Origin of the sequence: Enterococcus larvae (genome assembly GCF_017830045.1) — a bacterium.
Classification (GTDB): domain Bacteria; phylum Bacillota; class Bacilli; order Lactobacillales; family Enterococcaceae; genus Enterococcus_L; species Enterococcus_L larvae.
The window spans coordinates 1-57671 of record NZ_JAEDXU010000009.1; the positions used below are offsets into that span (position 1 = coordinate 1).

The following is a 57671-nucleotide window of genomic DNA, read 5'->3' on the forward strand; positions in this document are numbered from 1 at the left end:
CACGCTCCTTTTGATTGGGTTTAGGCACTTTAATCATACAAGGTTGTGTGCTTTTTATGTACCCCTAAATCAAAAAAAGTGGGACAATGATCAGATTTTTTCTGACTATTGTCCCACTCTCATCCTATAATTTGCATAGTGAAATAGCAGAGTTGAATGCTAACTATCCCCAGCTTGAAATCCTCAATGCCAATCATTTTAAAGTCATTTCATAGGTTAGGAGAAGAATGAAATTCTCCAAAAATGACTTTTCCATCTAGATAACCTTTTCCATACATGTCTACACCTTCTTTAGGATGTTCTTCAAAGGTCACATTGTAGTTTTGCAAATCTTTAGCGGATAAGGTACCGATATTTATTGCATCAGTTTTGAAGTCTTCAATGCCAATCATTTTTGCATATCCAGAGTTCACTTGTGTTTCAATTTTATATTCTAGTTCACACAAGGACTCATAGATACCAAAGCACTCATCGCAACGATAGATAAGTTCACCATTCATCTTCGATTTAAATATTTTAATAATGCCATATTTTCCACAAGATGGACATAAAATTGTATCATTTTTCGCTTTATACATGTCATTTCCTCCTATTTCTATTTAATTGGATAAGATGAAACTAACTTTCCTAATATATCTACTACTATTCTAATTTTTGTTTCACCGTCTGTACCTATTATTCTCCCCATATCAATTTCGAATACTTGTCTAAACTTTTCAAATCTAGGAATCCCTCTATTTTTCCAAGCCTCTTTAAGTAATTCTTTTAGGCCGGTCTTGTCCAAATTTTTAAATATGGTATGGTCAGCCTTAGTAGGGTCGGTAGTTGGTCCTAAATGCTCCGCCGCATGGTCAAAGCTTCCCTCCATCAATGTATCAAAGGAAGAACCTCCGCTTGAGTTTCCGCCTTGTGCAGCACTCATCACAACGATTGATCCGGCTCCGGTCAGTAAAAAGCCTTCAAGAATTTCTTTTCCTGCTGCAATAGCTTCCGGAGATACGAAAATTGCTGTATAACCAAATTCCGTGAGCCCGATGGCTATCCCGCCTGAGGTTATTCCTATGATTCCGCTGATAACAGTTGTCACTCCATTAACAAGTAACACGGCCCCAACCATTTTCATCAGAAAATCATCAGCTTTCAACAGGCCGTTCCAGAACTCCTTCGTGATTTCACGAGTATACATTGCGCAAAGCTCATTGTATCCTTTTGTCGCCTCTACATCAAGAACACCATTTACATAAAGCTCGTAAAAGACCTCACCACCTTCTCCTATTCGTGAACGAAGCTCGTAGTCCTTGTGTTTCGGTCGTTTTCTTTCTAATGCTTTTTCTCGTTCCTTCCACTTTTCATTCAACGGCTGAATCCATGACAGGCTCATCCGATTCAGCTCAAAGGTGCCGGAACTGGCATTCCACGCACTGCCTTTGCCGACCTCAGAGATTCCTTGATTGAGCTGGTTCAATAAGCTTTCTACATCAGAGAAAATACTGGGAGAAGAACCATTGAACAAGTAGAGCTGGCTTAGCTTTTCTTCCAGCTTCGCAATGGTTGCCTGTGTTCTCATAATGCTTTGTTCTAAAGCAGGATCGGATTCCTCTAAGCTGTCGATGGCTTTGTATTGTGCTTGCAGTACCTGTTTTCCTTGTTCGATTTTTTCTTTTAATTCACTTTCTTTGATATCGCAGCTGTCCACGGTTTGTTCAAAATCATCTGGAAATTTCTGATGGGCTTCTGTCAAGGCTTCGCAAACCATGGTAACGCCATTGACAAGAGGCGGATAGACGGTGGTGAAATAGATTTTCGCTGAATCATAGGTTTGACCGGAAAGCGGGGCGTCCATGAATGCCCGACAGCTGTCGGTGATTGCACCAATGGCTTGACTATAGGCGTTTGCCAGCTGTACAGCACTGCTCGTCTGGCTTCTGACCTCAGAGAGGTACATATCAATACTCATCGGCTTTGACCTCCTCTTGAAGCAACGCTGTTCTTTCGCAGAGCAGGTCATTTTCCTTTTCAGTTAATGTCTGTTTTTCTTGCTGCAGGTTTTCGAGCTGTTCTTCTAAACGTGTGAAGCTTTGGCGTCTACACATGTGATGCTCCTCCTCAATACTCTGCAGGAATTGGACGGAGTTGGAGGTGTGAAGGACTGCAGATAGATCATTTAGAAAGGATTGCTCCAACGAATAGGCTTCATGAATAAAATCTTCTGATTCATTCCGCTTTCTTAATGCCAACTGATTATCCTCCTGTTGCTCATTGATACGCCTGAGCTGTCCAGTCAGCTGGACTTCTTTATCGGTCTCTTTATCCGTCATCAAGGCGTCCACCTGCCTAATGGGTTGACTGCGTCGAAGGCATTGAAGGATTCTGCTCGCTCTGCATCGACACGGGCAAATTCGCTGGAGACGGTAGTTATCTTTTCTATATCCCCGTTGAAAGCGGAGACGAAGTTGTTGATTGCTTGTGTCGTCTGTTTAATGGTACTCTGTGCATTCTTATTCCCTGAGACGGTCGTTTGTCCAGTGTCTGATTCGAATGTTTGGATGGTGCTCAGAGCATTCGCAGCCTGGCTCATTTGAGCTGAGGTGGCACGTGCAACACTCATTTTACTATTTACTTCTATCATAATGATAAACACTCCTTTTTTTTAGTTTATCATAGAAAAACACACAATAATCATCATAAATTTATCTATATGTTATGAAAAATGATAAAATTACAAGAAAAATATTGGGATGATTTGCGATATTGCATCTTGAGAAAATGGTGTTTTTAATGAAAGTACCTAACACATTCTTATTCAATTGCTTCCAAGTTAAACGATAACCTTTTTATTAAGCGGTAAACTAGTTCTTGTTGTCTTTTTTTGTTATGATTTATAGGAATGAAAAAATCTTGTTGGCGAGGAATGATAGAAAGCAACTCTTTTTTAGTTGCTTTGAATGATACCGCATCAGCAAACGATAAGGGGTTTAATAATGAAAAAAGTATTAAAAATCAGCGGTTTAGTCGTTGGAGGGATACTGGCGATTGTACTCGTGTATGTGGGGTATGTCTTTTTCAGTTATTCACGAATCGAAGATGATTTGACACTAACTGTGGAACAAAAAGCCAAAATCGAACAAATCGAGATAGAGAAAGAATACAAAGCAGTAACCTTTAATATCGGCTACGGCGCTTATCCGCCTGATTATACCTTCTTTATGGATGGCGGGAAGGAGTCAAAGGCTCGAAGTGAAGAAGCGGTAAATGAAAATATAGATGGTGTGATTCAAACCTTGGAGGAGCTGGATGCTGATTTTGCAGTGCTTCAAGAGGTTGATGAAAAAGCTACCCGAAGCTTTGGTGTGAACGAAGTTAAAAAAATCAGTGACAGCTTTACTAACTATTCTGCTGTGGCAGCAACAAATTATGATTCCGCCTATCTGATGTACCCAGTACTTGATCCAATCGGTAAATCGAAATCCAGCATTTTGACATTGAGTAATACAAAGCTCAATAACAGCGTTCGTTACAGTCTGCCGATCGAAACGACCTTCAATAAGTTTTTTGACTTGGATCGTGCCTTCACTGTATCTGAGCTATCTGTTTCTAATGGCAAAAAGATGATGCTGTATAATGTTCATTTATCTGCCTATATGAAAGACGAAGAGGTTCAAAAAAAGCAAATCATGACCTTGTTCGATCATATGAAAAATGAATACGATAAGGGAAATTATATTGTCTGCGGTGGAGACTTCAACCACGATCTATTGCCTTCGTCATCTGAAACTTTTGGTAATGACACAAGCAAGGACTATTCTTGGTTACAGGCTTTTCCTGCAGAAGAGTTGCCGGAGGGTTTAAAGGTTACAACATTTTCTGACGATGGCGAAGCTGTACCGTCATCCAGAAATTTGGATACCCCCTATGAAAAAGGAAAATCCTTTGTAGCCTTGATTGATGGCTTTATTGTATCAGACAATGTTGAAGTAAAGGAAACAAAGGTATTGGATGAAGCCTTTCAATATTCGGATCATAACCCTGTAGAAATGAGCTTTAGTTTAAAAAAATAATCTTTACTGAAACACTTATAAAACATGATTAAATCACGTTTTATAAGTGTTTTTTTGTTTTTATGGAAAATCAATCTTTTAGATTACAGTTAAAAATCTTTACAAATGAATGGCTAGAAGTTATGATGATTTATGTAATATACCCAAGGGGGTATAAAAGGAGGATGTATGTTTCTATTTAGTAAAGTAAAGAGTGTATCCGGAAAACAGCTGGAGAATCAACTATCTGATCGTCCGATAATCTTGGATGTTCGGGAAAAGTCAGAGTTTATAGGTGGGCATATTCCTGGATCAGTAAATGTTCCCTTAGGAAAAATTCAAACCTATAAAGTTAAAAAGGATCAAACTGTTTATGTTATTTGTCAATCTGGAGTTAGAAGTAAGCAAGCCGTGAAGATACTTGCGAAGAAGGAAATTGATGCAGTACATGTCAAAGGCGGAATGATCCGCTGGCAAGGTGCAGTTAAGGGAGGAAATTATTAAATGAGAGTAGTGATTGTGGGAGGCGTGGCAGGAGGTATGTCTGCAGCTACAAGACTAAGACGCTTGTCAGAGGAAGTAGAGATTATCGTGTTGGAAAAAGGACCGTATGTTTCTTTTGCCAACTGTGGATTGCCGTATTACGTTTCAGGAGAAATCAGTGAGCGAGAAGAGCTGATTTTACAGACACCGGAACAATTGAAGAAACGCTTTAATATCGATGTATTTGTGGAGACAGAAGCCCTGAAAATCGACAGAGAAAATAAATTGGTAACCATCAATAAAAAGGGACAAGAGGAGCAGCTCACTTATGATAAATTGATTCTGTCTCCAGGGGCGGCACCGTTAGTACCGCCGATCAATGGCTTATCTGAAGCGAAGAATGTTTACACCTTGAGGAATGTACCTGATGTTGATAAAATCACAACCGCCATAGCTGAAAAACAACCGAAGCAGGCTGTAGTGATTGGAGCTGGTTTCATTGGGTTAGAGATGGCGGAAAATCTAAAGCAATCTGGATTGAATGTGACAATCGTTGAAGCAGCACCACAAATCCTGCCGCCATTAGATATAGAAATGGCCGCATTCGTGGAAAATCGCTTGAAGGAAGAAGGAATCACTGTATACACTGGAGCAGCAGCCCAAGCCTTCAAGGAGGACGGGCAGATTATTGAGCTAAGTACGGGTGAGCAAATCACTAGTGATTTTACTGTACTATCAATTGGCGTGAAGCCTGTCAATGAGTTAGCGATTGCAGCCGGGCTGACAACTGGCTTGAAGGGCGGTATTGTTGTCAATGAGAGCTATCAAACCAATGATTCAGACATCTTTGCAGTTGGAGATGCAATCATCGTCAATCAGCAAATCACTAATACTGAAGCGATGATTTCACTAGCTTCTCCGGCTAATCGCCAAGGTAGACAAGTGGCAGATGTGATTGTCGGTGCAGCTCGTAAGAACAAGGGCAGTATCGGGACAGCAATCGTCCGAGTATTTGATCTGGCTGCCGCGAGTACCGGATTGAATGAACGTCAGTTACAGGAAATGAAGCTTGCATATAAAGCCGTTCACATCACAGCGAAAAGCCATGCGGGGTATTTTCCAGAGAGTCAGCCAATTACATTGAAGCTTATTTTTGATCCTGCTACTGGGAAAATCTTTGGAGCACAGGCTGTCGGTAAAGCTGGTGTAGATAAGCGAATTGATACTTTGGCAACAGCGATCAAAGCAGATTTAACAGTCATGGATCTGCCTGAATTAGAATTCACTTATGCACCGCCTTTTGGCTCTGCAAAAGATCCTGTGAATATGATTGGCTATGCCGCCTTGAACATTGTTGAGGGACTGTCGAACAATATTCAATTTTATGAGTTGAAGGAGGCACAGAAAGCCGGCGCTGTTCTTTTAGATGTGCGTAATTTGGATGAACTGAAAAATAATGGTAGTATTGGCGAAGATATCAATATTCCTTTAGACGAGTTGAGAGAACGCTTGGATGAGCTGCCGAAAGACAAGCAAATCATTGTCAGCTGTCAAAGTGGTCAACGCAGTTATCTCGCTGAACGAATACTGAAAAATAATGGATTCATAGTTAAGAATCTTGACGGAGCTTTTCAAATCTACAGCACCGCTTATCCTGAGGAGGTAAAAAAGTAATGTATCAAACGATGATGATCCCGGAATTTGAACAATTGGTAAAACAAGAGTCAATCAATATTCTGGATGTAAGAGAGCTCAACGAATTTCAATCCGGTCATATTGAAGGAGCGGTAAACCTTCCTTTAAGTGGATTTCCCGAGGCGGCAGAAGAATTAGATCAGACTAAGGAATACCACATTATCTGTCATTCTGGTAGTCGTTCACAAATGGCCTGTGACTTTCTTGGTTCGAAAGGTTTTACCACAACCAATATTATGGGCGGTATGTCTGCTTGGAGAGGAGCTGTTGTCTAATGCAGTGCGACAAGAAAATAGCCAACCGTTTGAAACGTTCAGAAGGTCAGATCCGCGGCGTTCTTAATATGATGGAAGAGGGCAAGGATTGTAGAGAAGTAGTGACTCAGCTGATGGCTGTCCGATCAAGTATTGATAAGGTGATTGGGTTGGTCGTTACAGAGAACTTGGTTCAATGTATGAAAGAAAAAGATGTGGATTTGTCCAGTGAAGATGTGGAAAAAGCGCTTGAGATGATCGTGAAAACGAGATAGTAAAGGAATGCTTCCCGACATCAAGAGGGTTTATGGTGTAATCCTTTAGTTAGATTATAAATAGAACATACCTGATGCTGTATGAACTTTAGGGATAGCCGAGGTCAGTATAAAAATAAAGGAGCACCCTTCAAACGAAAAGAATAGTTTGAAGGGTGCTTTTTTTGCAGATTACCATTCAGGCTGTTCATCCAGATGTTCATCTGTTTCAAAGGGCTTTCCTGTATACGTGTACTCTGTTTCTACTGCCCCGTCATATTCTCGGGTGCGCAGCTGTCGTTCAAATGGAAATTCGACAGGTGTGCCATTGTTTGTTTCAGCAGCAGAAAGAGTGAATGTATTTTGCCCGGTTTGATTCAAATGATGAAGCACACGCTCCATGATTTTTTCATCTGATTCATTTGGTTGATTGCTGACATTCCTGTAGTCTTGAATAAAGGCGTCCTGTTGTCTAATTACTTTTTCAAGCATGATCTAGTTCTCTCCGTTTCACTGATATTCTGTAATCTAACTATCTAAGATAACTTTCCTTATCATGGTAACTCAAATGAAAAAAACTGTCTAAAAATTGGTTTGTGGAAGTAATGGGTGAGGTGATAGATTGAGGAACAAAAGCTGTGTGATCTCCCAATGAAAAATCTGTCGACCATCAATAATGTAAAGAGCAGGGGAAATCGACAGATGACAAAAAGCTTGCTGTTATTGACTTTCACATATTTTGTTAGGTAAAATGAATGAAAAGGTCAGAAAAAGAAAGAGATCGACAGAAAGCGTACTATGAACCCATATATATCAAGATGTAAAATAGGGTGGGTTTTAATCTAAACAAAGTGTAATGTGAATACTTTAGAAGAAAACGAACTGCTAAAACAGGTATCGTTTTAATCTAAACAAAGTGTAATGTGAATTCATCAGTATTAAATTCACAGATTTCAGCTTCATAGGTTTTAATCTAAACAAAGTGTAATGTGAATATCTTCTGCCAGCATATCAGTTTGAGATGCTAACCAGTTTTAATCTAAACAAAGTGTAATGTGAATTAATTATAATCGTTATAGTTATTGCCTGTTGCTGCAGGTTTTAATCTAAATAAAGTGTAATGTGAATTGCTGTAAGTAACCTTTCCCTTGCGCTGATTCATCGTTTTAATCTAAACAGAATGTAATGTGAATTCAGTACTCAACGTAGCGTAGTATACTGTTTTTCCGGTTTTAATCTAAACAGAGTGTAATGTGAACTGGAAATGGGGCGAGGGAATCGGTAACACCGTAATCGCTTTAATCTAAGCACCATGTAATTCAAAGTTGATCGATCACAGTCAAAATCAACGAATACAGACTTGCTCTCGGAAGGATGAATATAGATGTCTCAGCAGTCCCGAATGTTTTATATCATGAATTATCTAAGTATGCATCAGGAGGCAACTGCGCCTTTTCTGGCGGAAAAGCTAGAGGTTTCTGTTCGAACGATTTATCGGGATTTGGATAATTTATCCGGTCTGGGTTTTCCTGTCTATGCTCAAAATGGTCGGAATGGCGGTATTCGGTTATTGGAAAATCATCAAATACCCGCAACGTTTGTAACGGAAGAGGAGCAGGAGGTTCTTTTGTCCGGACTGGAAAATCTGACGGTAACAGAGTTCGGCGGTGCTGACGAGCTATCGGTGAAGCTGTCCTCTTTATTTAAGCGTTCCGCTGATTCATGGCTGGCTATCGATTATTCCAGCTGGCGCAAGTCAGAGGAAAAAGAATACATCGAGCTGCTGACAACTGCAAGAAAGCAGAAAAAATGTGTATTTCTTACCTATGAAAATAGTCAGGGAGTTGTAAGTGAGCGAGAAGTTGCGCCAAATAAGCTCTTTTTCAAGCAGCATAACTGGTATTTATCAGGGTATTGCTATTTAAAAGAGGAGCACAGGATTTTCAAACTGAAACGAATCAGGAAACTGACTCCTTCAGAACGACCGCTTGACTCAGCTCTTTTGACAGAAAATTATATGCCGGAATATTCGTATCAGCAGCTGGTCTTTATTATCGAAGCGGATCAACTGCCTAGGATGCAGGAGGAGTTGTCGAATCTACAGGTTGAGCCGATGGAAAATCGCTTGAAGGTCAGTACTTGGCTGGCAACTGGTGAGTGGCTGTTCTCCTATTTACTTTCTTATGGTGCTGCATTGGAAGTCCTTGAACCGAAGGAGTTGAGAGAACGTATAAAAGAGGAAATACAGAATTATCGAAAGCTTTATGAATAAATAGAAGGGAGGCATAGGATGAACACAGCAATCAAGAATAGAATCGTTGCTTTAGGTGGAGACTATCATTTTGGAGGAAGCACTTTAGAAAGTGATTTAAGGGGAATTGATTTACCCAAGTCCTACTTGATCAAGGGCTTTGAAGACTTTTTGCAGGATACGATGTATGAAAAGCTGGCAGAAGGACAACCTGTTTTGGATGCTGAGATTTCTTATCCGCGAATGCATTTTCAAAAAAGACTATTTACCCCATTCAAAAAAGGAACGGATGATCATACTGAGTTTGGCGATTTGGATGAAAGTATGATAAGAGAGGTCGTTGGAAAAGAGAGCCTTGAATTTATGATCGTTGGAGAAACGGATAGCTTTCCTAATTTCTATTTTGTTTGTCTTTCAGATCAGGATAGAGAGAACCCAGTCCTTTATAGTACGGATCATGAGTGTTTTTTTGAAGAAATCACGGTTGAAGGGACATTACAGGATTTCTTTCATTTACTAGTTTCAGAAGAAGATTATTGTGAGGTAGTCAATCAGTTGACTGCTGTGCTGCAAGCTGAAAAAGAGCAGTAGCATCCTCGAAAAAAGATAAATTAAATTTAAAACATGACAGCTAGTTGTCATGTTTTTTTGTATATGATAATAAAAAAGCAAGGAGGAACAATACATGAACATCTATGAAATTGGGTCAGTGAGAACAAATAATTTTGCAGTGGATATGGGAGAGAAAATTGGCGGCTTATGGCAGCAGGTCATGGCAGAAATTGGAGGAACCGCACCGATTTATGGGGTATATCATGAGTATGAAAGTGATTACTCAGGCGACTACACGTTGTCATTAGCTGTCGAGGTATCTGAACAAGGAAAGAAATTGATTTTGGACGAAGGAAACTATCAAATTTTCCCTGTGGAATTAACACCGGAAGAGCCTTCCAGAAATAACGTAGCTGAAACGTGGCAGAAAATCTGGGGGCTTGAGCAAGCAGGGGATATGAAGCGTCGCTATGCGAAGGATTATGAAAAGTATGAGAAAGACGGCACTGTAGCAATCTATATCTCAATAGAATAAGTCAAAATTGTCTGTCATTGATTGGATCGGAGTTGCAGAAATATTTATTTCCTGTAAGATATTATTAAGAAAGAGGCGATAAAATGGGTAATATCTGGATGAAACGATTGATGAAGTGGCAGGCAAAACTACAAAAATTTATGCAGGGACGTTACGGTATCTTTGATCAGCTAAGCCGAGCGTTACTAGTGGTGAGTCTGGCAACGGTGCTGTTGAATCTGTTTTTAGGATCAGCTGTCTTACGATGGGGCATGTTTCTGTTGCTAGCTGTTGTCTATTACCGTTTTTTCTCAAAAAAAATCTATGTACGGTCGAATGAAAATCGGAAGTATCTGGGCTGGATGACTAAGCTTACAAAGAGGTTCAGCTATTTGAAGGAACGCATTCAGAATCGGAAAACCTATACATATTTTTCTTGTCCGGAGTGCAAACAGCATTTAAGAGCACCGAAAAACAAAGGAGCAATCAAAGTTACCTGCTCAAGCTGCAAATCGCAGTTCACTAAGAAGGTCTAGGCTGTAAAGACAAGAAGCGGTTCAGCGGTTGTTCACGTGATACTCGACTGAAGAAATGTATGAGACGGATTGTTGTTCTGCTTATTTATTTTTCAACATAACCAGTAAGAAGCGATTAAGATGTTTGATGTCTTAGGCTTCTTTTTTTATTAAATCTTTTTGAAGGAGGAAAATCTAGGGCATTATCTGATAAAATAAAGAGAAGTGAAAGGGGAGAATGAAATGAAGATCAATGAAGTCAGTCAAAAATATCAATTATCATTATCAACACTGCGTTATTATGAAAAAATCGGATTACTTGATCCAGTAGAGAGAATCAGCGGTATTCGCCAATATGGAGAAAAGGATTGCGATCGGATCGAATTCATTCTCTGCATGAAGGAATCCGGGTTGAGCTTGGATATGATCAAAGAGTATTTTGATTTATATAAAGAGGGCGAGCATACGTTGGAAAAACGACTAGCCCTTTTGCAAAAGCAAGAGCAGGAGACCAAGGAAAAACTGGAACGAGTGCAGTCCACACTGGATTATATTCACTATAAAATGGGGCTGACAAAGTCAAATATCAAGAAACGGGATAAAGCAAGCGCTCAACCAGTCAAAAGTAGATAAACAGTTTGTATTATTTTTACCGGAAACATCTCGGTTCGATAGTACATAGATTCAAAAATAGATCTGGAGGGAGTTACTGAATGAAAGTATTAGTATTATTAGCAAAAGGTTTTGAAACGATGGAGTTTAGCGTATTCATTGATGTGCTTGGTTGGGCAGATAATGACTTTGGAGCAGGTATTCAAACGGTAACCTGTGGTACGCAAAAGACAGTTAACAGCACCTTTAATGTGGAAGTGAATGTTGATGTATTACTAAACGAAGTAAGTGTTGACGAATATGCAGCAGTAGCTATTCCAGGCGGATTTGAGGAGTATGGTTTTTATGAAGAAGCATATAGTGAACCGTTTTTGGCATTGATCCGCAGTTTTGAAAGTAAAGGGAAGCCTGTTGCGTCCATTTGTGTAGCCGCTTTGCCGTTAGCTAAAAGCGGTATTTTGGCAGATAGAAAGGCAACAACCTATCATTTGAAAGACGGTCATCGTCAGAAACAGCTGGAGGAAATGGGCGTCGAGGTACTGGCAAAGCAACCAATCGTTATCGATCGTCAGGTGATCACCTCCTATTGTCCTGAGACAGCGGTTCATGTGGCCTTTGAGCTATTGGAAATGCTGACAGATAAATCCATGCGTCAGCAGGTGATGCAGGCAATGGGGTATTAGTAGATCACGAACGATAATGATTAAAATACGGATTTTGTTCATGAATTTGACGTTTATTTTTGGCAAATATGCTATAATGGGACAAACAATTGAGGAGGTTTATTTATGCGGGCAGTTTTAACAGTAATTGGTAAGGATAAAGTAGGGATCATCGCAGGTGTCAGCACGAAGCTGGCAGATTTAGACATCAATATTCTGGATGTTTCTCAAACGATCATGGAAGAGTATTTCACAATGATGATGGCTCTGTCTTTTTCGGGGAAAGACATTAACTTTGAGGCAATTCGTGAAGAATTGAATTTGCTGGGCAAAGAGCTTGGCGTGAAGATCAGCATTCAAAACGAAGAGATTTTCAATGTCATGCACAAGCTGTAAAAAATTTTGACACGTTATTCATTGACTAAAAACAGAGGTGAAAATTTTGGAAACCACGCAAATACTAGAAACGATTCGAATGATCGAAGAGGAAAACTTAGATATTCGTACAATCACAATGGGGATCTCATTGTTGGATTGTATTGATAGTGACAGTGATAAGGCCTGTCAGAAAATTTATGATAAAATCACACGTGCTGCGAAAAATTTGGTACGCGTGGGAGAAGATATCGAGGCGGAATACGGAATTCCGATCATCAATAAACGAATTTCTGTAACACCAATCAGCATCATTGCGGCAGCAAGTGCAGATGAGGACTATGTAAAATATGCAAAGACCTTAGATAAAGCAGCCCAAGCAGTTGGCGTCAATTTCATTGGCGGCTTCAGTGCATTAGTGGAAAAGGGCTATCAGTTTGGCGATGATCGACTGATAAATTCTATCCCTCAAGCGTTGGCGGAAACAGACTTTGTCTGCTCATCTGTAAATATCGGTTCAACGAGAGCCGGTATCAATATGGATGCAGTTCGTCACATGGGGTATATTATTAAAGAAACGGCTGAAAAGTCTGATATGGGTTGTGCCAAGTTGGTGGTATTTGCTAATGCGGTAGAGGACAATCCATTTATGGCTGGCGCTTTCCATGGTGTCGGCGAGGCTGATTGTGTCATCAATGTCGGTGTAAGTGGTCCCGGTGTTGTAAAACGTGCGCTGGAAAAGGTCAAAGGTGAGCCTTTTGATGTTATTGCTGAAGTTGTGAAGCAAACAGCGTTCAAAATCACACGGATGGGACAATTGGTTGGTCGAATTGCTTCTCAGCGGCTGGATGTTCCTTTTGGCATCGTGGATTTATCGTTAGCTCCAACTCCTGCTGTCGGTGATAGTGTGGCTCATATTCTGGAGGAAATGGGTCTGGAAAGTGTAGGAACACACGGAACAACAGCGGCATTGGCGTTATTAAATGATGCAGTGAAAAAAGGCGGCGTGATGGCATGTAATCATGTCGGTGGTCTTTCAGGTGCATTTATACCAGTTTCTGAGGATGCAGGCATGATCGATGCAGTAAATAATGGTGCCTTGAACCTTGAAAAGCTTGAAGCGATGACGGCAATTTGTTCAGTCGGCTTAGATATGATCGCCATTCCGGGAGATACCTCTCCTGAGACGATTGCTGCGATGATCGCAGATGAAGCAGCGATTGGTGTGATCAATCATAAAACGACAGCCGTTCGGATCATTCCTGCAAAGGATACAAAAGTCGGAGATATGGTTGAGTTCGGCGGTCTATTAGGAAGAGCTCCAGTAATGAAGGTCAATCCGTATGCATCCACTGACTTCATTTTACGTGGCGGACGAATCCCGGCACCAATCCATTCGTTTAAAAATTAGTATTTAATTTATTTATTTTTGAGCAATAAATTTAATATGGATATGTTATAATAAATGGTATAAGGAGGGTGATATCAGTTGGAAATCAAACGTCAACAGGAATTAGTGGAAGGCTTTCACTATGATATGCGCAAACCAGATGCAGAAGTTGAGACACAACTACGTGTAGGATTTTCTCCAATCGAATCTAAAGATGAGAACTATCCTGCTGAAAATACAATTATTGCGTCACGCTTGGAATTTCGTCTAGCTTTTGATGAGTATGTATTGTCAGGGGCAGTCAGCCAAGTTTCTCACATTATCAATCGTAAAATTGCGAATCAACAAGATTTGTCTCAAGAAGATGTAGATGAATTAGTTGCTCCGTTATTCGATATCGTGAAGCGTATGGCATTCGAAGTAACAGAGATTGCTTTGGACAAGCCGGGAATTCAGTTAAACTTCCAGTCTTCACAACCAGAAGAATAAAAAATTGCGAGAGAAGTATGTTGCCTTAAGTAATAAGAGGAGGCAGCTTCTGAACAATACTTATTTGAATTTTAAAGTAGTGATAGCTTTAGGCTATCACTACTTTTGTTTTTCTATCATGCGATAAGCAAAAAAATCGCTATTTTTCCTTCTAATAAGTTAAAATAACTTTATCACTGAATTTTTTTCAGGGCAGTTGTTGAAGAATAGCTGCCGGGAACCTTTACTTCCTTTGATGGACTTGTCATTAAAATAAATGAACACAGGAGGAAAAAAATGACAACACTCATCACAGTTTTAGTGGTTCTTGCATTTCTTGGTGTAGTATATGCCTTTTATCGGATGCAAGCAAAACACATGAAATTTTCAACACGTGTTTTTGCAGCATTAGGTGTCGGTATCGTACTAGGTGCAATTATTCAAATCGCTTTTGGTACAGCAAGTGATATTACCAGCCAAGCAATGGAATGGATCGGAATCATCGGTAATGGTTATGTGGCGTTATTGCAAATGTTGATAATGCCGTTGGTTTTTGTTTCTATCGTAGGAGCATTTACTAAAATGAAGGAGTCAAACAAGCTGGGAAAAATCAGCTTTAGTGTTTTGGCTACTTTATTGGGAACAACAGCAGCTGCAGCATTGATTGGTTACGGCAGCACTATTTTGTTTGGATTACAGGGCGCGCAGTTCACAGAAGGTACAGCGGAAGCAGCTCGTATCGCTGAATTGGCAACAAGACAGGAAACAGTCGAAAACCTGTCTATCCCACAACAAATCCTATCATTCATCCCGAGAAATGTCTTTGCAGACTTTGCGGGCACACGGGCAACAAGTACGATCGGAGTAGTTATTTTTGCAGCATTCGTAGGGATCGCATTCCTAGGTGTGAAGAAAAAAGCACCAAAGGAAGCGGCATTTTTCGCTGACTTGATCGACAGCTTGTACAAGATCACAATGAGAATCGTGACACTTGTTTTACGTCTGACACCATATGGGGTATTGGCGTTGATGACAAGTGTAGTAGCGACAAGTGATTTTGAGGCAATTTTAAACTTAGGTAAATTCGTATTAGCTTCCTACGCGGCACTGATTGCGGTTCTACTGCTTCACTTAGTGATTCTTGCAGCAATCAAAATCAATCCGTTAAGCTACTTGAAGAAGGCATTTCCAGTATTGAGTTTTGCTTTCACTTCAAGATCCAGCGCAGGAGCACTTCCTTTAAATATTGAAACACAGACAAAAGCATTGGGCGTTGATGAAACAACAGCAAACTTTGCGGCCAGCTTTGGTTTGTCAATTGGTCAGAACGGCTGTGCCGGCGTTTATCCTGCTATGCTTGCGACAATCGTGGCACCAACAGTAGGAATCGACGTATTCAGCTTGGAATTTGTATTGATGCTGGTAGCGATCGTTACGATCAGCTCATTCGGTGTTGCCGGAGTCGGCGGCGGAGCAACTTTTGCTTCCTTGATCGTTCTTGGCGCAATGAATCTTCCAGTGGCAATCGTTGGTCTTGTTATCTCTGTAGAACCATTGATCGATATGGCTAGAACAGCAGTAAACGTCAGCGACAGTATGGTAGCCGGAATGGTAGCCAGCTCTCGGATCGACCAGCTGGATCGTTCAGTCATTACAGACGACGAGCTAGTTGTAGAAGCAAAATAATCATCATTAGAAAAAATAAAAAGACGCTGAACGGAAAAAAACAGGATTCCGTTCAGTGTCTTTTTTTTATTGCTTTAAAACCAATGATTGTTAGCCGACTTCCGAGTTTTCTGTCAACTCTTGATAGGCTGTTCCCCAATCCATCATGACATCCAAGATTGTTTTTAGGCTGTAACCAAGTTCAGTCAATGTATATTCCACTCTCGGCGGCACCTCTGCAAAGACCTCTCTGGAGAGCAGGCCATCAGCTTCCATAGCTCGCAGATTGCTAGTCAGTACCTTCTTAGAGATGGTGCCGATCGAGCGTTGAAGTTCACCGAATCGCATTGTACCATCCATCAAATCACGAAGAATAAGAACCTTCCAACGATCACTAATCAGCATAAGAGTAGTTTCTACAGGGCATTTAGGTAATATTTTAGTCAAGATAAAGTCTCCCCTTTTATTTAATAGTTACTTTTGGGTACCTAGGTAACAAAAAAGTGCTTACTTTACATTAGTAACTTATGAGGCTATTATAAATGTAATGACTGATAAAAACAAGTCTGATAAAAATGAATTGGAGGAATAAAGAATGAAAGTAGCAGTAGTTGCAGCAAATGGTAAGGCAGGAAAGTTGATTGTTGAAGAGGCGGTAGCTCGTGGTCACGAGGTAACAGCTGTTGTTCGTAATGAAAATAGAACAAATGCTCAGAATCAGCTAATCAAAGATATATATGATTTAACGACTGAAGACCTACAAGAATTTGATGCTGTTGTGGATGCTTTTGGAATCTTCGACCCTGAGAAGCTGGAAGAGCATCAAACCTCTTTGAAACACCTGACAGATATCTTGAGTAATACATCTACTCGGTTATTGGTGGTTGGAGGAGCAGGAAGCCTATATGTTGATCCGGCGCATACAGTTGAACTGATGAGTACACCAGATTTTCCTGATGCATTTAAGGGCTTGGCTTCAAACATGGGCGCAGCACTTAAAACATTGAAAACACGTAACGATGTCAACTGGACATATATCAGCCCGGCAGCTGATTTTCAGACTGACGGCACAAGAACAGGAAAGTATCAAGTAGCTGGGGAAGAATTGACAATGAACAGTAAGGGCGAAAGTGTCATCAGCTATGCAGACTATGCCATCGCAATGGTGGATGAAATCGAAAACGGCAAGCATATCAAGGAACGGATATCTGTTGTTTCTGAGTAAGTAAACAATAGAAGTATGAGAATAAAACTGGAGTATCAGTGAGTCGGCTGATACTCCAGTTTTATTTTTTGAGAAAGCACTCCATTTAAGCTTACTTTTCCTTTATTAGATGCGGAGGCTAAGGATAGGAATCACTCTAAAGATTAAAGAAGAGGGAGGCAAGTAGTTACAAAGTCTATATGATGTAGATAAAATTTATCAGATCCGATGAGAGGTTCTTTTCAGGTTTTTTCATTTTTGTTATTTAGGAACTAAATCAGTCTGCGACAGCAGCAAGCGTTTGAATGTCTGCTAAGGTTTCTTCGTAATTTTCCTTATGCCAATTTTTATAGGTAGTTCCCCAGAAATTTGTTTCATACCCGATAGCACCGCTTGAGCGAAAGCCGCTGAGTTCTTTTTGCTGAATGTTTAATCGTATCGTTTGCTCATCTGTATCAATAGAAACGATTGTATTGAATCCACTATCTTCCATCAATAGTGTTCGGATATGCTCATTTTTGATTGTTAGTAAGCCGTTTGTTTGAACGTCCTTTTTCTTCAAGTTTAGGCTCCATGAGGAAACAGGGATAAAAGCAATTTCTTCCTTGCAAAGCTGGAGAATAAAATATTCACCAGTAAAAAAATCTGCAACCTGTGCACTTAAATTTTTTGGTGCATATTTTACAACGATCGCTCGGTTTTTAATTGGTTCCAATCCTAACTCAACCATAAAATTGTATATATCTTTTTCTTTTGCCATAGGGCACCTCTTTCTTCTTTTCTTTGTTGCTGATCAGCTTGTAAAAAATATATCATGAAAAATTCAGAACTTTATTTCTTGCTACTATTTTTTCATAAACACAGATTTTCTTTTAAAATCAATTAAATTATAGTGTAAGATGAAACTATAGTTCTTTTGGAGGTGTGAAATGAAGGAGGAAACAGGGCTGCGTTTTAAGTACTATAGAGAAAGCAAGGGTCAGACAATCAATGAAACAGCAGAGGGGATCGTCTCTCCACAATTTTTGAGAAAATTTGAAAGAGGAGATAGCGATATCAGTTTTACCAATCTACTGTTGCTTTTGGGGAGAATACAATTAACGATGAAAGAATTTATCCATGAAGAAGAGCGCTTTGTTCTGGAAAATTACATAAAAGAGTTCGAGCGAGAAGTGGATGCCGCTTTAAGAAAAAGTGATTCGATCGAGTTCAAAAGGATAATCATCAAGACCAATGATCTGTATGATGAAACCGGAAGTAGGCACTACCAATTATTAGGAATCGCAGCAGAATGCTATTATAAATTAATGTTTCAGCCCCATCTGATTGAGCAGGTTGATTTGACGCCTGTTTCTGAGTATTTGAGTCACGTGGATCAATGGGGGTATTTCGAGCTATTCCTTATCTCATATACAGGTTGCCGATCATTGACAACGGAGGAGCTTTATTTCCGCTGTAAAGGATATTTGAATGAACCTTATGAGGTCAGTATCAACTATCATTCGATTTGTGATTTTGTTCTTCATGCAGCATATGAACTAGCCAGAAAGGGAGAGACTGAGCAGGGAAATGAAATCGTTGACCGCTATTTAAAAGGGATCGAGGCAAATAGGGATACGCATTTTATCCATTACGATTTATTTGCAAACTATGTCAAAGGAATCATACAGATAAAAAAAGGAGACCGGTCTGGCGTTGAGGAATGTCAGACGATCATTGACGTTTTTGCAACAGTATTGAGCTATACAAACTATGCCAATCGACTGCATATCACGTTGGAAACGATTATGGATAGCGAAGTGAAGCATGCGGAATCATGATTTTTTAGAATTGAACAGCAGAGCAAGAAGGAGGGGAAATGGTGTACACAATTGGTAATTTTTCCAAAAAGGTAGGCTTATCCATTGATACTTTACGCTATTATGAAAAGGAAAAACTGATCATACCGAAGCGAAATGAAATCAATCGAAGAGTATATGATGAGGATGATGCGGCTTGGATAGCGTTTATCAAGAGATTGAAAGAGATAGGCATGCCCATCAAAAAGATAAAGGAATATGCAGTGCTTCGTTATCAAGGCGAGGAAACGATTGAACTTAGGCTTGAGCTTCTCGATAACCAGCATGCGCTCCTTACCAAACGTCGAGAAGAAATCGACCAAAGTCTTGTATTTTTGATGGATAAGATGATGATTTATAAAAGCCTGCTTGAAGCAAAGCATGATCAAGGGGTGTAAGACAATAATCAAATTAGAAACTGTCTCACACTCTAAACACGTGTAAACGGCGAGCTCAAAGCTGCTCCTTCGAAATTAAGCCGAAATTGCTTTGCCACATCAGAACTACTGCAGTAGTTCTGATGTGGCGAATTTTGACTCAGCCTCTTTTTATTGACATAGAGCGCACTCCAGCATGTAAAGTGAGAAATACAACATCAAGGAGGGATATCTATGAAAAAGTATGTAGCAATTACAGGCGCAAGCTCAGGAATCGGTTATTCTTTGGCTGGAAAGTTTGCGGAGCAAGGCAAGCATTTGATTTTGATTGCAAGAAGAGAAGAACGGTTGATCATGTTGAAAAACAAGCTGCTTAGGCAGTACCCAAATTTAGAAATCATCATAAAACCTACTGATTTAACGAATAGTAAAAGAGTAGTAGAGCTGTTTGAAGTGTTGGAAAGATATTTTATTGAAGCTTGGATAAATAATGCGGGAGTTGGTCATTATGGTGCTGTTCAGGAGCAAAGTCTGACAAAAACAAAACAGCTTCTATCATTGAATGTTGAAGCAGTAACGATTCTTTCTACTTTGTATGTAGAAAAATATCGTTCAGAAAAAGGGACACAACTCATTAATGTGTCATCGGCAGGCGGTTATGTCATGGTTCCTAACGCAGTTACTTATTGTGCCGCTAAGTTCTATGTCAGTGCCTTTACTGAAGCTCTAGGCTTAGAACTACGTGCAAATAATTCTCCATTGCAGGCAAAAGTATTTGCTCCGGCTGCAACAAAAACAGAATTTGGACAAATTGCAAATAGCCTAAAAAGTTATAACTATGATAAAGCTTTCGAAAGGTACCACTCTAGTGAGGAAACAGCAGAATTTCTAATGGAACTTTATCAAAGTGAACAGCTGGTTGGACTAGTTGATCGAAAAACATTTTCCTTCAAGCTGACGGATAACCAGTTCCCTTATGCGAATGATTCTTCAGCAAATCAAACACTGACTGAGTAAGGTAGGAATCAAGGCGGCAGCTTCTTTTCAATGACTTCTTGAGCAGGATAAAAAGGAAGTGAGGAAATGATAGCACTCACTAGTCGCTTCATTCCTTTCTTCCTTTAGCTAATCAATCTTTAGATTGAACTTTCTCGTTTTCTTTTAGTTCTTGAGGCATGTTTGATGATCCATATGCATTCTTTCGTGGTATCCTCGGTTTCCCAAGCTGAAATAATTGTTTCAAATCTGACAGGATCATCCTTGTATAGGTCATTTAGATTATTGGCTACACTTTTTTGAATCGTTTTATCGGAATCATCTTTTAAATTTGTCAGTAGTTCAGAGTAGATATCAAAATAATCTAGTGCAGTATATAATTTTTTCGCCCAAGGCAGACGGATTCGAATACATTCACTAGCCAGTCGGCGCACGCGTTTGTTCTCATCCAAGCTCCATTTCAATAAGAGCTGCATCGATTGTTCAGGAAAGGCAAGAATGATAGGACGCATACAAAATTCTCCGGTAAAACGTTTAGTCAATTCCTTACTGAAGGAGGTGCTGATTTCGAAGTCTGTATCTCCATACAGCTCCACGTATTTGCCAATCGGCCACAACCAATAGCCTTCTGTGAACATGCCAAGACTGCTTTCCAGCTCTGGACCGAGAATTTTTTCAAAAAGAGCAATCGTTTCTTGATAATTCAACGATAGTACTTCTTTTAAGGAGCTTGCTAAAAGTACCTGCCTATCGTTAAATTCAAGCTGTTCAAGGCTTGGGCTGAGTAAGGAAAGAAAACGATCTGTTTGAAACTGTGGATAGACAACTACGATTCGTTGAGATAGCTCAAGAGCGTAATCGCAATCATAATAGTCTTTAAATTTTTTAGTCATTTTTCTTAAAACCTTTCAGTAGATAGGTGATGGCATCGTGGATTGTCTCTTTGTCTAAAATGTCAGATTCTGCTTGATAGAGTGCCAAATCATTCAATGCTCCGGAAATCATATGGGCCATCAATCGAACATCAAGGCTGATTAATTCTCCTTTTGCTTGGATCACTAATAGTTGTTCTTCCAATAAGGCGACGGAGTTCTCATTATCGATTTTACGCCATTCGGTCCAATCAATCACATTAGGTGCATCAATCAATAGGATTCTTCGATTGGATTCACGTGTAGCTGCTTCTACAAAGCCGACACACCCCAGTACTAATTGCTCCCAGATGTCTTCTGAGGTCATTGCTTCTTTTTCGACATTAGCACCAACCTCAGATTGTACTTGATTTAACACGGCAAGAAACAACGCTTTTTTACCCTTGAAGTGATGATAAAGTGCTCCTCTTGTTATAGCCAATTCTTCAACGATTGCTTCAAGAGAGGTTTTTGCATAGCCGTATTGAGAAAAATGCTTTCTAGCCGCTGCAATCAAATTCTGTGTTGTTTTGATGGAGGCCAACTCTTTTTTATTTTTAGGCATCTCTATCTTCCTCGGTTGTATAGCTTTCCAGAAATTCTTCACTTGGAGGGATATTCTGAATAATATCAATAATCAATTCGTCAGGACTCTCGATCATGAAATGCCGTTGACCGAAATCTTCGTTTTTGATATCCATCAGGATTGTTACATCATTTTTCTTTATCTCCGCATAAACACTGTCAACATCTTCAACCTCGAAATTCAGGATGATTCCCTTACACTCAGTTTTGTATTTATCAGGAATTGTGTCATGGCTGCTATCAATCAATGCCAACTCAAAATCCTGCTCATTTTTTAAACTGATATACCATTCGCTAGTAAAGGTGACCTCAAAATGAAATAGTTCGATAAAAAATTTTTTTGCAGCGTTGATGTCTGTACTCATAAGAACGGGATAAAAACTGGTTGTCATGGTTATTCCTCCTTTATTTGTTGTTGGTTGTATTTTAACATACATACCGTATGTATGTAAACTTATAAATAAAAAATCATTTTTTAGAGCGTGGAATAATCGACGTGATTGGAGGAGAAAGAGAAGAAAAAGACTACGGCGATGGTCCGCCATAGTCTGAGGAGTCTGATCTAATTCATGATTCTTTTTATTCCTTCTGTTATTCCCATTCCACACACATCCCGACACCGACTTCACCGATTGGTATTTCCTGATGGATTGCTGATTTTGCAGCAAAAGAAACACAGTGGCAAGGGAAGAGTTCAGGGATATTGTTTTCTTTTAAATATTGGATCGTTTTTTCCAGCTGTTCATCTTCATCAAATAGGTGAAAGCCGCCGATCACACCCATGATTTTATTAATTCCAGTAACTTTTTTTGCATACTCACAGATATTACAAATGCCGCTATGAGAGCAGCCGGTAATGATATAAAGACCGTCCTTTCCTGTGAAGACCAATGCGGAATCATCCAATACATAGTCCGCTGTATACGTATCAGTCAATTTTGTTTCGCCGACCTGCTGGCGTGGTTCAAAATCAACCAGTTGAGGAATCTCGCCTAAAAAAGTAATATTTTTAGAGATAGCAAGTGGTTCTTTTGAAAGGGTCAGAGTATAATTTCGTTGAAGTTTTTCTGCACTTTCGGGTGAGCCAATGACGCCTTCTTCCGCACGCTTAGGGAAAAAAGTCAGTGGATGAGCAACGATCTCCGGCTTTTGTTGAGTGAACAGGGTGTCAATATGAACTAAGCCGCCAGTGTGATCGTTGTGCCCATGAGAGAGGACTAATCTGTTACTGCGTGTCAGATCGATTCCTAATTTCTTCGCGTTTTCAAAAAAGACATGGCTGTAGCCAGTGTCAAAAAGAATGGCCTCTTCCTCATCTTCAATAAAAAAGGATAACGCAGGCTCGCCGTAATAATAATGGTCAATGTACACATTATTATCCACTAAAACTGTTAACTTCATCAATTTTCCCTCCTGTAAACAAATAGTTATTTTTTTAGCATAACATAAGTTAAAATAGAAAGTATATAATTATATAGATAGAATGAATTGTTGGAGGGAATAGAAATGTTTACAGAGCAAGTAAAAATCATGTTGTATGTGAATGATGTGAATGAATCAAGTAAATTCTGGCAGAGTATCGGATTTATTGAAACAGAAAGAGACGCAGTGGATGGAACAATCGTTGTAGAGATTGCTCCAAGTGAAAAATCTTCTACAAGAATCGTTCTTTATGAGTTGGCATTCATTCAGCAGCATTCTCCTGAAGTTGCCGGCAATACGCCGTCATTGATGTTTTTCAGTGAAGACATTACAGGGCTTTACAAAGGAATGAAGGAAAATGGCGTTACACTTGGCGAGTTAGTACAATTACCAGGCGGTGAGCTAGTCTTTAACTTTGCAGACAACGACGGCAACTATTTTGCAGTATCCGGCCAATAAGAAATGATTCAAAAGCAGCTTTTGCAGAGCTGCTTTTTTTGTTGCACTTGTGTAATTACTTACAAGCATAAATCTGGCATTACAGCTTTTCCATTTTATATACTAAAAAAGTATGAATAGAAAACTATCCAATCAGATTCCATAAAAGACAAAACGAAGAAACTAGGAAGTTATCTGACTAGTTTTGTAAAAGGAGAGCCATTTCCCTTTTATCAAGAATACTAGGGAAAGGGACATCGGACCACCGAAATGAAGAAACTACGAAATTACTTGAGTAGTTTCATCAAAGGAGAAAAGGAGAACCATTATTCTAATGTAGGAACCTCTAGAAATAATGGCTATCGGACCACAAGAATGAGGAAATTGTAAAGTTACCTGAGCAGTTTCCACACCAAAGCAAAGGAGAGCCATTTCCCTTTTATCAAGAATGCTAGGGAAAGGGACATCGGACCACAAGAATGAGGAAACTGTAAAGTTACCTGAGCAGTTTCCACACCAAAGCAAAGGAGAGCCATTTCCCTTTTATCAAGAATACTAGGGAAATGGACATCGGACCACAAGAATGAAGAAACTGTAAAGTTACCTGAGCAGTTTCCTCAAAGGAGAAAAGGAGAGCCATTTCCCTTTTATCAAGAATACTAGGGAAATGGACATCGGACCACAAGAATGAAGAACCTGCGAAGTTACCTGAGCAGTTTCTACACCAAAGCAAAGGAGAGCCATTTCCCTTTTATCAAGAATGCTAGGGAAAGGGACATCGGACCACAAGAATGAAGAACCTGCGAAGTTACCTGAGCAGTTTCTACAACAAACCAAAGGAGAACAACATGAATTTTCAAGTACTTTTATACTATCAATATACGACAATCGAGGATCCGGAGCAGTTTGCAAAAGAACATCTGGCATTTTGTCAGTCGTTGCATTTAAAGGGTAGAATTCTGGTGGCAAATGAAGGAATCAATGGGACACTATCGGGAACAGTGGAAGAAACAAATCAATATATGGAAATGATGCTGGCAGACGAACGCTTTAAGGATACTTTTTTTAAAGTTGATACGGCAGATGAGCACGCCTTCAAAAAGCTGTTTGTTCGTCCAAGACAAGAGTTGGTAGCTCTGAATCTGGAAGACGATATCGATCCGTTGGCATTAACAGGTAAGTATCTTGATCCAGAAGCATTTCGGGAAGCTTTGATCGATGAAAATACGATTGTTTTAGATGCCAGAAATGATTATGAATATGATCTAGGCCACTTTAGAGGTGCTGTTCGTCCCGATATCCGCAATTTTAGAGAGCTGCCGCAATGGATTCGTGAGAATAAGGAGCAGTTCATGGATAAGAAGGTTGTTACCTATTGTACTGGTGGTATCCGATGCGAGAAATTTTCCGGTTGGCTTCTGAGAGAAGGCTTTGAGGATGTCGGTCAGCTACATGGAGGAATCGCAAATTATGGTAGAGATCCAAAAACCATGGGAGAGTATTGGGATGGAAAAATGTATGTGTTTGATGAGCGAATCAGTGTAGAAATCAATCAGGTAGATAAACAGATCATCGGAAAAGATTGGTTTGATGGTACTCCTTGTGAGCGTTATATTAATTGCGCGAATCCATACTGTAACAGACAAATCCTCGCATCGGAAGAGAATGAAGAAAAACATTTGGGCGGCTGCTCAGTGGAATGCAGCCAGCATCCTGCAAATCGCTACATGCAGACACACCATTTAAGCGAAGAGGAAGTCACAGAACGATTAGCTCAACTGACGAAATAGATAATAGAAGAAAGCACTGTTCCCGCTTCATCTGATGAACCTATCAACTGCTTCAATTCCATTTGCTGTTTTTTTATGCTATTTTATTGAGGAATGATAAGCTCTTATAAGCATTTTTCTTATTGACTGACTCTGAAAAATCAAGTATAGTGTATGCAATAACATAGGTTATACGCATTGAAAAGAAGAGTACAGATTGACGAATTTTAAAGAGAGCTTCAGTAGGTGAAAAGAAGCAGAGGAAGCAATTTGGAAGATGGTCTTTGAGCAGGTGGTCGTGAATCGATGAGACAAACGATCAACGGGGATGCCCGTTACAGCATAGCAGTATTGATGAATGAGAATGTTCAGAAACATCTGTACTGATTGAGGCTGTATTTGAAAGAATACAGCAAAAAAAGGTGGTAACACGGAGTTTAAGCTCCCGTCCTTTTCCGCAGACTTGCGGGAAAAGACGGGAGCTTTTTGCTTATAAATCAAGGCAGAAAACAAAAAAATGAAGTAGAAAAATCATGGAGGGATCAATTATGGAATTTGAAACAAAGTGTCTACACGCAGGCTACCAGCCGGGGAATGGGGAACCCAGAGTTGTGCCGATCGTTCAAAGTACGACGTATACGTATGATTCAACAGAGGAAATCGGGAAGCTGTTTGATTTAGAAACAGCGGGTTATTTTTACACACGGATCGGGAATCCGACAACAAATGCAACTGAAGAAAAAATTGCTGCGCTAGAGGGCGGTGTTGGTGCACTGTGTACAGCTTCGGGACAAGCTGCAACCTTCTTTGCGATCCTGAATATTCTGGAATCTGGCGATCATTTGGTTTCTTCTTCCTACGTTTATGGCGGTACATTCAATCTATTTGCTCACACTTTTAGGAAAATGGGTATTGAAGTCACCTTTGTTGATCAAACAGCTCCACTAGAGGAATTGAAAAAGGCGATTCGTCCGAATACCAAAGCAGTGTTTGCAGAAACAATCGCCAATCCTGCCATGCATGTGCTTGATATTGAGAAGTTTGTACAGCTGGCCCATGAAGCCGAGCTGCCATTTCTTATTGATAATACATTTGCAACACCTTATTTCTGTCGACCAATCGAATATGGAGCAGATATTGTGATCCATAGCACGACAAAATATCTGGATGGGCATGCTGTGCAAACGGGTGGAGTCATTGTTGATAGTGGGAAGTTCAATTGGGCCAACGGCAAATTTCCGCAATTAAGTGAACCAGATGTTACCTATCATAACTTGGTTTATACAGAAACTTTTGGATCAGCTGCTTATATCACTAAAGCACGAGTACAGCTGATGAGAGATTTGGGCGCGACACCTTCACCGCAAAATTCCTTTTTGCTGAATCTGGGAATGGAAACTTTGGCTGTCAGAATGGATCGTCATTATCAAAATGCGTTAGCAGTTGCTGAATTTTTAAAGGAGCAGCCGTCCGTTTCATCCGTTACGTATCCGGGTCTGGAAAGTGATGAGAACTATGAACTGGCACAAAAGTATGTACCGAATGGTCTGTGCGGTGTGATTTCCTTTGAAGTTGGGGCAGGAAAAGAAACTGCTGCTAAATGGTTGGATGCTTTAGAACTGGTATCTTTGGAGGTTCACGTGGCGGATATTCGGACTTGTGCATTACATCCGGCTACCTCAACGCATCGTCAGCTTTCAGAAGAAGAACTGAAAAGTGCTGGTATTTCTTCTGGATTGATTCGCATTTCTTGCGGTATTGAAAATGTAAATGATATTTTAGCGGATTTAAAACAAGCATTTGAACAATTGGAGGCCTAAGCGTAATGCCAATCAAATTGATTGAAGACTTTCCTGCAAAACAGGTATTGGAAAAAGAGAATATATTTGCGATCGATAATGAACGAGCAGCAGCACAAGATATCCGTCCGTTGAAGCTGTTGATTTTGAATTTGATGCCAAATAAAATCGATACAGAAACCCAACTGCTCCGCTTGATCAGTCAAAGTCCGCTGCAAATTGATGTTGATTTCTTGAAAATTTCTTCACACATCCATAAAAATACTAGTGTGACTCATCTAGCACAATTCTATCTGTCATTTGACGAGATACGAGAACGGACATATGACGGCATGATCATTACTGGAGCACCTGTTGAACAGATGCCTTTTGAAGAGGTGAATTACTGGCAGGAGATGGTGGAAATCATGGATTGGAGTCAGACGAATGTGACTTCTGTTATTCATATTTGCTGGGGGGCACAGGCTGGGTTGTATCATCATTATCAAGTTGATAAAACAAGCTATGATAAAAAATTATTTGGGATTTACAGCCAGTACCCTACAGAAAATCATCGCCTCTTTCGCGGCTTTGACGATCGCTTTGATGCACCGCAATCTCGCTACACAGGAATCAATGAAAAGCAAATCGACCCGGCTCGTCTACGTGTAGTTGCTGGGAATCCTGACATAGGCGGAACGATCCTGATTTCTGCTGACAATCATGATATTTTTCTGTTGGGACATTTTGAATACGATACAGATTCTTTAAAACAGGAGTATCTCCGCGATCAGGAGAAGGGACTGGATACAGCTATACCCGAGAATTATTTTATTGATGATTCTGTAGAGAAGGGGATTTGCAATACTTGGCGCAGTCATGCTCATCTGTTGTATCGTAACTGGCTGAACGATGTTTATCAGCTAACACCGTACGACCTAAATGAAATCCTAACGATTCAAAAAGCACGATTGAAAAAAAGATAACGTTTATAAGAATAGGCCGAGGCAGAAGTGTTTAGCTACAAGCACAAGGTAGGTACTTTTCAGCATCTGTTCTGCTTAATTTATAAGCAACCACAGTGATTCAAAACAATAAGCCGAAATTCACGAAAATTGTTTCACAAATTTTTGTTGAATTCCGGCTTATTGCCGTAGGAGCTGCTTCTGACTCGCCGTTTATTCGGATTTAAGGTATGAAAAAGAGAGTGGAAACAGATTATTGTCCCACTCACTTTTTGGCATTAGATATTGCCTAGCTGAACAGGTTGTGACAAACTAGTATAGAAGAGGTGAAGATCATGGAAAAATTATTTATCAGTCCATCAAAATATGTGCAAGGAGAACATGTACTTCAACAGAGCGCCGAGTATCTGAAAGAGTTAGGAAGTAAGCTATTGCTGCTCACAGATTCCTTTGTTTGGGACATGCTTGGGAAGGACTACGAAGAGTATTTGAAGGCAGCTGGACTGGAAGTAGAGTCTGCAATATTCTCAGGAGAGGTATCTCCGGAAGCTATCAGTCAACTATCAAAAGACATTGAAGCCAATAGTATTGAAGTACTGGCAGCATTAGGTGGCGGGAAAATCATTGATATAGGAAAAGCAATCGCCGCAAAGTTGAAGCTGAAAATAGCGATACTGCCCACTACAGCGTCAACAGATGCACCGACTTCCTCTGTTTCTGTTTTCTATGAAGCAGACGGACGTTTTAGAAACTATGAATTTTATCAAAGAAATCCTGATCTTGTACTTGTTGATACTGCAGTAGTTGTCAATGCACCAGCTCGTCTTTTGGCAGCCGGGATTGCTGACGGCTTATCAACTGCAATTGAAGCAAGAGCTGTATGGAAAAAACAAGGAGCAAATATTTTAGGGAAAGCACCGACTTTGACCGCGTTGGCAATTGCTGAAAAATGTGAGGAAATCCTGTTCAGCTATGGTTTGCAGGCGATGGAAGATAATAGGAATAAAACAGTAACACCAGCGTTTGATGCGGTGGTTGAAGCAAATACATTAATGAGTGGACTAGGCTTTGAAAGTGGTGGTCTGGCAGCTGCTCATGCACTGCATAATGGTTTTTCTGCCATTCATGGTAAGGCAGATCAGCTGATGCATGGGGAGAAGGTAGCATTCACGACTCTTGTACAATTGGTTTTAGAAAAGCAGTCAGAAGAAATGTTGAAACGCTATATTACGCTTTTCCGCGAGTTAGGTTTACCAACTACCTGTGAAGACATGGGGATTGATACAAAAGATGAAGAGCAATTACTGACAATCGCTCGACAGTCAATGGTCAAAGGAGATAGTCTGCAGCAAATGCCAATGAAACTGTCCGAAGAAGATATCATAGAAGGGATACGAGAATTGGATCGATTTGTTCTTGTGAACTATTCATGAAAAAATAAATGAGCGAGTCTCCATAAAAGGGAGGCTCGCTCATTTTTAGTTTATCAGATATTCAATACTTTATTCAGGAAGTCCTGTGTACGTTCATGCTGCGGTGACTCGAAGATTTGTTGTGGTGTTCCATCTTCTAAGAAGTTGCCGCCATCGATGAACATGACACGGTTGGCTACTTCTTTTGCAAAGCCCATTTCATGGGTAACGATAACCATGGTCATCCCTTGCTTTGCCAGCTTCTTCATAACGTTCAGCACATCGCCAACCATTTCCGGATCAAGCGCAGATGTCGGCTCGTCGAAAAGCATGATGTCCGGATTCATTGCAAGTGCTCGTGCAATCGCTACACGCTGCTTTTGCCCACCGGACAGAGATTTAGGATAGCTGTCTTTTTTGTCCGCCAAGCCGACTGTATCCAACAGCTTGACAGCTTTATCATTTGCTTCAGAAGGGGACATACGTCCAAGATCGACAGGAGCCAATGTGATATTCTCTAATACAGACAGATGAGGAAACAAGTTGAAATGCTGGAATACCATTCCAATGTGCTGTCTAACCTTATTGATGTCGGTATTCTTGTCAGTCAAGTTTGCTCCGTCAATGATGATGTCCCCGCTTGTTGCTTCTTCTAATTGATTCAAGCAGCGCAGGAATGTACTTTTACCTGAACCGGAAGGCCCGATGACGCAAACGACATCTCCTTCATTGATCGATACATTGATATCATTTAAAACGGTATTATCGCCATATTTTTTAACTAGATGCTCAACAAGAATTTTTTCTGTCATTTATTTCACCCTCTTTTCCAGCACTTTAGCCAGTTTTGTTAATGATGTGATCAGAATAAGATACATCACAGCGATGATCAGATAAACCATTGTACTCTGCAGATTACGTGCAACAATGATTTTCCCTGTCTGCAGTAACTCAATCAAACCGATTGCTGAAAGAATCGTTGTGTCCTTCAATGAAATAACAAACTGATTGACGAATGAAGGAAGCATGATTTTGATTGCCTGCGGTAAAATGATTTTTTGCATTGTCCGATTATAAGAAAGTCCTAAGCTTCGTGACGCCTCCATCTGTCCAACTGGCACAGCTTTGATACCACCACGAACGATTTCTGAAATATAAGCACTGGCATTCAAGGTCAATGTAATGATCCCTGCAATAAACACCGGAATATTAAATCCAAGTAAACCGGGCAGGCCAAAGTAAATGAAGAAAGCTACAACCATCAATGGAATCCCACGAATGATATCTACATAAATAGTTGCAAATACACGTAATGCTTTGATTGGTGAGACGCTGAATAGTCCAAAGATAACACCTAGAATCAAAGCTAGTACAAAGGAAATCAGTGTCAATTGAACCGTCATCCAAAGACCGCTCAACAGGCGCTTCCAGTTGTTTTTGATCATACCAGCAAACGTTGATTCATCTACTGTGTTTTCAACACTGCCGTCTTTCACGTATTTGCCGACAATCTCATCGTATTCACCAGTTCTTTTCAACTCAGCTAATCCCTCGTTGAACATTTCCACTAGCTCTGCATTCTTTCCTTTTTTCACTGCGAAGCCATAAGAACCGCCTTCTTCACGAGGAATAGGTGTAGAGAGTGGCTGCCCTTGAGCAATCCCGTAGCCAATGACTGGATAATCGTCCATCATCGCATCGATTTCGTTGATTTCTAATGCACTGTAAAGGGCGTCAGTTGTATCAAGATATTTGATTGAGTAACCGTATTTATCCTTATTTGCTTCCAGGAAGTCTGCGCTTTCTGTCCCAATTTTTGCACCGACTGTTTTGTCCTTCAAGTCACTGTATGAAGTGATAGAATCATTTCCCTCTTTAACAGCGATCTGAATACCACTGTCGAAATATGGTGTGGAGAAGTCAAATGATTTTTCCCGTTCGTCAGTGATGGTCATCCCTGCAATCATGCCGTCTGCTTGACCGGATTCTACTGCTTGGACAGCTGAGCTGAAGCCGATGAATTTGAACTCGATCGTGAATCCTTGTAATTCAGCGATACGATTCATTAAATCAACATCGATGCCCTCATACTCACCATCAGCATTTTGAAATTCAAACGGAGCAAAAGTTGAATCACTGGCAATAGAGTAAACATCCTTTTTTGGTTCGATCTGTTTCATCTCGGTATCATCATCTTCTGTACCAGATGAGATATATTTTGCAACGATTTTATCGTATGTGCCGTCTTCCTTCAGTTTTTTCAGACCGGCATTGAACATTTCAATCAGTTCAGGGTTTTTGCCTTTTTTCACTGCAAACCCATAAGAACTGCCTGTTTCTTTATCTCCTACCAATTGCAGCTTTTGTCCATTAGTAATAGCATAGCCAAGTACTGGATAGTCATCAAAAATTGCATCTGCTTCACCATTCTGAAGTGCTTGATAAAGACCTGTTGCATCATCAAAATTTTTGATTGTATAACCATATTTATCCTCATTTTTTTCAAGGAATGCGGCACTTTCTGTACCAACTTTAGCAGCTACTGTTTTTCCATCTAAGTCGTCATAGTCTTTAATAGAAGTATTTCCTTGCTTGACTGCCATCTGCAGCCCGCTATCGAAATAAGGCTCTGAAAAATCAAATGATTTCTTTCGTTCGTCAGTAATACTCATACCGGCGATCATACCGTCAATTTGCCCTGATTGGACTGCTTGAATAGCAGAATCAAATCCAAGAGGCTTTAGATTTACGTTGAACCCTTGATCTTCGGCGATGGCATTCAATAAGTCTATATCGATACCGATATATTCGTCATTTGAATCTTGGAATTCAAACGGAGCAAATGTCAAATCCGTTCCGATGTCATAGGTTTTTTCCTCTGCTGAAGCCGGTTTGCCGATTGTTAGAACAAACAGGCTGATAAGCATAGCGAGAAAAGAAAATAAAAGATGCTTCTTCTTCATAAAAAAAATCCTCCTAAATATTTGCATATTTAGTAATTATATAGCAAAAAGCAGGTGGAAAACAAATATTTCAGCAGAATTTCTGAAAAAAATAAAAAAAAACTAACTTTCCATGTTATATTTTGTCACATATCAACGAATGGGATTTTAAAAACGTGAAGTTCCTATAAGGTTATTTTTTAAATCTTTAAGAAATTTTATAATGACTAAAAGATATATAAAATAACATAAATTATAGAAGTGGCGAAAATATGTTCGGTATGTTAAAATGATTCAGGGAGTAGAAATTATACTCTTTTCCTTTTTTAGTGAGAGAAACTACACGAAGGGAGAATATCGAATGATTGAAAGAGATAACTCAAGAAAATTTGAATTGGTATCAAAGTATCAGCCCGACGGCGATCAGCCTCAGGCGATTGAAAAGTTGATAGAAGGAGTCGAGGGTGGAGAAAAGGCTCAGATTCTTTTAGGTGCAACTGGAACAGGAAAAACCTTTACCATTTCGAACGTTATAAAGGAAGTAAATAAACCGACGCTTGTTATTGCGCATAATAAAACACTGGCAGGTCAGCTGTATGGGGAGTTCAAAGAATTTTTCCCAAATAATGCAGTAGAGTATTTTGTCAGCTATTATGATTTCTATCAGCCCGAGGCTTATGTACCTTCAAGTGATACATATATTGAAAAAGATGCCAGTATCAATGATGAAATCGACAAATTGCGTCACTCGGCAACGAGTGCATTGCTGGAGCGTAATGATGTGATTGTTGTTGCTTCTGTTTCCTGTATCTTTGGTTTGGGAGATCCGGAGGAGTACAATGATCAGGTAGTTTCTTTGCGAGTCGGCATGGAGATTGAACGAGGAGAGCTGTTGAAGCAGCTTGTAGGAATACAGTTCGATCGAAATGATATTGACTTTCAACGGGGGCGTTTCCGTGTCCGAGGGGATGTTGTGGAAATTTTCCCAGCCTCTAAGGATGATCATGCATTGAGAGTTGAGTTTTTCGGTGATGAGATCGAGCGAATCAGAGAAGTTGATGCGTTGACTGGTGAGATATTAGGTGAAACAGAACACGTAGCAATATTTCCGGCGACTCACTTTGTGACCAACGATGAACATATGGAACAGGCGATCGGACAAATTCAGGACGAATTGGATGAGCGTTTGAAGATCCTGCGCTCTGAAAATAAACTGCTGGAAGCGCAAAGGCTGGAGCAACGAACCAATTATGATATCGAAATGATGCGGGAGATGGGCTATACGTCTGGTATCGAGAATTATTCCAGACATATGGACGGACGTAAAGAAGGCGAACCGCCGTACACATTAATGGATTTCTTCCCTGATGATTACCTGCTTGTGATCGATGAATCTCACGTGACGATGCCTCAGGTCAGAGGTATGTATAATGGAGACCGAGCTAGAAAGCAAATGCTTGTGGATTATGGTTTTCGTCTGCCGAGTGCTCTGGACAATCGTCCTTTGCGATTAGAAGAATTTGAAGAGCATGTGCATCAGATTGTTTATGTCTCTGCAACACCGGGACCTTATGAGCATGAACAGACAAATACCGTTATTCAACAAATCATTCGTCCGACAGGACTGCTTGATCCATTGATCGAGGTTCGTCCAATCATGGGACAGATCGATGATTTAGTTGGAGAGATCAACGAACGAGTTGAGAAGAATCAACGGGTCTTTGTTACAACATTAACGAAAAAAATGTCAGAGGACCTGACAGATTACTTTAAAGAGTTGGGAATCAAGGTCAAGTATCTGCATAGTGACATCAAGACGCTGGAGCGGACAGAGATCATTCGAGATCTGCGTTTAGGTGAGTTTGATGTTCTTGTTGGGATCAATCTTTTGAGAGAAGGATTAGATGTTCCTGAAGTATCATTGATTGCTATCTTGGATGCTGATAAGGAAGGCTTCTTACGAAGTGAACGTTCCCTTGTACAGACGATCGGTCGAGCTGCCAGAAATGAAGAAGGCAAGGTCATCATGTACGCAGATAAGATTACTGATTCAATGCAGAAGGCAATGGATGAAACAGCTCGTCGTCGGACGATTCAAGAAGAGTATAACGAGAAGCACGGCATCGTTCCGAAGACGATCATCAAAGAAATTCGTGATTTGATCATGATTTCTAAGGTGGCTGAGGACGATGAAGAATACACTGTAAGCAAGTCTTATGATAAATTAACGAAACAGGAAAAAGATGATTTGCTGATGAAGCTGGAAAAAGAAATGAAGGATGCTGCCAAAGCGCTTGATTTTGAAGCGGCAGCAACGTTGAGAGATACGATCCTCGAATTAAAAGCTTCAGACTAGGAGGTAAAAAATGGCAAACGATAAAATCGTGATACACGGAGCGAGAGCTCATAATTTAAAAAATGTAGATGTGACGATTCCAAGAGATAAGCTGGTTGTTGTGACCGGCTTGTCAGGATCAGGGAAGAGCTCCTTAGCTTTCGATACACTTTACGCTGAAGGTCAGAGAAGGTATGTCGAGAGTCTATCGGCTTATGCTCGTCAATTCTTAGGGCAGATGGATAAACCGGATGTTGATAGTATTGATGGGTTAAGTCCGGCAATTTCCATTGACCAAAAAACAACAAGTAAGAACCCTCGCTCCACTGTTGGTACAGTAACAGAGATCAATGATTATCTTCGTTTGCTGTTTGCTCGTGTGGGTCATCCAATATGTCCAAATGACAATATCGAGATTACCAGCCAATCTGTTGAACAGATGGTTGACCGAGTTCTTGAGCTTCCGGAGCGTACAAAAATCCAGATCATGGCTCCTGTGATTGTGAAGAAAAAAGGCCAGCATAAGAAAGTATTTGAGTCTATCCAAAAAGACGGTTATGTTCGTGTACGGGTAGACGGCGAAGTTTATGACTTAAGTGAAGTTCCTGAGCTTGAGAAGAATAAGAAACATGACATCGAAATCATTATTGATAGAATCATTGTGAAGGAGGGCATTCGTTCACGTTTGTTCGACTCCTTTGAAGCAGCATTGCGTCTGGCTGAAGGCTATGCGCTAGTTGATGCGGATGGACAGGATGAAATGCTGTTCAGTGAACATTATGCTTGTCCATACTGTGGTTTTACAGTCGGGGAGCTTGAACCGCGTCTATTTTCATTCAATGCGCCGTTTGGAGCTTGTCCTGATTGTGATGGTTTGGGTATGAGACTTGAAGTCGATCGAGATCTTGTGATTCCTGATCCTACAAAGACCTTAAAAGAAGGAGCTATCGTTCCTTGGAATCCAATCAGTTCTCAGTATTACCCGCAAATGCTTGAGCAGGCAGCAGAAGGCTTTGGTATTGATGTAGATACGCCATTCAATGATTTGCCGAAAGAGCATCAGGATATTATATTGAACGGATCAAATGGAGAAATGTTCCACTTTCACTATGAGAATGAGTTCGGAGGAGTCCGAGATGTTGATGTGGCTTTTGAAGGGATTCTGAAAAATATCAAACGCCGCTACAATGAAACAAATAGTGATTTTACAAGAGAACAAATGCGGACATATATGACAGAACTGCCTTGTCGTTCATGTAAAGGCTACCGTTTAAATCCGCAAGCTCTTGCCGTAAAAGTAAATGGCAATAGTATCGCTGAAGTCAGTGAGCTGGCAATCAAGAACAGCTTACCATTCTTTGAACAGCTGGAATTATCGGAACAAGAACAAATGATTGCAAAACCAATTCTTAAAGAGGTAAAAGATCGTTTGACATTCCTTGAAAATGTCGGACTCGAATACCTGACCTTGAGTAGAGCTTCAGGAACACTTTCTGGTGGAGAAGCACAGCGGATTCGTCTGGCAACTCAAATCGGTTCGAATCTTTCCGGTGTACTATATATCTTAGATGAACCGTCGATTGGACTTCATCAACGAGATAATGATCGTTTGATCGAGTCACTGAAAAAGATGCGTGATCTGGGAAATACATTGATTGTCGTTGAACATGATGAGGACACAATGCGAGCGGCGGATTATTTAATCGATGTAGGTCCGGGAGCCGGAGAACAGGGCGGACAAATCGTCGCTTCAGGAACACCACAAGAAGTGACGGAAAATCCTAACTCACTGACAGGTCAATATCTGTCTGGGAAAAAGGTGATTCCTGTTCCTGCTGAGCGTCGTAAGGGAACCGGTAAAGCAATCAAGGTTACCGGAGCTGCAGAAAATAATCTGAAGAATTTGACGGTCGAATTTCCTTTGGGAGAATTTGTTGCTGTGACTGGTGTTTCCGGATCAGGGAAAAGTACCCTAGTCAATCAGATTTTAAAGAAAGCATTGGCTCAGAAAATCAACCGAAATTCAAACAAACCGGGTAAACACAAGAGTGTAACAGGTTATAAAGGGATTGAAAAAATCATTGATATCGATCAAAGCCCGATTGGACGAACGCCAAGAAGTAATCCGGCAACTTATACGAGTGTTTTTGACGACATTCGCGATTTGTTTGCAAAGACAAATGAAGCTAAGGTCCGAGGCTATAAAAAGGGCCGCTTCAGTTTCAATGTCAAAGGCGGACGTTGTGAAGCCTGTCGAGGAGACGGAATCATCAAGATAGAGATGCATTTCCTTCCGGATGTATATGTTCCTTGTGAAATCTGTCATGGGAAACGTTATAACTCAGAGACATTGGATGTACATTATAAAGAAAAGAATATTGCTGACATTCTTGAAATGACCGTTGAAGATGCTGTAGAATTCTTCCAACCGATACCGAAAATCCATCGGAAGCTGCAGACAATATTGGATGTTGGGCTTGGCTATGTAACGCTAGGACAGCCAGCTACAACCTTATCCGGAGGAGAAGCTCAACGGATGAAATTGGCAAGCGAACTTCATCGCATTTCCAATGGGAAGAATTTCTATATTTTGGATGAACCGACAACAGGACTTCATTCAGATGATATCTCCCGACTGTTGGATGTGTTGAACCGTCTAGTAGAAGCTGGAAATACCGTTCTGGTCATTGAACATAATTTGGATATGATTAAGTCAGCCGACCATGTGATCGATTTAGGTCCGGAAGGCGGAGATGGTGGTGGTACGATCGTTGGGATCGGAACCCCTGAAGAAATTGCTGAAATCAAGGAAAGCTACACGGGGCAGTATTTGAAGCGTGTACTTTAAATTGGTATACTCCATTTAAGGCGGAATATAAATAATTGTTAAGAAATCAATAATTTTTATTTATATAGTGAAATATCTTGATTTTAATCTTTCCGTAGAGTACAATCAATTCCAGATAGACAGATTATTGATATGAATTGGTCTATATCTATCTCTCTATAAATAATCCGTTCAAAAAAGAGAAAGAGCACCTTTTGTTCTAAAAAACAAAGGGTGTTCTTTCTCTTTGCTCATATTGTTTTAAAAAAAGTCAAAAAAAGAAAAAAACTATCAGAATATTGAATGAGCATAAAAAATTTTTCATGCTATTCTATAGGTATAAAACATATAGAAAAGAGGCGACAAAATGGATAGAGGAAGTATCAGAGTTGGTGAAATCTATCTATGCAGTGCGGATCATCTATCATGGTCCTTTATCGGCAGAGCTGTTTCTATGGAAAAATACTCGGTGCAAGTAGAATTAATCAAATGCCACCCGTCAGATCGGTTAGCGTTGGATAGTGACAATCCGGTATTAAATGTGAATTATTTAGGCATTCTTGATGCTGTATGAGGGAATGTAGGGGACGATTTTCGAAGGCTGACGCCTTCTTTTTTTTTGCTAAAAAAGTCAAAGGCTTTCTTTGATACGCCCGGAATGTTATAATAGACAAAGTAACCAAAAAAGATAAGAAGAATTTAGTTGAAAAAATCACACTAATAGAACCATAAGAAGATAAAGGAAAGTAACTACCTTTGAATAGAATGAACATCGACCCATTGAAATAAAGAAACAGAATAGTTACCTGATCAGATCCCACAACAATAAAAAGGAGAGCCATTATTCTGGTGTAGGAACATCTAGAAATAATGGACATCGGACCACAAGAATAGAGAATCTGTGAAGTTCCCTGATCAGATTCCACAACAATACGAAGGAGAACCAATTCCCTTTTATCAAGAAAACTAGGGAATTGGCTATCAGACCACAAAAATGAAGAATCTGTGAAGTTATCTGATCAGATTCTACAACAATAAAAAGGAGAACCAATTCCCTTTTACTAAGAATACTAGGGAATAGGCTATCGGACCACAAAAATGAAGACTCAGGGCAATTACTTGACCTGAGTCCACCACAATAAAAAGGAGAGCCATTATTCTGGTGTAGGAACATCTAGAAGTAATGGACATCGGACCACAAGAATAAAGAATCTGTGAAGTTCCCTGATCAGATTCCACAACAATACGAAGGAGAACCAATTCCCTTTTATCAAGAAAACTAGGGAATTGGCTATCAGACCACAAAGATGAAGACTCAGGACAATTACTTGACCTGATTCAACAACAATAAAAAGGAGAGCCATTATTCTGGTGTAGGAACCTCTAGAAGTAATGGACATCGGACCACAAGAATAAAGAATCTGTGAAGTTATCTGATCAGATTCTACAACAATACGAAGGAGAACCAATTCCCTTTATATCAAGAATGCTAGGGAATAGGCTATCGGACCACAAAGATGAAGACTCAGGACAATTACTTGACCTGAGTCCACCACAATAAAAAGGAGAGCCATTATTCTGGTGTAGGAACATCTAGAAATAATGGACATCGGACCACAAAAATGAAGACTCAGGACAATTACTTGACCTGATTCCACCACAATATAAAGGAGACTGATTTTTATGGTAGATAATTTGCAATTGATCATTATCACAGGGATGAGTGGAGCCGGAAAAACGGTTGCTGTTCAATGTTTTGAAGATATGGGTTATTTTTGTATTGATAATATGCCTCCTAGCTTGATTCCAAAATTTTGGGAGTTGATCAAGGAGTCTGGAAAGGTTTCTAAAATTGCATTAGTTGTCGATTTACGTTCCCGTTCATTTTTCAGAGAGATTCAAAATATGCTTGTAGAAATAGAAAATACGAATGTGATCGACACAACTGTAATGTTCCTAGATGCGACAGATGAGGAGCTTGTTTCACGCTACAAAGAAACTCGGAGAACGCACCCTCTGGCAATGGATGGTCTGATTACTGAAGGGATCAGAAAGGAACGCGGCTTACTGGAAGAAATCAAGGGTGATGCACAGCTTGTCATTGATACGACCGAGTTGTCTCCTCGACAATTGAGAGAGCGAATAAGCAATGAGTTTCGATCCAGAGATACACATGAATTCAGAATTGAAATGGTTTCATTTGGTTTTAAGTATGGATTGCCGATAGACGCTGACATTGTTATGGATGTGCGTTTTTTACCTAACCCTCATTATATTCCAGAGCTGCGACCGCTCACCGGCTTAGAAAAATCTGTGTATGATTATGTCATGGAGTTTCCGGAAACAGAAGAATTCTATACTCGATTTACCGGCTTACTGGAATTTGTGTTGCCCGGGTACAAAAAAGAAGGAAAATCCAATGTGACGATTGCCATTGGATGTACTGGCGGTCAGCATCGCTCTGTAGCGCTGACAAAACGTATTTCTGAAGAACTTGAAAAATATTATCATGTGAATGTCACGCATAGAGACAAAGATAAGAGGAAAGAGACGGTGAATCGCTCATGAAAACTTATCGAATCCGCAAACCTAAAATCGTTGTTGTCGGCGGCGGTACTGGACTGCCTGTTATTTTGAAAAGTTTGAGAAATCAAGGTGCAGATATCACTGCTGTTGTAACAGTCGCTGATGACGGTGGAAGTAGTGGCGAGATTCGTAAGTCAATGAACCTGACACCACCGGGGGATTTGAGAAATGTCCTAGTTGCTCTTTCAGATATGCCGCAACTATATGAAGACATTTTTCAATACCGCTTCAATGAACAAGATAAATACTTTGCTAATCATGCCATCGGAAACCTGATCATTGCGGCAGTTTCGGAAATGAGAGGCAGCACCTATGAAGCAATTCAGTTACTATCTAAAATGATGCATGTGGATGGCCACATTTACCCGTCGTCGGAGAGACCACTGACACTTCATGCTGTTTTTAAAGATGGGACAGTTGCTGTCGGAGAATCGAATATTGCAGTGGATCGAAAAACGATCGATCACGTATTTGTCACGAATACAAATGATGATGAACAACCGAAAGCTGCGAGAAAAGTTGTTACTGCTATTGAAGAAGCTGATATGATTGTTCTAGGTCCGGGAAGTCTGTTTACAAGTATTCTACCTAACTTAGTCATTGGAGAGATTGGTGAAGCGATTCTTAAGCGTACAGGTGAAGTTGTATACATCTGCAACATCATGACGCAAAAGGGTGAGACTGAGCATTTTACAGATGCGGATCATATTCGTGTGCTTCACGAGCATCTTGGTGAGAAATTTGTCGATACTGTGCTGGTAAATACTGAGCCAGTACCGGAAGGCTATATGGATTTTGATGTTTATGATGAATATCTTATTCAGGTAGTCCATGATTTTCAGGGACTTCGAGAAGAGGGCTGCCGTGTCATTTCGACGGATTTTCTTGAGCTGCGAAATGGCGGCGTGTTCCATGATGGCGATAAAGTGGTCGAAGAACTTTTCAGAATAGTTTTCGGCGCAAAATATTGATAGATAAATTATTGTAGGAAGGGAGGGATATATTATGTCATTTGCTTCAGATGTGAAAAAAGAGCTGACGACACTTGAGGTTCATAGAGAACATGCACGAGCAGAACTGGCCGCATTGATTCGTATGAATGGTTCATTAAGCTTGGTCAATCAACAATTTGTTCTGAATGTGCAAACGGAAAATGCGGCAATCGCCAGAAGAATCTACACCTTATTGAAGGATCACTATGATGTACGATCGGAACTGTTGGTTAGAAGAAAAATGAAGCTGAAAAAGAACAATGTCTATATTGTTCGCCTAAAACAAGATACAGAAGCGGTTTTGGCAGACTTGGATATCATGGACGGATTGATGTTTCAGGATCACGTTTCAGATGCAATTGTTGGGAATGCACAAAAAATGCGTTCCTATCTCCGAGGTGCTTTTATGGCTACTGGATCAGTCAATAATCCGGAAACCAGCAGATATCATCTAGAGATATTTTCTATTTATGAAGAGCATAACAATGATATTTGCGATATGTTGAATTACTATGACCTGAATGCGCGGACTTTGGAACGCAGAAGCGGTTATATCTCTTACTTAAAAGGAGCAGAAAAGATTGCTGATTTTCTCACCCTGATCGGAGCGACGAACTCCATGTTGAAATTTGAGGATGTTCGAATTGTCCGAGACATGAGAAACTCTGTGAACCGTCTGGTAAATTGCGAGACAGCAAATCTGAATAAGACAATCGATGCTGCCTCAAAGCAAATCGAGAATATTCAATATATTGATAATACAGTAGGGCTGCAGGCATTGCCGGGGAAGCTGCAGGAAATTGCTGAGCTTCGCTTGGAACATCCGGAGGTCAGCTTGAAAGAGCTGGGAGAAATGATTCCTTCCGGGATGATTTCTAAATCAGGTATCAATCATCGGATTCGTAAAATCAATGAGTTTGCGGATAAGCTGAGAGAGAAAAGTGCTTGATGAATGAAACAAGCAAAACGGAATAAGCACATCTGAGTGATAGAAGACATACTCGGATCCGTGCTATTCCGTTTTTTTTGCTTATTCTGCTATTTTTCTTTTTGTCGTTCAAGTATTGGATTAAGCGAATTAATCATTTGTAAACAAAACTGCAATAGTTTACCAACATATTATGGTTAATATTTCTTTAGTAAGTAAGCAGAATGCTGATTATTTAAATCTAAAGGAGAACGAATATATGTTGAATACAAATAAATACGATATACAGGATACTAGTGCAAAGGAAAAAATTCGTACAGGTCAATCATTTTTATATAGGAAAAATGGTTATGAAAGCATGGTTATTGAGTTTCGCTTAAAGGAGGCTGTCTGTGGTGAAGCATTGACCAATTCATTGCGTCAAACATTAAAACGCTATTTCTACTTGACTCAAAAAATGGTCGAGATAGATGGAGATTTTTATTTAGTGAAAAACGAGCTGCCTGTGAAGCTGCGACACAGTGATACGCTGATTCCGCTTGGAGGAGTAGAAGCAAATTACCAATTAATAGATATTAACTATTATGAACGAAACCTGGTCATTTCTTATCATCACGGTCTTTGTGACGGTAGAGGCATACTGCCATTTGTTCGCACGCTCCTTTACTATTATTTTTCAACTAAGGAATCTCAAATGATGAAGCTGACAGGTATACAGCGATCATCCGATCTCTTGCTGGAGGGAGAGCTCTCTGAACCGGGCTATGTTGAATTGAAGTCGGCTCAAAGTGATACACTTCCAACGGTGCATAAAAAAGGATATTCGCTTCCAGAAGCTCGTTGTCAGACAGAACGAATCAAAGAATCTTATCGTTATGAAGTTCAGATAGATTCTGATTCCCTTATGTCTTATGCAAAGGCTGTTCATGGGACACCAGCAACAGTTATTGCTTATTTCTTCTCAAAAGCGATTCAGGAAGTCAAAGGAAATACGAGTGAGGAATCGGTTGTCTGCAACATGGTCACTGATCTGAGAGCAGGTGCGCAGCTGGAGAATACCCATAGAAATTGCGTAAGCAGTCTAACAATCCCTTATGCTGAAGATCGAAATGAACGGGAGGAAATTCAACGCTATCGGGAGAGAATCAATGCCTTCAAGGTGGCGGAAAACATGAGAAATGAGCTTCAAAAAATAATTGCATTGAGTGATCATCTGGATACTTTTCCAACCTTTGAAGAGAAGCAACAGGTTCTTTCCTTTTTTGAAACTCTATTATCAGATACGTACATTCTTAGTTATATCGGTCAAATCAATTTAGGGGAGTATGAGAAGTATATCGAAGAGGTTCATACATACTCTAGTGGGACTCGCGGTTTAAGTATTGAGATCCTGGCATTGTCGGATATGTTCTTTTTAGATATTATGCAGAGCTTTCCCGAAGATAGATACGTGGCTCTATTCGTTAAACTTCTGGCAGCAGAGGGCATCTCTGTCAAATTAAGTGATCCTATAAAATATCGTGTACCGAAAGATAAAATAAGAGCTGTTTAAAAAGGATTAGGATTCCAAAGGAAAATATGCTGGAAATCCATCCATATAACGATAAAAAGACGTGCCAAGAGTGTATCTGCTTAGATACAGTTCTAGCACGTCTTGCTGTTTTTTGAATCCGGACAGTTTTTATTTACTGTCTAAAATAGCACGTAGTTCAGCTTCAGTAATATTCTCGTCGAAAATATGCTCATTAACGATAACCGTGGGAACAAACTTGATATTTGCAGCTTCGGCTTCAGTAATTACTTGTTGCGCAACAATCGAATTGTCCATTTCTGGCAGCTCTAAATTATCCTCCGCAAATTGTTTTACTCCTTCTAAAGACAGTTTTCCCCAATCGTCTTGTGTCGCGTAGATTTGACGGATATCTGTTAGTCCCTTCAACGGTAGTTCATAGTTGATATGTTTGTGCATGACATTTCCAGGAAGCAAGCTTTCTTTTTCCTTATCAAAAAGCTTGATGATTCGTTGCACTTTTCCTTCGTTGACGTATTCAGTCAGAAGATCATAGTATTCTTCAAACCACTGTTTGCAGAATGGACAGCGAACATTCATGAACTCATACATTTTGATTGGTGCAGAATCTTTTCCGATGACTAGTCCGTTGTTTGTTTTTGCAGGTATTGGGTTAATAATTGAAATATCCATAGGTTTGATAACTCCTTTATTGGTTTAAGTGACTTAGTGAAAGAATTTTTAAGTATTGAATAGATGGTTATTTCCTTACAGAATTAGTGTATCGTGTTTTTGAAGAAATCGAAACTAAAAAGAACCTTCTTTCTAGAAGTCGAGAATCTGCCTCGACCTTTAAAGAAAGAAGGCTCTTTATTGTAGTTAAATTAGTTTAAAGAGCTGCTGTTTTCCATTACTTCATCAATCAAGCCGTAATCTTTCGCTTGTTGAGCAGTCATGAAATTATCACGATCGGTATCCTTTTCAATCACTTCAATGGGTTGACCAGTACGTTCAGCCAGAATCTTATTCAAGCGTTCACGTGTATCAAGGATATGTTTTGCAGCGATTTCGATTTCTGTTGCCTGACCTTGAGCACCACCCAGAGGTTGATGGATCATGATCTCTGCATTTGGTAAAGCGAAACGTTTGCCCTTTTGACCTGCTGTCAATAAGAAGCTGCCCATGGAAGCTGCCATTCCTAAAACGATAGTTTGAACATCTGCTTTGACAAAATTCATTGTGTCGAAAATTGCAAGACCCGCAGAAACGCTGCCCCCTGGTGAGTTGATGTACAGATAGATATCCTTTTCAGAGTCCTGAGCGTCTAAGAATAATAACTGAGCGATCACTGAGTTCGCCACATTATCATCGATTGGTCCGCTTAGCATGATGATTCTATCCTTTAATAATCGTGAGTAAATGTCGTAGGCTCTTTCCCCGCGAGATGATTGTTCAATAACTGTAGGTATTAAATTCATAGTTTATGTCCTCCTATATAAAAAGCTTCGCAATGATATTTTAACATAATGCACTTTGTAATGCTTAAAAAAAGTATACTCTAAAGGTCAATAAAGGTCAATGAAAGTGCACCTGAAATTTTTTTATAAAAATACAGCTCGTAACTATCAAATACTTAAAAGAATAAAGTATGAATGATTTTGGGAGAAAGTGCTGGAAATAGGCTTGTTTTGAGTAAATGAAAAGCAAATAACGAATGGATCGAGGCAGAAAGCCGGCACGAATAGATAGGCATAACTTTTTCTTAAACATCTAAAGGAATGGAGACTATTAAAGTAGCTAAACTGATTGATTTATAAAAAACTATAGTTATTTAATTATGTGAGCAAAATAAGTTTGGTATAGAACAATTATGATTTTTGTATAAATCAAGTTTTTTGATTTATCAAAAAAGTAGAATATGCTATACTATTTTAGGTAAACTAATCGATTATGGGGTAAGTCAAATGCTTATATTCTTAGTAGGGATTTTAGGAGTCGTCGTGGGAGCGGCAGTTGTAGCAATTAGTGTTGCACTGCGGATGTCTTATGAAGATAAAAGAGATATGCGGCGTCGAGAGTTGGAAAATTATGTAAAGGAAATAGAATGCTTGAACTTGTTGAATAAGAAAATCAATGAGATCTTGCAGAAAAGAGATATTTATATTGATAAGTCCGTTCATTTTCTTTCTGTAGATGACTGTTATATCAGTATAGATGACTTTATTTATCTGGAATCATTTTCCGCTCAAAATAATTTTTATTTGCCGACCTATTTGATTGATGTTTTCTTCAAGAAAATCATTCATCGAAAGGTCATACTGACACCAGATGAAATTGCTTCTATTGGTGGAAACACTTATAAGGGCGGACGGGTCATTTTAGAAAATTTTTCAGAGGAACTTTTGACGATCATCGAGGATAAGAAACGTCAGATGAAGCGCTTATCAAATAAGCCGCTGCACTATTTCAGAAATGTATAGCGTAGTGTAGTTACACTTGTCGTTCTATAGAAGTCTTGTCAAATTGATTTCTTCAAGACATCATCGTTAAAGTGGAGTACCAATATAGGGAAAAGCATTAATACACGGTTAATTAATAAAATGCGTGAAGTTCAGATCTTAAGAATAAAAGAAATAAGGCAGCTGCTCTGATTTAGAGCAGCTGCCTTATTTGTGTACCTGTCTTAAAGTAATCAGTAAGCTGTAGTTGTGTTATTTAATTATCATGACGCTATTACTGTTTGTCCATTCTAAATCCTACTTTAATTATATAAATCGTTTAATAATCGCTTTATAGTCTAATATTTATATTAATTTTTTATAAATTTTTAGATATTTTCTCAATTATTTCCAAAAGTTTCTAAAAACATGATAGCTGTTATGTTATTTTTAATGTTATTCTTTAATATAGTTATGATCATAACTATAAAAGATAATCATGAGGAAGGAAGAGTAAATAATGAAGGCTTTAAAAGCGGTGTTAGGGACATCAGCAGTTGTTTTAGGCTTTTGCCTGTTGGGCGGCATTGAGAGTGATGCGGCAGTTTTAACGGCTAATACTGACCTAAAGGGATATGACGCAACGATCACAACAAAATCAGACGGAACGAATGTGCTGAAAAATAAATTAGGAGAATTTGAGCTTAATGAAGATTCTGCTATTTATAGTTCAAAAACAATCAAATTAACTCTGAATAACTCTGAACCAGTAAACATTGAATATGTTTATGCGAAAAAGACATTGGAGCTGATTGGTAAAGGAGAAATGAACGTTAGCACTTCCGGTGATATTGGAATCAATGTTGGCGAACATTTTAAAGCATTTAAAACAACAAAATACGGTGTAGGTAAAGTGACTTCTGAAGGAGCGAAGGTTGGACTGCGTGTTCATAATGAGATCCAGATGGAAGGCGGCTCTGTAGAAGCTTTTGGAGCTGAATACGGCATTTACTGTGAAAATGACATCAAACCATACTATAGTGCTGTCTTAAAAGGGACAAGCTCAGAAGGTACTGGAATTTGGGCATACCGTGACATCTATGCATGGAAAGGCGCTACAGTAGTCGGTGAAGGAAAAGTTTCCGGTGCTCGTTCTATTATTGCTCATATCCAAGCTGAAGATGCAGGAAGCTCTATTACAGGGATTTCACATAATATCAACAGTTCACTATCTGCGCTGCATGCGGACAAACAAATGTTAAGAGCTTATAGTGGGGCAGTAGTTCGTGAAGAATATAAGAATCCGGGATTTGTCATTACAGATGACGTTGCATTGAATCTAACGTCATCTTATAAGACAGTAGCAAGAAATATGTCTAATATGGCAAATTACGCATGGTCATCAGATCCTGAAAGTGTTTATAACACAAGCAGCGGCTTGCTTGGAGATGTAACAAAACCATTTTCAAATGGTACAATCACAGGGGTACGTAAAGATCCTAAGACCTGTGCAAGAAAAGATGAAGTGACACAGCTTAAGAAGAATGGAACACATGAAGTGATTTTCTCTGGAACATCTTCTTACTATATAATGCCAGTTATCACTCGTCATTATGTAAATCCTTACTCAGGTACAGAATATCCACTTTATAAAGAAGTTATCCATTATGTAGAAGTAGGACAGCTAGTTAAAGTTGACGACTTCATGATTGATTTTGGTGCGGAAGCAGAAGCAGACTATGAAGGTGCTGACAAGGCTGACTTCATTGCTGTGAAGAACGGATCAGAAGTAGTTATCAATTATTACTATAAAGCTGAGCTGGATTAGTCTCGGAATATAAGAATAATAGCTGAAATGAAATAGAAAATGGGACAAGCAACAATAGAGATTCGGACTCTATGACTGCTTATCCCGTTTTTTATGTCAAATTATTTTCAAAAATAAAATATTATCAAATTATTTCTCTAATGTATATATATTGAGAAATAATTAATTTGTATCACAAAATAATGATAAAACAATTTTTAATAGAAGTCTATAGGAAAATTTATCAATTTTTTATTAAAAATTGATAAATGTTGAGAGAAACGAGAATATTTTCATATTATATGTAAAAACGATTTGGAAATGTTTTGATATTAAAATTATATATTTTGGTATTACTAAGGATATTCTCACTATTTGTTGAGGAAAGGATCATTATTAGTGTTTTAACCGTCAGCTGAGCCGTCAGTCTTAAAAAATCCAAGAGGGATTATGGCCAGAACTTACCTCGGAACGATTTTATTTGATTTAAGATTTATTTCATGCAAATAAGCAAATCTAAAGCCGTCTAATAAGCCGTCTGGAAATCTAAAAACATTGATTTTATTGATAGAATTGATTCGTTTCTCAAAGTATATACCTTTGAGAAAAAATAATAATAAATATTTTTTCTATAAAATGAGAAAAATGAATATTTAAAGGAGGAAGACCATTCATGAATGCAGGGATTATTAATTTATCAGTAGATTTTGCTGAATCTTATTCTGAGGAATTGAAAAGAAACGATATCAATGTTATTCAACTAACATCGGATGACTTTGAACAGAAGATTTCAGAGCTTGATGCAATAATCATTCGAGAAAATCCAGATGAAGATACAGCAAGAACGTGCAGCATTCTGTTGAAATTGAAGGAAAAATCTGATGCCTATGTTTGGGTTTTTTCTTCCAACACGCAAAAACTAATGAGAACAGTGTATTTGCAGTTGGGAGCACTAGGCGTCGTTTCTGAGGAATGTGATGAGAGTGAGCTGCAACTAATTATCTCAAACAGTTTAAATAGAAGAAGCGAATGGCTCGTTGAAAAAGAATCGGATGCTGTTGCTGCATCTGCTATTGATGACCATGAGGAATTAGAGGACGGCAGGATAGAACTGATACCTAGGAATTTTGCGGTAAAAGTCGATGGGAAGAAGGAAATACCACTGACGAGGCTTGAGTATAAGATGATGGAAATCCTTCATGCAAATAAAAATAATACAGTTACATATGAAGAACTGTCTGAAGAAGTATGGAGTGAGACCTTTAAAAATAAAACATATCGAATTGCAAACTTGATTTTCCATCTAAGGGAAAAAATTGAGGATAACTCAGTCAACCACGCAGTTATTCGTACCATTCGTTCGAAGGGATACATGTTAGTAGATTAGACAACAGGTCATGGCGGTTCTGATCGAATGACGGTGACTGAAGAAAAAAAACTGTATTTCATTTTCTGACAATGCAATAGATAAAGAAAAAACACAATATGAAATTCTAAATTTATTGTTTTTGAAGGATTATTGAAATAAATGTATCTCTGTCAATTAAACATTGATTGAGATACCAAAATATTAAGGGAAGGAGGAAAATAGATTGGAGATTAAAAGAAAGAGCTGGCTGAAATGGGTAAGTAGAGGTCTGATTTTAGCCATCTTTTTTGCAGGAATTCTTGGATTGAGAAATGTTACTTCCATTAATGCAAATGAAGGGTCAAATTATTCATTAGAACTTGTTGATGGAGATTATGCTGATTCCGGCGTAATAAAAGTTAAGTTGACCGTTCACTCTGGGAAAAAGGAAACCTTGAAGCTGAGAGCAGAAGGGACTAGTTTCCTTGATCCGGAAAGCTTTGTAGAAGATTTGAACACTGAACTGCAAAGTGCGATTGATGTGGGCACAACATCTGATGATAATGTACTGGAATTGAAAATGACTGGTGAAAGCCAAACCTTCTCTACAGTATTTGAAGCAAATATTGATAGAAGTCAACAATTTTCAGAAGGTAAGATTTCATTAGAAAGCTCAAATGGAGAAACATTAGGCACTGTATCATTTGATCAATTGGACTCGAAAGAAGTTTCAGATGAAGAAAGTGATCAAGCAGATGCGTCAATTCAAGAAGAGACTGCATCGGTAGATTTAGCTTCTTCAAGAATGATCAGCAGTATGTCTTTAGCATTACCGACACCAAGTAATCCGGTTGATGTTAGCACCTGGGCTGAGCTTAGCGCTGCTTTGAGCAGTACGACTGTTGATTGGATCAATCTGAAAGCTGATATCACATCTGGTGCGGCTGTAACTGTTACGAGATCGAAAGTAATTAACGGAAATGATAACGGAACAATTCGAAGATGGGATTCCAGTACACGGGTAGTAACTTTAGGATCAGCTTCGGCAGGTTCTCAAATGACTCTTAGTGATGTAACTATTACAGGAAATAGTGCAACTGCAATGTTCAATGCGTCAACTGCAAATAGCGGCAGCTGGGAAGTTCAATTGGATAATGTTAGTAATTTATCTACCAATGCGCAACCGTTGGCTAACTTAAGAGATGGTAAGGTATTGATCACTGGTACTGGCAATTTGGCAATGACTCGTAGTGCAAACTATATCAATGTAAAGACTTTGGTTGTTACAGATAACGCTGTTATAGATGCGCAACTTGCAAATACATTTTACGAAACAACTGTTGATGCCTCTAGCGTAACAGTTGAAGGTGGTTCCAAGCTGACTGTTTATTCTGCTACGGATAATGTTATTCGAAGTAGTGGCCAGGTTGATTTCACCTTTAAAGGCCAAGGAACAGAAGTTGATTTCTCTGGAAGCTATACAACCTCAGGATCTGGTGGTGGACTTGTATCCATTAATAATGACAATTCCAATATCAATGTTTTAGATGGGGCTTATGTGAGTGTTCGGAGCTTAGCTGCGAGTAGTGCAACTCCTGCAATCATGATGATGAGTCGAGGCGGTATTTTCACCGTAGATGGCGGAAGTAAGCTTTATTTGGAGTCAGGTAGTAATACTAATAACCTGTCATCTGTACTGCGTTTTCGTTCCAGAGGATATATGACCTTTGATGTAAAGAACAATTCAACTATTGAAATCAATCGTACTGGCGGTAATTCAGCTGCCCTTCGTATGTATGGAGATGGAAATGTTGTCAATGTATCTAGTGGATCAGACGTTATTCTTACGAACGAAGGTAGCGGTACTCCGTTAGCCCCAGGGGGAGACGGAAGAAACCAAGGTGTCCATTACGATAGTGGTTCAACGTCAATTCCTTCTGAGTTCAATTTAACAGGAGAAAATTCTGCGGTAACGATTGATGCCGATTATGGTGCTGCAATTGATGGTAACGGAAGTGCAACGAATATTGTTGCCGGAGCCGGTACATATTTTGTAGCCCGTGGACGAACACCTGGAGCGAATGAAGCGATATTTGCTGCTGGGAGTGCACCAATTACAGTTACTATGGATCATCCGAAGTATTTTGACTTCAGAAACGATCGTCCAGGCGGCGGGAATGTTTTCCAAGGAACTGCAGCTTCTGTATTTACCTTGAATAATTCCATGCTGGCTGTCTGGGAAAACGGAAGAAATCTGGATGGAAATCCTTCGAAATCTTGGACAGTGATGGATAGTGTTTGGACGGGTGTTAACTTTGCAAACGGAACATCTTCAAACAACCCGGAATTCAATAGCTCATTTTTGGGAGCACCAGCTTATTCAAGAATGACTGCCAATAACCAGGCAGCTGTTATTGATGAATTGCGTGTGCCGACAGATGCAGATAAGTATATCTGGGGACATGCCTCTGTTCCGGAAGGAAAAATGGATGATCCTAGAGATGCCTATACAGATGAAGTTCATGTCAGAGTCGAAGTTTACAATGGAGACGGCAGCTTTGCTTATGAAGCAGTAGGTTCCTCTATTGGAGATGGAGAAGATGACGACGGAATCGCTGTTTATGGCGATGATGAAAGAGCAGGTATCTTTAAAATCAATGTTCCAAACGGTGAGTTTTTAACTTCAGATCAGACAATCAAAGTGATTGCTGCATGGCGCGGCTTATTGGAAAACGAAGGGACTTCCCTTGTTTATGACAGTGAAGCTTCTGATTTGCAAACACCTGAACGTATTGTTTTGGATGTAACACCACCAGAGCCGACTGCATTAACGGATGAAAATCTGAATAATGTAACGAAAGTCCTTTCAGGCAAAAATGCTGAAAAGGGTGCTTTGGTTCATGTGTACTATAATTCAGGCGACCGTGCTTCAGGAACTTTATTGGGAACGACTACGGTTCAACCCGACGGAAGTTGGTCATTCAATCTTCCTTATTATGTAGAGAAGACAAAGGAGCTTAGCGTTTATCTGTCAGATGACGCTGGACAGCATACAGCTGCCCAAGTAGTCTCTGCACCGGGAGAAACCCCTGTATTATACGATCAAACAGGCTTGGTCAAACCACCGGTTACGAATATCAGTACCGGAAACATCAATCCTTACAACGATTATTCGTACCATGATGCTGTTTTCAAAGGTGTTGAGAAATACACTGTTACAGATGTGATACCCGTACCTACTTTACAAAAGGGTGTGACATCAAGCGCAGGCGATAGTGTCTCTGTTGGTGATACATTGACGTATAGCTTGACAGCTAAGAATACAAAATCAGGATCAAAAGATTGGGCAGAGGTTGTATTGGAAGATACATTACCAGAAGGCCTAGCATTTGATGAAGCGAATCATGGCATCACGATCACCTTGTACAATGCGTCGGAAACACCGGGAACTGATCCTGGCACACCGATCACTGTTGATACTGACAGCTTTGAATACAATGAAAGTACTCGTCTACTGACAATCAATGTTGGGAATATCCCAGCGTTACACACGGTCGTTGCGACATTCAATGTAAAAGCTGCCAGTGCTTCTGAAACGGATATCTTGAACAAGGCATTCGCTAAAGGGGATTCTCCTCAGGAAGCAACCTTTGTTGAGGGCGGAACTGTTGTTGGTCCATTCATTTCTCTGGAAGCAGAATCCAATGAAATTGGTCTGCCGGGTGGAGAATTATATGGTGGATTGACTTTTGTTTCAGCACCAACAACGATTGACTTTGGGGTTCAGGCAGTTAAAACGTCTGTTCAACGAATCAATCACCCAACCTCTATGAGCGGTGATCTAGCTATTCAGGATACACGGAAAACTCGCAGTCAGTGGAAGCTGATGGCGAAGATAACCAGTGACTTGAGTAACGGAACAGACACTGTCACAGATGCATTGATCTATGTGTACAACGGCAATGATGTGGTATTAGGCTCCGGCTCGCAAGAAGTGGCCAAACATACCAACACGGATACTGATGTATACAAAATCAATGACAGCTGGTCAGAGAGCGGCGACGGCTTGAAGCTGGAAACCAAAATCGGTGCCGTACAATCGATCGGTGACTATGTGGGAACCATTACATGGGAACTGGTGGAAGCACCACTTTAACAGAGAGGACGTATAACGAATGAAAAAGAAACACTTCTTACACTATCTTGTACTGCTCTCTGTTGGGGTATTTCTGACTGGTGTTCCAATGTCCTCTTGGGCAATGGAAGGCGGTCAGGTGGGGCAGCAAGGAGTAATCGAGTTCTATGTAGACAGTACAGAACCTTCTGAGAGCTCAACAACCGAACCTCCAGTCGCTTCTTCGACAGAAGAACCGCCAACAAGTACGACAACTTCCTCATCGGCTGTAGTTCAAAAGCCGGCAGGAAAGTATCCCAGTACTGGTGAAGTCGTTCAACGCTCGTTGATGTTGAGCGGAGCGGCAGTGATCGCTCTTGTCTTGTTGTTCTTCGTGATGAAAAAACGAAAAGAAAAGAGGGAGTCATAATGAAAAAAGCCTTTAGGCTGTTATGTACAGCCGGACTTCTGACTGCTTTTCTATCTGGGACACAGGCATTTGCAGAGGCAGACAAGCTGGATTCTAACGGAAACATTACGTTTGAACGAAGCTTGCAGCCGCCAATCATTGTTGATCCGGAGAATCCTGAAACGCCGGTCGATCCGGGAGAAACCCCATCAACCGATGGCTATCTCCGCTTGGACTTTGTGCCAAGGCTGGATTTCGGCAGAAACAGGGTATCTGATAAGGATCAGGCGTATGAAGTCAATGCGCAGCTGTTTCACAGCGACACCAATGCACGCGGGAATTATGTGCAGGTAACGGACAGTCGCGCCACAGGCGCAGGTTGGACCTTACAGGTTCGTCAAGAAACGAATTTTACTTCTGTAGAGAATTCTGAAGACATCTTGAAGGGTGCATTCTTATCTTTTGATAAAGCATGGGCAAATTCCATCATGGATCAAAAGTACGCACCCGGCTTTCAACAGGATGTGATCGAATTAGATAAGATCGGGATGACGTATGATGTGGCCACTGCAAAGCAGGGCACCGGTTACGGCACTTGGCTGATCGCCTTCGGTGCTTCAGAAGAAAATACCGCTGGTTTAGCGTCAACTCTGACACCGTTGGTGGATGAGAGCGGCAATGCCGTGATGGATGCGACCTTCAACAAGCAGGTATACAAGAACAGTGCCATCACCTTTTTCGTACCCGGTTCGGTGGAAAAGAAACCCGTACACTATCAAACGGTGCTAACTTGGATCATTGCCGAGTTACCATAAATAAAACACACACACAATACTAGGAGGAAACACACATGAAATTGAAAACATTATGTTCAGCAGCATTAGTAGCAACTATCTTATTCGGATCGGCAGCATCAGCATTCGCTGAAGACGGCGACGCAACAAAAATGACAAGTAACGGAACAATCACTTACGAAGAGGACAACACACCAAATCCTCCAGTCGATCCAGAAGATCCAGAAGAGCCAGTAGACCCAACTGAACCAGTTGTACCTAACCCAGATGGCGGACCATTGGCTGTTGATGCGGTAACAAACTTGAGCTTCATGACTCAAAAAGCGGTAACAACTGACCAAACATACTTTGCAAAACAAATCGAAGTATTCAAAGAAGGCGTTTCTGATGGTACTCGTGGTAACTACGTACAAGTAACTGACAAACGTTTGGCTTCACCAACTAACCCTCGTACTGGTTGGACACTGAAAGCTAAAATGTCACAACAATTCCAAGCATCAGCTACTGACAAATTAGGTGGAGCTACATTGACTTTCACAAATCCTTACATTGACGGAGCTGGAGCTGACGCTCAAAAACCAGTATTAGGCGCATCTGCAAGTAACTTCACTTTAGATGAATCTGGAAATGAAATTGAAGTAATGAGCGCAGCTGATGGAAATACAGGTTTCGGTACTTGGACAATTGAATTTGGTTCAAGCGCAGGCGTAAACGGAGCAGACGATACGACTGGTATTCCAAATGCAACAGACGCTAACCTTATCGAAAACGGATCTATTTCACTATTCGTACCAGGTAGCACTGTGAAAACTGCCTCTACTTACACTGGTAAAGTATTGTGGACAATCGAGGCTGGTATCTAATTTATTAGATAAACAGTAAAGAAATAAATAAGTAATAGACTGGGCACTAGTTCTGTCAATCGAATTAGTGCCCTGTTTTTTTGAGAGGAAGGACAGCTTATGAAGAAGCACATCAAACAGTGGCTGCTTTTACTGGCAGTATTAAGCATTAGTTTTATTTTTAGTATCCCTACATATGCAGAAGAAGGAGAAACGGCAACTTCTCAAGCAGCAGAAGAAGCCAGCGGCTTTACATATCAAGTACAGTTTCCAGAGAATCAACGAAGTGAGAGTGGTTATTTTGACCTGAGAATGGCGCCAGGGCAGCAACAGACAGTCGAGATCCTACTGAAAAATCACGGCAAAGAAGAATTGACGGTGAATGTGGGCTTGAACGGTGCTCGAACCAACCCCAACGGGGTCATTGAATACGGTCCGACGAAGTTGGAAGCCGATGCCTCAATGAAATATGAATTTACCGATATCGTCAAAGGACCGGAATCGGTGACATTGGCTCCGGGAGAAGAGAAGAGCTTGCCATTGGAAATCACGATGCCGGAAGCTTCTTTTGACGGCATGATTTTAGGCGGTATCCAACTTCAGCGCCAATCAAACGATGAAGAAAATGAAGCGGATCAAGGCATGATGATCATTAATGAATATGCCTATGTGGTAGCGATGGTCCTAAATGAGACAGATACAGAAATCGCACCGGATCTGTCCTTTATCAAGGCGTATGCCAGTCAACCGAACTACCGAAACTCGATTGTTATCGACTTGGGTAATATCGTTGCAGCGCCAATCAAAGGAATGACCGTGGAAGCGCAAATCATGGGTGAAACCAGCGATACTGTGCTGTATGACGCGAAGAAGCTGAACATGAACATGGCGCCGAATACAGTATTGAATTTCCCTGTTAGTATGGGGAGTGATGCCATGAAGGCGGGGAAATACCGTGCGCACGTGGTAGCGACATTAGGCGACCAAAAATGGGAATGGACAGAGTCCTTTGAAATCACCAAAGAACAAGCAGACAAGTTCAACCGAGAAGCCGTCGGCTTGGTGCAGGAACAAGGCCTCGACTGGCAGCTGATTGCCATGATCGTCGGTGGTGTGGTTGCCGTGGTGGTGGTGATCTTCCTGATCATTCACTTTGTGGGCAAAAATAAGAAAAAGAACAGTAAGAAAAATAGAAAAAAGAAAAAGTAACCGAAGCAGACTGGTTTGGTGAGAAAGGAGGAGCAAAATGACAACGTTGGATTTGATTGCAGTAATTGCGTTAGCATCAGCTATCCTTTTTCTCCTATTCACGGTTCTTTTGGTCGTGCTGCGTGTGCGGCTGGGCAGACAGCTGACAAAGCTGAAGCGTGTTCGAACAAAGAACAAGAAGAAGCGAAAACGACTGATGCGCCAGCGGCGAGGGGTAGAAAAAAAGCGTCGGAAATACCTGATATGGGCCCTCTTGTTATTCGTTTTGGCGGGTGTAGGAGCGGGGACTTCAGCGTATACCATCTACTATCAGTCGACAAACCTGAACCAGAAGGATCAGGAGCTGATGGTGAAAGGCTATTACTATCTTGGTGATATTGAAGATCAGTTGGCCTTGGCAGAAAGCGGCGAAGGCGGTGAAGAGCTTGGGAATGATTTTGCGACACTGGCTTCCCGATTGGGCACCTTTGCGGTTGCCCGTGCTGATTATCGTCTAGGTAGTGACTACCAGCAGCTGTTGAACCGTTATTATTCGTCCTTGAAGGATTTGGGGATTAACTTGGCTTCGAGAAATTCAGGATTTTATACGAACGCGGAAGAGCTGGCTGATTTTAAGGAAGATTTGGCGAAGGTACGAAGCAACCAGAAAGAGGTATTCAAGACTTTTTCTGTCAATGAAGCGTCATTGAAGGAGCAGAAATAGGCCCTTCATGACACCGAGCGAAGGAGGGAGTGAGGACTGCATGACCCAAGCGCAAGCTGAGAAGAAACGACGAAAGAAACCAAACACGTCAGGGAAGCAGAAGGATCGAACTCCAAAAGAACCAATCAAGGACGGCCAATCAAAATCGTCAAGTAAGACAAAGAAAAGAAAAAACAATGTCCCGCAGGACAGACAAAGACCGCTTAATAAGGAAAAGAAAAAAACGTCATCACAGGCTGGAAAAAGAAAAAATGCTCCTTTGGAGCACAAAAGAAAACGACCGAATCAAAAGAAACGAAGAAAGAAACGATCGAAGAAGCAAATGATTCAACGATTGTTGCTTGAGATAGCTGTAGCTATTGTAGCTACAGGTGCTCTGATTTGGCTGGTCTCTCTATTTCTTTTTTCCGCGGTAAAAGTTGATGGGTATGGGATGTTGCCGACATTAGGCGCAAATGACACAGT

56 protein-coding genes, 1 CRISPR repeat array and 1 other annotated feature (1 of these 58 running past the window's edge) are annotated in these 57671 nt (G+C 40.2%); of the genes, 41 read left to right on the forward strand and 15 right to left on the reverse strand.

What is annotated here, in order from left to right; all coding sequences use genetic code 11:
• Window positions 1-209: 209 nt before the first annotated feature.
• Genes I6N96_RS15205 through I6N96_RS15220 form a run of 4 tightly spaced genes read right to left on the reverse strand, consistent with a single transcriptional unit; the run spans window position 210 to window position 2608 of the window.
• Window positions 210-578, reverse strand: coding sequence for a hypothetical protein (locus I6N96_RS15205; protein ID WP_209558419.1), 369 nt, complete (start codon window positions 576-578; stop codon window positions 210-212).
• A 17-nt stretch (window positions 579-595) separates the two neighbouring features.
• A complete protein-coding gene (locus tag I6N96_RS15210) occupies window positions 596-1957 on the reverse strand; it encodes a T7SS effector LXG polymorphic toxin (protein WP_209558420.1) in 1362 nt (453 codons plus the stop codon).
• Window positions 1947-2318 carry a DUF3958 family protein gene (locus tag I6N96_RS15215; RefSeq protein WP_209558421.1) on the reverse strand — a complete coding sequence of 124 codons (372 nt, stop codon included), beginning with the start codon at window positions 2316-2318 and terminating at the stop codon, window positions 1947-1949. The genes I6N96_RS15210 and I6N96_RS15215 overlap by 11 nt, the downstream gene beginning before the upstream one ends.
• Window positions 2318-2608, reverse strand: coding sequence for a TIGR04197 family type VII secretion effector (locus I6N96_RS15220; RefSeq protein ID WP_209558422.1), 291 nt, complete (start codon window positions 2606-2608; stop codon window positions 2318-2320). Before I6N96_RS15220 ends, I6N96_RS15215 begins: the two co-directional genes overlap by 1 nt.
• 373 nt (window positions 2609-2981) lie before the next feature.
• Here I6N96_RS15220 and I6N96_RS15225 point away from each other — a divergent pair, with 373 nt between their 5' ends.
• The 5 genes from I6N96_RS15225 to I6N96_RS15245 all read left to right on the forward strand — a co-directional run bounded on the left by I6N96_RS15225 (window position 2982) and on the right by I6N96_RS15245 (window position 6744).
• Complete coding sequence (locus tag I6N96_RS15225) at window positions 2982-4058, forward strand: endonuclease/exonuclease/phosphatase family protein (protein WP_209558423.1); 1077 nt, start codon at window positions 2982-2984, stop codon at window positions 4056-4058.
• A 168-nt stretch (window positions 4059-4226) separates the two neighbouring features.
• Window positions 4227-4541, forward strand: coding sequence for a rhodanese-like domain-containing protein (locus I6N96_RS15230; protein WP_209558424.1), 315 nt, complete (start codon window positions 4227-4229; stop codon window positions 4539-4541).
• Window positions 4542-6194 (forward strand): FAD-dependent oxidoreductase, encoded by a 1653-nt coding sequence (locus I6N96_RS15235; protein ID WP_209558425.1) that lies wholly within the window; start codon window positions 4542-4544, stop codon window positions 6192-6194. It abuts the gene before it with no gap.
• Window positions 6194-6490 (forward strand): rhodanese-like domain-containing protein, encoded by a 297-nt coding sequence (locus tag I6N96_RS15240; protein WP_209558426.1) that lies wholly within the window; start codon window positions 6194-6196, stop codon window positions 6488-6490. The genes I6N96_RS15235 and I6N96_RS15240 overlap by 1 nt, the downstream gene beginning before the upstream one ends.
• The gene (locus I6N96_RS15245) at window positions 6490-6744 is read left to right on the forward strand and encodes a metal-sensitive transcriptional regulator (RefSeq protein WP_209558427.1); all 255 of its coding nucleotides are present in this window, start codon (window positions 6490-6492) and stop codon (window positions 6742-6744) included. Before I6N96_RS15240 ends, I6N96_RS15245 begins: the two co-directional genes overlap by 1 nt.
• A 171-nt stretch (window positions 6745-6915) precedes the next feature.
• On the opposite strand, the gene I6N96_RS15250 is transcribed toward I6N96_RS15245, so the two are convergent.
• The gene (locus tag I6N96_RS15250; protein ID WP_209558428.1) at window positions 6916-7215 is read right to left on the reverse strand and encodes a DUF5960 family protein; all 300 of its coding nucleotides are present in this window, start codon (window positions 7213-7215) and stop codon (window positions 6916-6918) included.
• 342 nt (window positions 7216-7557) lie between these two features.
• Window positions 7558-7982: a CRISPR direct-repeat array (repeat unit 30 nt; unit sequence GTTTTAATCTAAACAAAGTGTAATGTGAAT).
• 125 nt (window positions 7983-8107) lie between these two features.
• On the opposite strand from I6N96_RS15250, the gene I6N96_RS15255 reads away from it, so the two are divergent.
• From I6N96_RS15255 to I6N96_RS15300, 10 genes are all read left to right on the forward strand, one after another.
• Window positions 8108-8995: a helix-turn-helix transcriptional regulator gene (locus tag I6N96_RS15255; protein WP_209558429.1), complete on the forward strand. Its 888-nt coding sequence runs from the start codon at window positions 8108-8110 to the stop codon at window positions 8993-8995.
• A gap of 18 nt (window positions 8996-9013) precedes the next feature.
• Complete coding sequence (locus I6N96_RS15260) at window positions 9014-9565, forward strand: hypothetical protein (protein ID WP_209558430.1); 552 nt, start codon at window positions 9014-9016, stop codon at window positions 9563-9565.
• A 94-nt stretch (window positions 9566-9659) separates the two neighbouring features.
• Window positions 9660-10061, forward strand: coding sequence for a GyrI-like domain-containing protein (locus tag I6N96_RS15265; RefSeq protein ID WP_209558431.1), 402 nt, complete (start codon window positions 9660-9662; stop codon window positions 10059-10061).
• Window positions 10062-10144: 83 nt separating this feature from the next.
• On the forward strand, window positions 10145-10576 hold the full coding sequence (locus I6N96_RS15270; protein WP_209558432.1) for a hypothetical protein: 432 nt from the start codon (window positions 10145-10147) through the stop codon (window positions 10574-10576).
• Window positions 10577-10798: 222 nt separating this feature from the next.
• Window positions 10799-11188, forward strand: coding sequence for a MerR family transcriptional regulator (locus I6N96_RS15275; RefSeq protein WP_209558433.1), 390 nt, complete (start codon window positions 10799-10801; stop codon window positions 11186-11188).
• A gap of 80 nt (window positions 11189-11268) precedes the next feature.
• Window positions 11269-11850, forward strand: coding sequence for a DJ-1/PfpI family protein (locus I6N96_RS15280; protein WP_209558434.1), 582 nt, complete (start codon window positions 11269-11271; stop codon window positions 11848-11850).
• Between the two features lie 105 nt (window positions 11851-11955).
• Window positions 11956-12225, forward strand: coding sequence for an ACT domain-containing protein (locus tag I6N96_RS15285; RefSeq protein ID WP_209558435.1), 270 nt, complete (start codon window positions 11956-11958; stop codon window positions 12223-12225).
• Window positions 12226-12271: 46 nt separating this feature from the next.
• Complete coding sequence (locus tag I6N96_RS15290) at window positions 12272-13615, forward strand: PFL family protein (protein ID WP_209558436.1); 1344 nt, start codon at window positions 12272-12274, stop codon at window positions 13613-13615.
• A 78-nt stretch (window positions 13616-13693) separates the two neighbouring features.
• On the forward strand, window positions 13694-14083 hold the full coding sequence (locus I6N96_RS15295) for a DUF1149 family protein (protein WP_209558437.1): 390 nt from the start codon (window positions 13694-13696) through the stop codon (window positions 14081-14083).
• A 276-nt stretch (window positions 14084-14359) separates the two neighbouring features.
• On the forward strand, window positions 14360-15748 hold the full coding sequence (locus tag I6N96_RS15300) for an L-cystine transporter (protein ID WP_209558438.1): 1389 nt from the start codon (window positions 14360-14362) through the stop codon (window positions 15746-15748).
• Between the two features lie 90 nt (window positions 15749-15838).
• Here I6N96_RS15300 and I6N96_RS15305 read toward each other — a convergent pair whose 3' ends face one another.
• On the reverse strand, window positions 15839-16132 hold the full coding sequence (locus I6N96_RS15305) for a winged helix-turn-helix transcriptional regulator (RefSeq protein ID WP_209558588.1): 294 nt from the start codon (window positions 16130-16132) through the stop codon (window positions 15839-15841).
• 190 nt (window positions 16133-16322) lie between these two features.
• On the opposite strand from I6N96_RS15305, the gene I6N96_RS15310 reads away from it, so the two are divergent.
• Window positions 16323-16952 carry an NAD(P)-dependent oxidoreductase gene (locus I6N96_RS15310; protein WP_209558439.1) on the forward strand — a complete coding sequence of 210 codons (630 nt, stop codon included), beginning with the start codon at window positions 16323-16325 and terminating at the stop codon, window positions 16950-16952.
• A gap of 256 nt (window positions 16953-17208) precedes the next feature.
• Here I6N96_RS15310 and I6N96_RS15315 read toward each other — a convergent pair whose 3' ends face one another.
• A complete protein-coding gene (locus tag I6N96_RS15315) occupies window positions 17209-17691 on the reverse strand; it encodes a hypothetical protein (RefSeq protein ID WP_209558440.1) in 483 nt (160 codons plus the stop codon).
• A gap of 169 nt (window positions 17692-17860) precedes the next feature.
• Between I6N96_RS15315 and I6N96_RS15320 the strand changes: the two genes are divergently transcribed.
• From I6N96_RS15320 to I6N96_RS15330, 3 genes are all read left to right on the forward strand, one after another.
• Window positions 17861-18751 (forward strand): Rgg/GadR/MutR family transcriptional regulator, encoded by an 891-nt coding sequence (locus I6N96_RS15320; RefSeq protein WP_209558441.1) that lies wholly within the window; start codon window positions 17861-17863, stop codon window positions 18749-18751.
• A gap of 38 nt (window positions 18752-18789) precedes the next feature.
• Window positions 18790-19167, forward strand: a complete 378-nt coding sequence (locus I6N96_RS15325; RefSeq protein ID WP_209558442.1) for a MerR family transcriptional regulator — start codon at window positions 18790-18792, stop codon at window positions 19165-19167.
• 213 nt (window positions 19168-19380) lie between these two features.
• Window positions 19381-20163, forward strand: coding sequence for an SDR family NAD(P)-dependent oxidoreductase (locus I6N96_RS15330; protein WP_209558443.1), 783 nt, complete (start codon window positions 19381-19383; stop codon window positions 20161-20163).
• 119 nt (window positions 20164-20282) lie between these two features.
• On the opposite strand, the gene I6N96_RS15335 is transcribed toward I6N96_RS15330, so the two are convergent.
• The 4 genes from I6N96_RS15335 to I6N96_RS15350 all read right to left on the reverse strand — a co-directional run bounded on the left by I6N96_RS15335 (window position 20283) and on the right by I6N96_RS15350 (window position 23039).
• On the reverse strand, window positions 20283-21035 hold the full coding sequence (locus tag I6N96_RS15335; protein WP_209558444.1) for a DNA alkylation repair protein: 753 nt from the start codon (window positions 21033-21035) through the stop codon (window positions 20283-20285).
• On the reverse strand, window positions 21028-21618 hold the full coding sequence (locus tag I6N96_RS15340) for a TetR/AcrR family transcriptional regulator (RefSeq protein WP_209558445.1): 591 nt from the start codon (window positions 21616-21618) through the stop codon (window positions 21028-21030). Before I6N96_RS15340 ends, I6N96_RS15335 begins: the two co-directional genes overlap by 8 nt.
• On the reverse strand, window positions 21611-22030 hold the full coding sequence (locus I6N96_RS15345) for a VOC family protein (protein WP_209558446.1): 420 nt from the start codon (window positions 22028-22030) through the stop codon (window positions 21611-21613). The genes I6N96_RS15340 and I6N96_RS15345 overlap by 8 nt, the downstream gene beginning before the upstream one ends.
• A 199-nt stretch (window positions 22031-22229) precedes the next feature.
• Entirely contained in the window at window positions 22230-23039 is an 810-nt protein-coding gene (locus tag I6N96_RS15350; RefSeq protein WP_209558447.1) for an MBL fold metallo-hydrolase, read from the reverse strand.
• Between the two features lie 105 nt (window positions 23040-23144).
• On the opposite strand from I6N96_RS15350, the gene I6N96_RS15355 reads away from it, so the two are divergent.
• From I6N96_RS15355 to I6N96_RS15375, 5 genes are all read left to right on the forward strand, one after another.
• Window positions 23145-23519 (forward strand): VOC family protein, encoded by a 375-nt coding sequence (locus I6N96_RS15355; RefSeq protein WP_209558448.1) that lies wholly within the window; start codon window positions 23145-23147, stop codon window positions 23517-23519.
• A gap of 827 nt (window positions 23520-24346) precedes the next feature.
• Window positions 24347-25288, forward strand: coding sequence for an oxygen-dependent tRNA uridine(34) hydroxylase TrhO (gene trhO, locus I6N96_RS15360; RefSeq protein ID WP_209558449.1), 942 nt, complete (start codon window positions 24347-24349; stop codon window positions 25286-25288).
• Window positions 25289-25456: 168 nt separating this feature from the next.
• Window positions 25457-25723, forward strand: a binding site (T-box leader).
• Between the two features lie 92 nt (window positions 25724-25815).
• Window positions 25816-27087: an O-acetylhomoserine aminocarboxypropyltransferase/cysteine synthase family protein gene (locus tag I6N96_RS15365; protein ID WP_209558450.1), complete on the forward strand. Its 1272-nt coding sequence runs from the start codon at window positions 25816-25818 to the stop codon at window positions 27085-27087.
• A gap of 5 nt (window positions 27088-27092) precedes the next feature.
• Window positions 27093-28031: a homoserine O-succinyltransferase gene (locus I6N96_RS15370; RefSeq protein ID WP_209558451.1), complete on the forward strand. Its 939-nt coding sequence runs from the start codon at window positions 27093-27095 to the stop codon at window positions 28029-28031.
• A gap of 314 nt (window positions 28032-28345) precedes the next feature.
• The gene (locus I6N96_RS15375) at window positions 28346-29443 is read left to right on the forward strand and encodes a glycerol dehydrogenase (protein ID WP_209558452.1); all 1098 of its coding nucleotides are present in this window, start codon (window positions 28346-28348) and stop codon (window positions 29441-29443) included.
• Window positions 29444-29496: 53 nt separating this feature from the next.
• On the opposite strand, the gene I6N96_RS15380 is transcribed toward I6N96_RS15375, so the two are convergent.
• A complete protein-coding gene (locus I6N96_RS15380; RefSeq protein WP_209558453.1) occupies window positions 29497-30234 on the reverse strand; it encodes an amino acid ABC transporter ATP-binding protein in 738 nt (245 codons plus the stop codon).
• Window positions 30235-32385 (reverse strand): amino acid ABC transporter substrate-binding protein/permease, encoded by a 2151-nt coding sequence (locus I6N96_RS15385; protein ID WP_209558454.1) that lies wholly within the window; start codon window positions 32383-32385, stop codon window positions 30235-30237. It abuts the gene before it with no gap.
• Window positions 32386-32725: 340 nt separating this feature from the next.
• On the opposite strand from I6N96_RS15385, the gene uvrB reads away from it, so the two are divergent.
• From uvrB to I6N96_RS15420, 7 genes are all read left to right on the forward strand, one after another.
• Complete coding sequence (uvrB, locus tag I6N96_RS15390) at window positions 32726-34720, forward strand: excinuclease ABC subunit UvrB (RefSeq protein ID WP_209558455.1); 1995 nt, start codon at window positions 32726-32728, stop codon at window positions 34718-34720.
• Window positions 34721-34730: 10 nt separating this feature from the next.
• Window positions 34731-37547 carry an excinuclease ABC subunit UvrA gene (uvrA, locus tag I6N96_RS15395; protein WP_209558456.1) on the forward strand — a complete coding sequence of 939 codons (2817 nt, stop codon included), beginning with the start codon at window positions 34731-34733 and terminating at the stop codon, window positions 37545-37547.
• A 346-nt stretch (window positions 37548-37893) separates the two neighbouring features.
• The gene (locus I6N96_RS15400; protein ID WP_209558457.1) at window positions 37894-38100 is read left to right on the forward strand and encodes a hypothetical protein; all 207 of its coding nucleotides are present in this window, start codon (window positions 37894-37896) and stop codon (window positions 38098-38100) included.
• Between the two features lie 1109 nt (window positions 38101-39209).
• Window positions 39210-40094: an RNase adapter RapZ gene (gene rapZ / locus I6N96_RS15405; protein WP_209558458.1), complete on the forward strand. Its 885-nt coding sequence runs from the start codon at window positions 39210-39212 to the stop codon at window positions 40092-40094.
• Complete coding sequence (locus I6N96_RS15410; RefSeq protein ID WP_209558459.1) at window positions 40091-41083, forward strand: gluconeogenesis factor YvcK family protein; 993 nt, start codon at window positions 40091-40093, stop codon at window positions 41081-41083. Before rapZ ends, I6N96_RS15410 begins: the two co-directional genes overlap by 4 nt.
• 34 nt (window positions 41084-41117) lie before the next feature.
• Window positions 41118-42053 (forward strand): DNA-binding protein WhiA, encoded by a 936-nt coding sequence (gene whiA / locus I6N96_RS15415; RefSeq protein WP_209558460.1) that lies wholly within the window; start codon window positions 41118-41120, stop codon window positions 42051-42053.
• A 238-nt stretch (window positions 42054-42291) separates the two neighbouring features.
• Window positions 42292-43584: a hypothetical protein gene (locus tag I6N96_RS15420; RefSeq protein WP_209558461.1), complete on the forward strand. Its 1293-nt coding sequence runs from the start codon at window positions 42292-42294 to the stop codon at window positions 43582-43584.
• A 129-nt stretch (window positions 43585-43713) separates the two neighbouring features.
• Here I6N96_RS15420 and I6N96_RS15425 read toward each other — a convergent pair whose 3' ends face one another.
• A complete protein-coding gene (locus I6N96_RS15425) occupies window positions 43714-44235 on the reverse strand; it encodes a DsbA family protein (RefSeq protein WP_209558462.1) in 522 nt (173 codons plus the stop codon).
• 191 nt (window positions 44236-44426) lie between these two features.
• Window positions 44427-45020: an ATP-dependent Clp endopeptidase proteolytic subunit ClpP gene (gene clpP, locus I6N96_RS15430; protein WP_209558463.1), complete on the reverse strand. Its 594-nt coding sequence runs from the start codon at window positions 45018-45020 to the stop codon at window positions 44427-44429.
• A gap of 486 nt (window positions 45021-45506) precedes the next feature.
• Between clpP and I6N96_RS15435 the strand changes: the two genes are divergently transcribed.
• From I6N96_RS15435 to lepB, 10 genes are all read left to right on the forward strand, one after another.
• Window positions 45507-46022, forward strand: a complete 516-nt coding sequence (locus tag I6N96_RS15435; protein WP_209558464.1) for a hypothetical protein — start codon at window positions 45507-45509, stop codon at window positions 46020-46022.
• A 478-nt stretch (window positions 46023-46500) separates the two neighbouring features.
• Window positions 46501-47808: a hypothetical protein gene (locus tag I6N96_RS15440; protein ID WP_209558465.1), complete on the forward strand. Its 1308-nt coding sequence runs from the start codon at window positions 46501-46503 to the stop codon at window positions 47806-47808.
• A gap of 652 nt (window positions 47809-48460) precedes the next feature.
• Window positions 48461-49174, forward strand: coding sequence for a winged helix-turn-helix domain-containing protein (locus I6N96_RS15445; protein ID WP_209558466.1), 714 nt, complete (start codon window positions 48461-48463; stop codon window positions 49172-49174).
• A gap of 205 nt (window positions 49175-49379) precedes the next feature.
• Complete coding sequence (locus tag I6N96_RS15450) at window positions 49380-53291, forward strand: pectate lyase-like adhesive domain-containing protein (protein ID WP_209558467.1); 3912 nt, start codon at window positions 49380-49382, stop codon at window positions 53289-53291.
• 19 nt (window positions 53292-53310) lie between these two features.
• Window positions 53311-53679: an LPXTG cell wall anchor domain-containing protein gene (locus I6N96_RS15455; protein WP_209558468.1), complete on the forward strand. Its 369-nt coding sequence runs from the start codon at window positions 53311-53313 to the stop codon at window positions 53677-53679.
• Window positions 53679-54473 (forward strand): WxL domain-containing protein, encoded by a 795-nt coding sequence (locus tag I6N96_RS15460; RefSeq protein WP_209558469.1) that lies wholly within the window; start codon window positions 53679-53681, stop codon window positions 54471-54473. Before I6N96_RS15455 ends, I6N96_RS15460 begins: the two co-directional genes overlap by 1 nt.
• A 35-nt stretch (window positions 54474-54508) precedes the next feature.
• Window positions 54509-55315 (forward strand): WxL domain-containing protein, encoded by an 807-nt coding sequence (locus I6N96_RS15465; protein WP_209558470.1) that lies wholly within the window; start codon window positions 54509-54511, stop codon window positions 55313-55315.
• A gap of 99 nt (window positions 55316-55414) precedes the next feature.
• Window positions 55415-56503, forward strand: coding sequence for a WxLIP family cell surface protein (locus tag I6N96_RS15470; protein ID WP_209558471.1), 1089 nt, complete (start codon window positions 55415-55417; stop codon window positions 56501-56503).
• A gap of 37 nt (window positions 56504-56540) precedes the next feature.
• On the forward strand, window positions 56541-57206 hold the full coding sequence (locus I6N96_RS15475; protein ID WP_209558472.1) for a hypothetical protein: 666 nt from the start codon (window positions 56541-56543) through the stop codon (window positions 57204-57206).
• Window positions 57207-57246: 40 nt separating this feature from the next.
• Window positions 57247-57671 carry the 5' portion of a signal peptidase I gene (lepB, locus tag I6N96_RS15480; RefSeq protein WP_245187002.1) on the forward strand. It continues 397 nt past the right edge of the window, so the window shows 425 of its 822 coding nt (coding positions 1-425); it begins with the start codon at window positions 57247-57249; its stop codon lies off the right edge, out of view.

Coding starts and splice junctions, on each gene's coding strand:
- I6N96_RS15205 (WP_209558419.1), bottom strand. CDS start 578: ATGTATAAAGCGAAAAATGATACAATTTTATGTCCATCTTGTGGAAAA.
- I6N96_RS15340 (WP_209558445.1), bottom strand. CDS start 21,618: ATGCCTAAAAATAAAAAAGAGTTGGCCTCCATCAAAACAACACAGAAT.
- I6N96_RS15440 (WP_209558465.1), top strand. CDS start 46,501: ATGAAGGCTTTAAAAGCGGTGTTAGGGACATCAGCAGTTGTTTTAGGC.
- I6N96_RS15225 (WP_209558423.1), top strand. CDS start 2,982: ATGAAAAAAGTATTAAAAATCAGCGGTTTAGTCGTTGGAGGGATACTG.
- I6N96_RS15465 (WP_209558470.1), top strand. CDS start 54,509: ATGAAATTGAAAACATTATGTTCAGCAGCATTAGTAGCAACTATCTTA.
- I6N96_RS15470 (WP_209558471.1), top strand. CDS start 55,415: ATGAAGAAGCACATCAAACAGTGGCTGCTTTTACTGGCAGTATTAAGC.
- uvrA (WP_209558456.1), top strand. CDS start 34,731: ATGGCAAACGATAAAATCGTGATACACGGAGCGAGAGCTCATAATTTA.
- I6N96_RS15255 (WP_209558429.1), top strand. CDS start 8,108: ATGTCTCAGCAGTCCCGAATGTTTTATATCATGAATTATCTAAGTATG.
- I6N96_RS15435 (WP_209558464.1), top strand. CDS start 45,507: ATGCTTATATTCTTAGTAGGGATTTTAGGAGTCGTCGTGGGAGCGGCA.
- clpP (WP_209558463.1), bottom strand. CDS start 45,020: ATGAATTTAATACCTACAGTTATTGAACAATCATCTCGCGGGGAAAGA.
- I6N96_RS15240 (WP_209558426.1), top strand. CDS start 6,194: ATGTATCAAACGATGATGATCCCGGAATTTGAACAATTGGTAAAACAA.
- I6N96_RS15375 (WP_209558452.1), top strand. CDS start 28,346: ATGGAAAAATTATTTATCAGTCCATCAAAATATGTGCAAGGAGAACAT.
- rapZ (WP_209558458.1), top strand. CDS start 39,210: ATGGTAGATAATTTGCAATTGATCATTATCACAGGGATGAGTGGAGCC.
- I6N96_RS15335 (WP_209558444.1), bottom strand. CDS start 21,035: ATGACTAAAAAATTTAAAGACTATTATGATTGCGATTACGCTCTTGAG.
- I6N96_RS15400 (WP_209558457.1), top strand. CDS start 37,894: ATGGATAGAGGAAGTATCAGAGTTGGTGAAATCTATCTATGCAGTGCG.
- I6N96_RS15370 (WP_209558451.1), top strand. CDS start 27,093: ATGCCAATCAAATTGATTGAAGACTTTCCTGCAAAACAGGTATTGGAA.
- I6N96_RS15350 (WP_209558447.1), bottom strand. CDS start 23,039: ATGAAGTTAACAGTTTTAGTGGATAATAATGTGTACATTGACCATTAT.
- uvrB (WP_209558455.1), top strand. CDS start 32,726: ATGATTGAAAGAGATAACTCAAGAAAATTTGAATTGGTATCAAAGTAT.
- I6N96_RS15330 (WP_209558443.1), top strand. CDS start 19,381: ATGAAAAAGTATGTAGCAATTACAGGCGCAAGCTCAGGAATCGGTTAT.
- I6N96_RS15460 (WP_209558469.1), top strand. CDS start 53,679: ATGAAAAAAGCCTTTAGGCTGTTATGTACAGCCGGACTTCTGACTGCT.
- I6N96_RS15455 (WP_209558468.1), top strand. CDS start 53,311: ATGAAAAAGAAACACTTCTTACACTATCTTGTACTGCTCTCTGTTGGG.
- I6N96_RS15235 (WP_209558425.1), top strand. CDS start 4,542: ATGAGAGTAGTGATTGTGGGAGGCGTGGCAGGAGGTATGTCTGCAGCT.
- I6N96_RS15265 (WP_209558431.1), top strand. CDS start 9,660: ATGAACATCTATGAAATTGGGTCAGTGAGAACAAATAATTTTGCAGTG.
- I6N96_RS15325 (WP_209558442.1), top strand. CDS start 18,790: ATGGTGTACACAATTGGTAATTTTTCCAAAAAGGTAGGCTTATCCATT.
- whiA (WP_209558460.1), top strand. CDS start 41,118: ATGTCATTTGCTTCAGATGTGAAAAAAGAGCTGACGACACTTGAGGTT.
- I6N96_RS15420 (WP_209558461.1), top strand. CDS start 42,292: ATGTTGAATACAAATAAATACGATATACAGGATACTAGTGCAAAGGAA.
- I6N96_RS15380 (WP_209558453.1), bottom strand. CDS start 30,234: ATGACAGAAAAAATTCTTGTTGAGCATCTAGTTAAAAAATATGGCGAT.
- I6N96_RS15210 (WP_209558420.1), bottom strand. CDS start 1,957: ATGAGTATTGATATGTACCTCTCTGAGGTCAGAAGCCAGACGAGCAGT.
- I6N96_RS15230 (WP_209558424.1), top strand. CDS start 4,227: ATGTTTCTATTTAGTAAAGTAAAGAGTGTATCCGGAAAACAGCTGGAG.
- I6N96_RS15365 (WP_209558450.1), top strand. CDS start 25,816: ATGGAATTTGAAACAAAGTGTCTACACGCAGGCTACCAGCCGGGGAAT.
- I6N96_RS15270 (WP_209558432.1), top strand. CDS start 10,145: ATGGGTAATATCTGGATGAAACGATTGATGAAGTGGCAGGCAAAACTA.
- I6N96_RS15475 (WP_209558472.1), top strand. CDS start 56,541: ATGACAACGTTGGATTTGATTGCAGTAATTGCGTTAGCATCAGCTATC.
- I6N96_RS15280 (WP_209558434.1), top strand. CDS start 11,269: ATGAAAGTATTAGTATTATTAGCAAAAGGTTTTGAAACGATGGAGTTT.
- I6N96_RS15285 (WP_209558435.1), top strand. CDS start 11,956: ATGCGGGCAGTTTTAACAGTAATTGGTAAGGATAAAGTAGGGATCATC.
- I6N96_RS15385 (WP_209558454.1), bottom strand. CDS start 32,385: ATGAAGAAGAAGCATCTTTTATTTTCTTTTCTCGCTATGCTTATCAGC.
- I6N96_RS15315 (WP_209558440.1), bottom strand. CDS start 17,691: ATGGCAAAAGAAAAAGATATATACAATTTTATGGTTGAGTTAGGATTG.
- I6N96_RS15310 (WP_209558439.1), top strand. CDS start 16,323: ATGAAAGTAGCAGTAGTTGCAGCAAATGGTAAGGCAGGAAAGTTGATT.
- I6N96_RS15215 (WP_209558421.1), bottom strand. CDS start 2,318: ATGACGGATAAAGAGACCGATAAAGAAGTCCAGCTGACTGGACAGCTC.
- I6N96_RS15220 (WP_209558422.1), bottom strand. CDS start 2,608: ATGAGTGTTGCACGTGCCACCTCAGCTCAAATGAGCCAGGCTGCGAAT.
- I6N96_RS15410 (WP_209558459.1), top strand. CDS start 40,091: ATGAAAACTTATCGAATCCGCAAACCTAAAATCGTTGTTGTCGGCGGC.
- I6N96_RS15260 (WP_209558430.1), top strand. CDS start 9,014: ATGAACACAGCAATCAAGAATAGAATCGTTGCTTTAGGTGGAGACTAT.
- I6N96_RS15250 (WP_209558428.1), bottom strand. CDS start 7,215: ATGCTTGAAAAAGTAATTAGACAACAGGACGCCTTTATTCAAGACTAC.
- I6N96_RS15320 (WP_209558441.1), top strand. CDS start 17,861: ATGAAGGAGGAAACAGGGCTGCGTTTTAAGTACTATAGAGAAAGCAAG.
- I6N96_RS15275 (WP_209558433.1), top strand. CDS start 10,799: ATGAAGATCAATGAAGTCAGTCAAAAATATCAATTATCATTATCAACA.
- I6N96_RS15305 (WP_209558588.1), bottom strand. CDS start 16,132: ATGCTGATTAGTGATCGTTGGAAGGTTCTTATTCTTCGTGATTTGATG.
- I6N96_RS15355 (WP_209558448.1), top strand. CDS start 23,145: ATGTTTACAGAGCAAGTAAAAATCATGTTGTATGTGAATGATGTGAAT.
- I6N96_RS15425 (WP_209558462.1), bottom strand. CDS start 44,235: ATGGATATTTCAATTATTAACCCAATACCTGCAAAAACAAACAACGGA.
- I6N96_RS15445 (WP_209558466.1), top strand. CDS start 48,461: ATGAATGCAGGGATTATTAATTTATCAGTAGATTTTGCTGAATCTTAT.
- trhO (WP_209558449.1), top strand. CDS start 24,347: ATGAATTTTCAAGTACTTTTATACTATCAATATACGACAATCGAGGAT.
- I6N96_RS15300 (WP_209558438.1), top strand. CDS start 14,360: ATGACAACACTCATCACAGTTTTAGTGGTTCTTGCATTTCTTGGTGTA.
- I6N96_RS15245 (WP_209558427.1), top strand. CDS start 6,490: ATGCAGTGCGACAAGAAAATAGCCAACCGTTTGAAACGTTCAGAAGGT.
- I6N96_RS15345 (WP_209558446.1), bottom strand. CDS start 22,030: ATGACAACCAGTTTTTATCCCGTTCTTATGAGTACAGACATCAACGCT.